We start from the raw sequence: 57,259 nt of genomic DNA, 5'->3' as shown, positions 1-57,259 counted from the left end.
CTGGTCCTGGGGGACGGCGAGTGCGGCAAGACGAACCTGCTCCGGCTCGTGGCCGAGGGCCTCGTGGAGCGCTACCCGTCGGACGAGCTCGTGTTCGCGGTGATGGACCCGCGGCGCACCCTGCGCGGTGTGGTTCCCGAGGAGTACACGGGCGGGTACGCGAGCAGCCCCAAGGTGTGCGCCGGACTGGCCGCGGGCGTGGCCAAGGAGCTGGAGTCGCGTATGCCCGAGGACGGCGACCTGGACTCGCTGGAGCCCGGTTCGATCAAGGGCCCGCGGATCGTGGTGCTCGCGGACGACTACGACGTGCTCACCACGGCGGGCCAGAAGCCGCTGGCCCCGTTCGTGCCGTTCGTGTCCAACGGGCGCGACATCGGCCTGCACTTCGTGGTGGCCCGCCGCATCGCGGGAGCCGGCCGGGGCATGTTCGACCCGCTCGTGCAGTCAGTGCGCGAGATCGGCACGAGCGCGCTGGTGATGAGCGGTGACCGCAGCGAGGGCCAGATCCTGCCCCGGCTGTACGCGACCGCCCAGCCGCCCGGCCGTGGCCAGTGGGTGACCCGCGGCGGCTCGGCCCGCCTCATCCAGACCGCCCTGCTCGACTCCGGGGCCGCCGACCAGCACTGACCGGATTCCGTTGAGAATCAGCGGAAACCAACGCGAACCACTCATGGCGGACGCACGTCTACCCACAGTGACGAAACCCTACGGCGGTGCGCCCACAGCACTGCCCACAGCCGGGAGGCGCGCGTGTCCGCATGGAACATCCAGCCCGGGCCGGTCGGCGCGGTCCTGGCGGCCGTCAACGGGCACCTGGGGGACCAGGAAGGCACCTCGGGGCTGACCGGCCACGTCCGGGACCTCGGTGACGCCGTGGTCGCCGCGTCCGAGACGTGTGCGGACAGCCTGCCGGTCAGTATCGCCCTGAACGGGTTCCTGGAGCACTGCTCGCCCGACTGCCGGTCGATGATCGAGAAGACCGCCAGCGCCATCACCGGGTGCTCGGACGCGACCAACCACTATCGCGACGGCGCGTTGGACATGGCGGCGGAAGCCCAGGCCAACGCCGGTGTGCTCTTCGACCCGAACGACCCGAACGACCTTCCCCCCAATCTCTGACGCGTCGGTGTCTCCCCCGGACCTTCTCCCACGCCCCCGACCCCCTTGGACGGCGCATGAGCGAATCCGCTCTGAACGACCCCTTCCTCAACGACCTCGACGCCAGCGCCTGCTACGGCGACGGCGCCATCAACCCGAGCCAGATCCCCGTGCCCCGCATCGACGCCGACGAACTGGACGGCCTCGGCCAGAGCATCAAGGCGGCCGGAGCGGGCATCGCCGAGAGCGCCGGCGACATCGTCTCCTCATGGGGCGGCCTCAGCGGAATCTATGAGGCGCCCGAGTCCGAGACCCTGCTCGCGGCCGTCAACCCGGTCGGGACCGCGGGCGACGACATCGAACCCGCGGCCACCACGACCGGAGACGCGCTCATCGCGTTCGCGGAGCGGGTCCGCGAGCTCAAGCCCCGGCTGAGTGGTCTGCGCGCCGACGCGGTCGAGCTCAGGACACGCATCAACGCCGACGAGGACTGGCGCAAGGACGAGGACCTCCACGAGGAGCACGAGACGCTCCTGAGCGACGTCAACGCGGCGGTGGCCGAGTACCAGGAGGCCGAGCGCGAGTGCGCGAACGCCATCACCGCGCTGTACGGAGGGCCGACCTTCCTCGCGGCGGACGCGCTGGGCGGGCGCGAGCCCGGGGCCGACGAGATCCCGTACGGCTTCGAGGAGGTCCCCGAGGGCGCGGCGATGCCGTGGGGCACCTCCCAGGACTTCGACCACCCCTGGTACGTGGACGCCTGGGACGGGGGCGCCGACCTGGTCACGGGATTCGCCCAGGACCTGGGCGGCCTCACCGGGGTCTGGCACGACGGGCAGTGGGCGTGGTCGTACTTCGAGCAGGACGGCCGGGACAACTTCTCGGGCTACATGGACGAGAACCTCGAAGGACTGTCCCTGCTCACCGGCTTCTACGATCCCACCAAGCCCGAGGGCGAGCAGTGGGGCGTGGACAGCGTCGACGAGTGGTGGGGCAACTTCGCGCCGGTCGCCTACGAGGTCGGGCAGGGCATCGTGCCCACCGACGAGTGGGACGACCGGCCCGCCTACGTCATCACCCAGGGCGTGATCAACGTCGGGTCGATCGTCGGCGGCATCGTGCTGAGCGCGACGGGCATCGGTGCGCCCGTGGGTGTGCCGCTGGTCCTCTCCCGGTTGCAGACGGGGTTCCGCGCCGTCAACGTGCTGGGGTCGGACTCGTCCTCGATCCCGGAGAACGCCGGCGTGGACTCCTCCGGAATGCCCGACCCGAGCAGGATCGGCATCGGCGGCTCCTCCTCGGGTCCCGGCGGGACGCAGGTCTCCGGCACCGACGGGATGATCCCGGACCAGTCCGCGTTCGCCGACCTGGACGCGTCCCTCGGCCAACTGCACGAGAACAACAACGCCTCGTCGAACGCCGCGGACCCGTCGGGCACCGGCGGGGACCTCCCGGAGCGGAGCGGCACGGAGTCGCCGAACGGATCCCACGGCGACGGTGACACGTCGGATTCCTCCTCCTCGGACGGCACGGACAGCGCGGACGCACCTGACAGCGCCGACAGCGCCGACACGCCGGGGGACGCGGAGGCCACGAGCGCGCACGAGTCGGCCGGGTCGGCCGGGCAGGAGAACGACCGCGCGAGCGAGCGGGACACGGCCGGGGACAGGGACGAGATCGACACCCAGGCGACCCCGGCCGAGGTGGAGCGGATGCTCCAGGAGGTCGACGAGTACGCGGCGCAGAACGCGGGCGACCTGGACGTGCAGGCCCAGATCTACGGCAGTCTGCCCGAGGGCGCGGTGAACGGTGACCGGGTCCCGGAGATGGCCGGAGCCCACAACGGCGACGGCCCCTCCGCCGTCGCCGACGGCACGGCGCACACCGGCACCGGCGGGTCCGGCGGCGGCCCCGTCGACACCCCGAGCGGCGGTTCCGGGGACCTGCGCGTGGACGGCGGCTCGTCCGGCCCCAGCGGAAGTCTCACCAGTGGCACCGGGGGCACGGGCGGCGGTACCGGAGCTGGCAGCAGCGGCCCCAGCGGTGATCTGACCGGCGGCGGGCCGCCCAGAGGCGGTTCCGGCAACGACAGACCACCCACGGTCGGCGACCCCGTGACGATCCCGGACACTGACGCGCGGTTCCCGGGAGAACGGGACAGGTTCGGCGACGGCGTCACTCTCGAACCCAACAAGGAGTACGTGGTCGAAGGCCGGGGCACCTTCATCACGGACGACAGCGGCGCCATCGTCCACATCGAGACCGAGCCCGGCACCACGGCGAAGGGCAACCCCGAACTCGTCACACCCAGGAAGGACGCCACATACAAGATCATTCACCCGGAGTCCGGCGCGGAATACGTCTACAAGACCGACCACGCGGGCAGAACGGTGTCGGTCGAGGGAGACCTGCGCCGCGGAGTCTCCGTCAGGAACAACGAACAGACTTCCATCGGGCACGAGGGACGGGACTACTTCAGGGCACTCAACAACGATCCGGACCACCCGTTCACCTACGATGAGGTGAACTGGAACGGCGGCCACTTCATCTCCAGCAATGAAATGGGCGGCACCGGCGAGCGACTCAACGTCATCCCCATGCTGGAAAGCGTCAACAAGACCCGAGGCACGGGGATCGGCGACAACTTCCGCAGGCTGGAGATGCTCTGGGACGGACTCTTCGGCAACGAGAGGAAGATGAGGGCCGCGTTCGCCCAGATCCAACCGGAAGAGGCACGCGCCTTGGAGATCCAGCGGTGGATGGCCAAGATCGAAAACGGACCTCAACCCCCCGACATCAATATCAGGGTTACCACGGAATATGATCCCGCCATGAAGCCGGTCATCGATCCGCAAACAGGTCGAACCATCCCACCACCGCCTGCGAGATTCACTGTCGACTGGTCCATCAACGGAGTCGACCAGGTGCCACAAACATACGAAAACCTCCCTAACGGAAGACCAAGGTAGGAGATATGAACTCCTTCAAAAGAGGGCATCTGGACCCGACGGAGCAATACGAGATCCTCCATAGCATCGGCCTAGATCTCCTCGGAGCCGCACCTGAGGGATGGCACGAGATCACCTTCAAAGTGTCCAGCCTGATCACTGGATCCGAGAACGACATGATCGTTGAATTCGAGAATGGGGAGGCCCAGAGAAAAAGATTTCCTCACACCGTGATCTCCAAGTTCGTGGAGCTTCGCGCTGGAATGTACCAGGAGGGCAAGGGAACCTGGTTCTCCATGATCTACAAGATTGTCCGTCCAGGCACATTCACCACCGAGTTCAACTATGACAATCCCGCCCCCTATGACCTTCTTCCCGGTGCGGAAAGCTTCGCCACGGATCTGAACTACTTCCCCCGGGACCCGGAGCACATTCCGGACTGGTTGCAGCAGAAGCTCCGTGAGGCCGAGACCGAGCAGGACTGAGGACTTCCGTGACCTATGACGTGGTCGCTCTGACCGAAGAACTCCCGGACGTGCGCGGAATGGTCTCCGCCCTCGACCGGGCGGGTCCCGACCTGCGCATCTGGGGCGCCGACCGTGGCGGAGCCGTGCGCCTGCGCGACGGTGAGGGCCGCCACGTGGTCACCGTCGAGGCGCCGAGGGGTATCGCGACACCGTGGGAGGTCACCCGGCTCCTGGGCGCGCGAGCGGCGGACGGGCTGACCGCGAACACCTGGTGGGTGGACGTCCGCGCTCCCTCGGGCGACGCGGACGCGGCGCGGGCCGCCCACCGGCTCGCCGCCTCCCTCGTGGAACGGCACGGGGGCGCGGCATGGCCGCCGAGCCCTCGGGCTCCATGGTCGCAGGACCTGCCACGCGGAGCCTCCCACCACCCCGCCGCTCTGGTGGAGACCGCCGAAGCCCGGGTCCTCGCCATCGGTGCGCGCGTCGTTCCGTTCTCCGGTGCCGTGGCCGACGCCCTGTCGGCCGGCGCTGGAGACGGCCGAGCCTTCCACCTGCTCATCCCCGCCACGTCCCGCCTGACCCACCCGCTGCGCACGATCCTCGCGGCTCCCGGTCACCGGTGGGTGGTGGAGGGGCCCGGCGGGCACGGCCACCACGACGGGACCACCGGCGCTCCTCTCGTCTGGGACGACGAACTCGGCTACCGGCCCCGACGGGACGGCACCCCGCCCGCGCTCGCTCGCGGAGACGGCGGAACCGGGCTGGTCGTGGACCTGCGGGTGCTGCACAGCGCGACCGGCGGACTCCGGGTGGGCGAGACGGTCGAGCGGATCGGTGAACTGCTCTGCTCCTCGGCTCCACAGGGCTGGGGCACCAGGGAGCCCGCGCTCTCCGCCTGGGACACCGACCGCATCACCGGACTGTGCCGCGACCGGGCTCCGCGGCCCACCCGGCTCGTGGTCACCGGTCCCGCGTTCTCGGGCACCCTCGACGTCCGGCGTGTCGCCGAAGGTGTCCGGGAGGACACCAGCCTCGCGGTCGGGAACGCGGTGCGGACCGAGGACGTGCCCGACCTGGTCGCCGAGTTCGCCGACTCCCTGCAGACACTGACCGTGCGTCGCGTGCCCGGCGCCGTCGACGCCCAGCACCGGCCGGTCCTGTCCGGAGCCTCTGCACCGGTCGGCCTGGCGATCGGACCGTCCGGCGTGAGCGAGATCGGGCTGGACCGGGCCCGCAGCGCTCCCGTCCCCGCCAAGGTGGTGGGACCACGGCTGGCCCCGGCCCTCTGGTACCGGCTCGACGAGGACCGGAGCCAGACCGAACTCTTCCAGGACTTCCGCGCCCTCATGGACCACCTTCGGCCGCCGGACACCCCCGGCCGCCCCTGATCACAAGCGTGCGCACGGACCGGTGGCCGTGCGCCCTCCGGTCCCGCGCTCCGGTTCGGACCGTTCTACGGCGCGGTGGTGGCCGCGGAGGTCGTCCTGATCCTCGGCGGCGCCCAGGTGCTGCGGCTGCTCGGAGCGCCCGGCGAGGCCGACGTCTGCTGGGTCGCCCTCGTGGTCGGACTCCACTTCACTTCTTCCCGCTGGCCTGGTACTGGCGGACCCGCGAGATCCTCGTGGTGGCCCTCCTGTCGCTGCTCGGGGCCGTCGGCCTGGGCATGGTGTTCACCGGGCACCCCGCGTGGGCGCCGATCGTCAGCGGTGTGCTCTCCGGTGCGGGCATGCTCGGCGGTCTGCTCGCCGCGCTCGCCCTCGCGTTCCTCGCCGGGCGGCGAGGCGCCAAGGCGGACGGCACCTCCTCCTGACCGGAGACGATCCGGTCAGGCCTCCCCGGACGTGCCGAGGCCGAAGAACGGCAGGCAGGGCTCCAGCCCGCTCACCGTGACCGGGACCGAGCGGTTGCGCTCCCAGTCCCGCCGGGTGATCCGGTAACGGTGCTCCCGCACCGGTTTGCCCCGAACCGCGACCACGTCGACACCGTTCGGCCGGTAGCCCAGCCGGCGCGAGACCCCGTGGGAGGCCTCGTTGCCCTCGTGCGCCTCCGTCACCGCGCACTCCGCGCCCAGGCCCTCGAACGCCAGGTGCAGCACGGCCGCCCGCATCTCGGTGCCGATCCCCCGGCCCTGATGCGACAGGCCGAGCCACGAACCCGTCCCCACCTGCCGCCGGACCGCGAAGTCCTTCGCGCCCACGTCCTGGACGCCGACCACCGTGTCCTCGTGCGCGACGACGAAGTTCAGGTTCCAGTCCGCCGGCGTCCAGGAGGCCAGCTTCCCCAGGTTGTACTGGATCACCGACAGCGCCACCTTCGGGGGCGGTTGGTCCGTCCACGGCTCGGCGAACGGCATCTGTTCCGGAGCGTGGATCCCCCGGGCCGCGACGTCCCCCAACCGCGCCAGGTCCTCCATCGACGGCAGGCGGAGTTCGAGTCGCGGGGTGCGTACGCGCAACCCCATGGGCGGGAAGTGCTCACTGATCATGTGCCGATTCTCCGGAGCGGACCGGTCGCTGTCACCCGGATTTCGCTCGGCCGCACACCACCCCCGGCACTCCCATCGGGCCCCAGACGCCCCAAACTCCCCGCGGCCTCGAAGGCCCAGCCGAGCGCCGTCAGATCCCGCGGAGCTCGGTCAGCAGCCCGGCCAGGGCCGCCGGGGCGTCCCGCGGGTCGGCCTCGCGCACGACCCATCCGCGCATCCGCGCCAGACGCGCCACGTGCGCGCGGTCCGGCCGCGTCAGCAGGTAGCCGCACGGCGCGTCCGGCCAGTCCGCGGCCATGGGCAGGCGCTCGGTCCGGTACCCGGGCGGTTCTCCGGCACCGGTCTCCCCAGCCCCCGGTTCCGGCTCGGCGCCGCCCGGTACCGGCCCCACTCCCCCCTCGGGGGACTGCGCGGCGGTGATCTCGGCCAGCGTGGGACTGCCCGGCTGCGGGAGGAAGGCGTCCACCAGCACGTAGGCGAGAACCGGACGGTGCGCGGCCCGCTGGGCGGCGCCGACCGCCCCCACCAGCGGACCGGCGTCGCCCTCGGCGACCAGCGCGATCCGGGCGTCGGCGGCGACCGCGGCGTTGATCTCCAGGCTGGCGTGCGCGACGTAGCGCCCGGCGTACGGCGGCCGGTCGTCGGCCCCGCCGCCGATCCGCACGGCCGGAACGCCGTGATCGGGCAACCGGTCGGGCAGGTCGGGCACGCGCCAGGACGCGCCCAGGGGCGGGGGCAGCAGGACGGCGATCACGCGCTTCCCGCCGTCTCCTCGCGCACCCAGTCCAGGTAGGCGGGGTTGCCGCCGGTGACCGGGACGGCCACGATCTCGGGGACGTCGTAGGGGTGGATCTCCAACAGGTGCGCGGTGAGGTCGGACAGGCGCCCGGCGGCCGTCTTGATCACCACGGTCCACTCCTCGTCCGCCTGGACCGCGCCCTCCCACCGGTAGAAGCTCCGGATCGGGCCGCCCACCTGGGCGCAGGCCGCCAGCCGGTGCTCGACCACCGACGCCGCCAGCCGTTCGGCCGCCTCCCTGCCGTCGACGGTGGTCTCGACCCGGACGGTGTCCGCGGACTGCGGCATGGTCACCCCTTACGGCCTGGGAACACGTGCGGCCGGGTCCGTGCCGTCCCGTCCGGTGTTCTAGGCTCACTGATCATGAGCGAACGTGATGAACTCCTGCGACACATCAACGATAAGGCGGTCGTGCGCGGGAAGGTGACCCTGTCCTCCGGCATCGAGGCCGACTACTACGTCGACCTGCGCCGGGTGACCCTGGACGGGGAGGCCGCGCCGCTGGTCGGCTCGGTCATGCTGGACAACGTCGAGGACCTGGACTTCGACGCCGTGGGCGGGCTGACCCTGGGCGCGGACCCCGTGGCGACCGCGATGGTGCACGCCGCGCACGCGCGCGGGCGCAGGCTGGACGCCTTCGTGGTGCGCAAGGCGGGCAAGGCGCACGGGCTCCAGCGGCGGATCGAGGGTCCCGACGTCAAGGGGCGGCGTGTGCTGGCCCTGGAGGACACCTCGACGACCGGCAACTCGGTGCTCACCGCCGTGGAGGCACTGCGTGAGGCGGGCGCGGAGGTGGTCGCGACCGCGCTGATCCTGGACCGGGGCGCGCGCGAGCGGGTCACCCGGGAGGGGCTGGAGTACCGGTCCGTGTACGAGGTCGCCGACCTCGACCTCTGAGCCGGACGGCCCCGGCCGGTCCCGAGGAAGACGGACGCGTCCCAACAGCCCCGCGGGTCCCTGGAGCCCTGACACGGCCCTGCGAGCCCTGGCGCGGGCGGACGAGCCACGATGCGGTCCGGCGAGCCCTGGCGCGCGGGCCGAAGCGGCGATGCGGCCCGACGGTTGTTCGTGTCGGTGCGACTGGTCCAGGGCCGTGAGGCCCGGCACGGCACCGCTGCCCAGGCGCGGTCCCGCGAGCGCGCGGCCGCCGGTGCCGGGGGCGTCCGCGCTCGGCACGGCGCCCGGGCCCGGTGTCAGCCGTCGCCGCTGATGGTGAAGCTGTAGCCGGCGTCCTGGTCGGACACGTCGCGCTGCTCGCCGTTGACGTACACCTCGACGGCGCCGGGTTCGTCGATGGTCACTTCGAGGCCCTCGCCCGCGTCGGCGAAGTTGATCGAGCCGCCCTGCCGTATCACCTGATCGTGCAGGACGTCGCCGCCGGGGACGCGCACGAACACGTTGCTCGACTCCCCGATCACGCGGATGTAGAGCGCCCCCATGTCCCTCTCGTCCTCACCTTCGGACGAGGCTTCGGAGGCGTTGGCGCTCACGCTCGTTCCGTTGCCTGGGAGGGAGCGGTACAAGAAGTACCCGCCGAGGGCGACCAGCACCACCAGGAGCACGACGGCCCCGACGATGGCCATCACCTGGCCAGCGCCGCGCGGATCGTTCCTATGCCTTCCCACGGCGTTGAATGTAGCGTGTATCACGACAAAAAGCGACAGTGCTCCCTGTGATGCCGTGTACGCCCACGGATGCGGCGGCGCCGCGGGCGCATCGCCCGCCTCGTTCCTCCGCCCCGCGACAGGGCTCGGATCGCGCCGCCATGAGCTGCGCGAACGCGCGCAAGTCCGGGCAACTTGGTCTAGACCTTTCCAACGGCTCCGGGGATTCGGGATACTTGGTCGACACCTGGTGGACACGTCCGGACGCTCGGCTCCGCAGGGGGCCGCCCCCAGCCGTTCCGGACCTTCACCGGGGCAACGCACGTGGGGTGCCGCGGGTCCACGACCGGCGGCCGCTCGCTCCAGGCCGAACCCAGGGAGAGTCAAACCATGCCCATCGCCAGCCCCGAGGTCTACACCGAGATGCTGAGCCGCGCGAAGTCGGAGGGCTTCGCGTACCCGGCCATCAACGTGACCTCCAGCCAGACGCTCCACGCCGCGCTGCGCGGCTTCGCCGAGGCGGAGAGCGACGGGATCGTCCAGATCTCCACCGGAGGCGCCGACTTCCTGTCCGGCACCACCGTCAAGGACATGGTCACCGGGTCCGTCGCCTTCGCGGAGTTCGCCCGCGTGGTGGCCGACAAGTACCCCGTGAACGTCGCCCTGCACACCGACCACTGCCCCAAGAACAAGCTCGACGGCTTCGTCCGCCCGCTGCTGGAGATCTCCAAGGAGCGCGTGGCCAAGGGCCAGGAGCCGCTGTTCCAGTCCCACATGTGGGACGGCTCGGCCGTCGAGCTGGGCGAGAACCTGGAGATCGCCCAGGAACTGCTGGCCGCGTCCAAGGAGGCGCGCACCCTCCTGGAGATCGAGGTGGGCGTCGTCGGCGGCGAGGAGGACGGCATCGTCGGCGAGATCAACGAGAAGCTGTACACCACGCCGGAGGACGCCCTGCGCACCGCCGAGGCCCTGGGCCTGGGCGAGAAGGGCTACTACATGACGGCCCTGACCTTCGGCAACGTGCACGGCTCCTACAAGCCGGGCTTCGTGAAGCTGCGTCCGGAGGTGCTCAAGGAGGCGCAGGACGCCGTGGCCGAGAAGTACGGCAAGGCGAAGGCGTTCGACTTCGTCTTCCACGGCGGCTCCGGCTCCACCATGGAGGAGATCCACGAGGCGATCGGCTACGGCGTCGTGAAGATGAACGTCGACACCGACACGCAGTACGCCTTCACCCGCCCGATCGTCGACCACATGATGAAGAACTACGACGGCGTGCTGAAGGTCGACGGGGAGATCGGCAGCAAGAAGGCCTACGACCCCCGCGCCTACGGCAAGGCCGCCGAGGCGGGCATGGCCGCGCGCGTGGTCGAGGCCGCCCAGCACCTGAAGGCCGCCGGCAACAAGATGAATTGACGTCCTCCCCGCCGTGAACGGCGGGGATTCCGACCCGACCCTGCGGGCGGGTGGCGCTGCGCGCCTCACGACGCGAGCGGTTCCTGTTTCACCGGGTCCCGCCAACCCCGCAGGGTCGGTCTTACGGTCCCTCCGCAGGCGTTTTATCTGTCGGCCCGTCCGGCCGCCAGGACGACACGGGCCGAGTTCACGTCCCGGTCGTGGGTGGTCGTGCACGCCTTACAGGTCCATTCGCGCACGTGCAGCGGTTTGGGCGCGTCCACCGCCCAGCACTCCGAACAGGTCTGAGAGGAGGGCAGGAACCGGGACACCTTGGCGAAGGTGCGCCCGCACCGTCGAGCCTTGTACTCCAGCATGTGCACGAACGCCGCCCACCCGGCGTCGTGCACGGACTTGGCCAACCGAGTGCGGGCGAGCCCCTTGACCGCCAGGTCTTCCACATAAATCCCTTGATTCTCGCGGATCAACGTGGTGGACAATTGGTGGTGGAACTCACGTCGCGCGTCGGCGACCTTCGCGTGGGCGCGGGCGACCTTCACCCGGGCCTTGTCCCGGTTCGCGCTGCCTTCCTGTTTGCGGGACAGGATCCGCTGGGCCTTCTTGAGCTTCCTCTCCGCACGGCGCAGAAACCGGGGGTTTGCGATCTTCGTGCCGTCGGAGAGCACTGCGAAGTGGGTCAGCCCCAGGTCGATCCCGACCTCCGGGGTGGTCTCCGGTAACGGCTCGTCGCCGGTCTCGACCACGAAGCTGGCGAAGTACCGGCCAGCCGCGTCCTTGACCACGGTCACCGAGGTCGGGGCTGAGGGCAGGTCCCGCGACCACGTCACCTTCACGTCCCCGATCTTCGGCAGGGAGAGCTTCCCGGCGGGGGTGATTTTCCATTTGGCGTTGGCGGTGAACCGGGCCGACTGCCGGTGGTCGCGGCGGGACTTGAACTTCGGATGCCCGACCTTGGGGCCTTTGCGCTGGCCGGTCTTGGAGTCCTCATGGGCCGCCCACGCCTTGTCGGCGTCGCGCAGCACCTGCTGCAAGGGCACCGCCGACACCTGGTCCAGCCACTCCCGTTGGGGTGTCTTCTTCGCCCCAGCGATCAGCTCCCTCGACAGGTCGGGGCTCTTCGGTACCCGCTGGTAGGGGCCTTCCGCGGTTCGCGCCTTCGGGGGCCCGAGCAGCTTGTTGGACGCCTTGACCGGCTTGACCTGGACCAGAGCGTCGTTCCATACCGTGCGCACGCACCCGAACAGGCGGGCCAGCGCCGCGCGCTGGGCCTCGTCCGGGTAGAGACGGTACTGGTATCGAAGCTGCACAGCCACACCCTGGCGCCCGCCTACGACAAAACCAGAGACCGGGCTACGGCGGCGCGAGCCAAGGCGACCGGCGCGGATCCGATTCACCTCCGGCGTGAGCGCCGGACACTCCCCGTCGCCCGATGGCAGGATGGGGGCATGAACCTGCACCAGAACCTGCTCGGCGAGCCGCCCGCCACCCGCCTGCCCGACCACCCCGAGGCCCGTGAGGCGCTGGCCGCCTCCGACGACCCCACCCCGGTCGCCGGGCGCTTCCCCGACTTCTCCGCGGCCTGGGCCGCCCTGGCCGAGAACGCCCTGGCCGAGGGCGAGCCCGTCACCGCCTACGCCTACGCGCGCACCGGGTACCACCGCGGACTCGACCAGCTGCGGCGCTCGGGCTGGAAGGGCCACGGGCCCATCCCCTGGGACCACGAGCCCAACCGCGGCTTCCTGCGCGCCCTGCACGCCCTGTCCGTGGCCTCCGACCGCATCGGCGACGTGGAGGAGGCCGAGCGCTGCGCCACCTTCCTGCGCGACTCCAGCGCCGAGGCCGCCGACACGCTCAAGGCCTGATCCGCGGCCCGGCCGGGACCGCGGAGGGCGGCCCGGCCCGTCGCCGGGGCCCGCGCGGACCCCGGCCGGCGCCGGCGCTCGACGCGGCGCCGCGCGGGTGACCCGCGCGGCGCCACCACCCACTTAACCGGGATCAACAGGTCGTGTACGCTCTATACGCAACGGCCCCTGTCGCTGCCTTGCGCCAGGGGTTCTTCCATGTTCGGGGTCGAGAGCGCCCCGGTCAGGTGTCGAGCGAAGAGGTAGAGACCAATGCCGGCGATCACGCTCGTGGGTGCCCAGTGGGGCGACGAGGGCAAGGGCAAGGCGACCGACCTTGTCGGCGACCGCGTGGACTACGTGGTCCGGTACCAGGGCGGCAACAACGCCGGCCACACGGTGGTCATCGGCGACCAGAAGTACGCCCTCCACCTGCTCCCCTCGGGCATCCTGTCCCCGAACGTCGTCCCGGTGATCGCCAACGGCGTCGTCATCGACCCGGGCGTCCTGCTGGAGGAGCTCCAGGGGCTCGACGAGCGCGGTGTGGACACCTCGCGGCTGCTCATCTCGGCCAACGCGCACCTGATCATGCCGTACCACCGCGCACTGGACAAGGTCAGCGAGCGCTTCCTCGGCAAGGGCAAGATCGGCACCACCGGCCGCGGCATCGGCCCGACCTACGCCGACAAGGTCTCCCGCCAGGGCGTGCGCGTCCAGGACATGTTCGACCCCAAGATCCTGCGCAAGAAGATCGAGCTGGCGCTGCACGACAAGAACCAGCTGCTCACCAAGGTGTACAACCGGCGCGGCCTGGAGGCCGAGCCGATCATCGCGGAGTACCTGGGCTACGCGGAGAAGCTGCGCCCCTTCGTCGCCGACACCTCGCTGATCCTCAACAAGGCGCTCGACGAGGGCAAGACCGTCTACCTCGAAGGCTCCCAGGGCACGCTCCTGGACATCGACCACGGCACCTACCCGTTCGTCACCTCGTCCTCGCCCACCTCGGGCGGCGCGGCGGCCGGCTCCGGCATCGGCCCCACCCGCATCACCAAGGTCGTGGGCATCCTCAAGGCCTACACCACACGCGTGGGCTCCGGCCCCTTCCCCACCGAGCTCCTCGACGAGCAGGGCGAGTGGCTGCGCACCCAGGGCGGCGAGTACGGCGTCACCACCGGCCGCAACCGCCGCTGCGGCTGGTTCGACGCGCCCATCGCGCGCTACGCCACCCGGGTCAACGGCATCACGGACTTCTTCCTCACCAAGCTCGACGTGCTCACCGGGCTCGACCGCATCCCGGTGTGCGTGGCCTACGACGTCGACGGCGTCCGCCACGACGAGATCCCGATGACGCAGACCGACTTCCACCACGCCACGCCCGTCTACGAGTACCTCGACGGCTGGTCCGAGGACATCACCGCGGCACGCGAGTTCGACGATCTTCCCAAGAACGCGCAGAAGTACGTGCGTACCCTTGAGGAGATGGCCGGGGCCCCCGTCTCCGCCATCGGCGTCGGTCCGGGCCGCGACGAGACACTGCAGCTGCGCTCCCTCGTCTGACCCGGCGCACCAGCGCCAGTCCGTCTGTCCGCCTTCAACACGAAGAGGCCCCCGTAGTGAAAGCCCTCGTTCTCGGCGGCGGAGGCCGCGAGCACGCACTCGTCCGCGCCCTGTCCCTGGACCCGGGCGTCACCGGTATCCACTGTGCCCCCGGCAACCCCGGCATCTCGGACCTGGCGGAGAACCACGTCATCAACGTGACCGACGGGCTCGCGGTGACCGAGCTGGCGGCACGCATCCGCGCCGAGCTGGTCGTGATCGGCCCCGAGGCCCCGCTGGTCGCCGGCGTGGCCGACGCACTGCGCGACCGCGGCATCCCCGTGTTCGGCCCCGACCAGGAGGCCGCCCGCCTGGAGGGCTCCAAGGCCTTCGCCAAGGAGGTCATGGAGTCGGCCGGCGTGCCCACCGCCAGGGCGCGGGTGTGCCGCTCGGCCGGGCAGGTCTCCGACGCGCTCAACGAGTTCGGCCCCCCGTACGTGGTCAAGGACGACGGCCTGGCCGCGGGCAAGGGCGTCGTGGTGACCGAGGACCGCGCCCTGGCCGAACAGCACGCGCGCGAGTGCGGCCGCGTGGTCATCGAGGAGTTCCTCGACGGCCCCGAGGTCTCGCTGTTCGTGCTCAGCGACGGCCTGCACGCGCTGCCGCTGCTGCCCGCCCAGGACTTCAAGCGGGCCTACGACGGCGACCAGGGCCCCAACACCGGCGGCATGGGCGCCTATGCCCCCGTCCCGTGGGCGCCGAAGGGCATGGTCGACGAGGTGATGGAGTCGGTCGTGCGGCCGACCCTGGCCGAGATGAACCGCCGCGGCACCCGCTACCAGGGCCTGCTGTACGTCGGGCTGGCCCTCACGTCCCAGGGGCCCCGCGTGGTGGAGTTCAACGCCCGCTTCGGCGACCCGGAGACCCAGGTCGTGCTGGACCGCCTGGCCACGCCGATCGGCGCGGTCCTGCAGGCCACCGACACCGGAGGGCTCGGCGCCATCGGCTCCCTTCAGTGGAAGCCGGGCGCCGCGGTCACCGTGGTGGTCGCAGCGGAGAACTACCCGGCCGACCCCGTCAAGGGCGACGCCATCGGCGGCCTGGACGCCGCCGACGCCCTGGACGGCGCCTACGTGCTGCACGCGGGCACCGCCTGGGACGGCGTGCGCGACGTCAAGTCCAACGGCGGGCGCGTGCTGAACGTGGTCGGGACCGGCACCGACCTGCGCCAGGCGCGCGAGCGGGCCTACGAGGCCGTGAGCCGGATCGAGATGCGCGGTTCCTTCCACCGGACCGACATCGCCGAGCGCGCCGCCGCCGAACTGTAGGCACACCTGACCGCGGGCACGCCTGTGGGGAGGGGGCGCCGAGCCCCCTTTCCAACTCCATCACGCCGAGGCGGCCCCGTGTCGCCCCCGTCCACATCTGTGGACGACCGTCCAGCCGCTCCGCTGCCGGACGGTCGGACCGGACCGCAGGAAAGGCTCCGGCCGAGGCGAAGGCTCCGAGGCGAAGGCACCGGCGAACGCCCGGGACCAGCGCGGCGAGGGCACGGACGGGGCCTCCCTCCCCGGGGCAGGCGGGCCGAAGGCCCACGACCGGCACGACGGGGGCACCGACGGGCTTGCGCGGGCCGCCAGGCGAGCGCCCGGGGCACGCGGGAGCCACCGCACGGGCCGCCGCGTCGCCTCCCACCCGTTCCCGCACTCCACCCGCCCGAGAGACCGAGGATCCCATGAGCGGTTTCGTCCAGCAGCCCGGCCACGTCGAGGTCGAGGGGCTGACCCACCTGCACACCGGCAAGGTGCGCGACCTCTACGCCACCGCCGGCGGCGACCTGGTGATGGTGGCCAGCGACCGCGTGTCGGCCTACGACTGGGTCCTGCCCACCGAGATCCCCGGCAAGGGGCGCCTGCTCACCCGGCTGTCCCTGTGGTGGTTCGAGCGGTTGCGCGACCTGGTGCCCGACCACGTCCTGTCCGACACGCCGCCGCCCGGCGCGCCCGCCGACTGGGCCGGCCGCACCCTGGTGTGCCGGAACCTGGACATGGTGCCGGTGGAGTGCGTGGCGCGCGGCTACCTCGCCGGTTCGGGGCTCGCCGAGTACCGCGTGGACCGCACGGTGTGCGGCGTCCCGCTGCCCGAGGGCCTCACCGACGGCTCCGAACTGCCCGAGCCGATCTTCACCCCGGCCACGAAGGCCGCGGTCGGCGACCACGACGAGAACGTGTCGTTCGGAGTCGTCGCCGAACGGCTCGGCGAGAAGCAGGCCGCGGAGCTGCGCGACCTCACTCTGGCCGTGTACGCGCGCGGCCGGGAGATCGCCCGTGAGCGGGGCGTCATCCTCGCCGACACCAAGTTCGAGTTCGGCCGCGGCGCCGACGGGAGCCTGGTGCTCGCCGACGAGGTGTTCACCCCCGACTCCTCGCGGTACTGGCCCGCGGACGAGTGGGCGCCGGGCGGCCCGCAGCCCTCCTTCGACAAGCAGATCCTGCGCGACTGGCTGACCTCCCCCGCCTCCGGTTGGGACCGGGCCGCGGACACGCCGCCGCCCGAGCTCCCGGCGGAGGTGGTGGAGCGCACGATCGAGCGCTACAGGGAGATCCACCGGCGTCTGACCGGCGGCGAAAGCGGGCTCTGAGCCGACGCGCACGCGTGATTCCGCGCACGCGGGCACCGATCGGCACCGGCGACAGCGTATGGTGGTCACGTTGTGCCCGGCGCCGATCCATGGTGATCACACGCACGACACCCTGGTCTTCTCCGCCGGAAGAGTGCCTTCCTGGCCGTTCGGTGGGACTCTGTCCGCGATCTGCGGGTATACCACGCTCCAGGCGGTTTCAGGCACGCAGGTGCTATAGAGTCGTCGCGAACATCGGTTCACTGGCCGCGCAGGTCACGCGCAAGATGGTCGCAACGTTCCAGGGGAAACCCGCGTCTAAAACGCATAGAGGCGAAACCCGACGAGGGTGGCCTTTCTACACATCTGCCTCACAAAGGAGCACATGAGCATGGGCCAGGAGGTTCGTTACCGCGTCCGCGGCGGACGCCCCCTCAGCGGAACGGCGTTCATCCAAGGCGCGAAGAACGCCGTCCTGCCGATGATCGGCGCCGCCCTCCTCGCGGCCAAGGGCCGTACCGTACTGCGGAACGTCCCGGTCATCGAGGACGTGTACCGCGCACTCGAACTCGCCGAGCACATCGGCGCCAAGGTCGCCTTCCACGAGGACGAGCGCACCGTCGTCATCGACGCCTCGAAGCTCAACGACCCGGAGCGCGCCGTCCTCCCCGCGGAGATCGCCGCGCGCTTCCGCGGCTCCGTGCTCTTCGTGCCCGCGCTGATGCACCGCACCGGACGCGCCCGGATCGAGGGCGTGGGCGGCTGCAACCTCGGCAGCCGCAACCTGGACTTCCACTACCGCGGCTTCGCGCGCCTGGGAGCCGAGGTCACCGAGGACACCGAGCGCAACCACATCAACGTCGAGGCCAGCAACCTCCGCGGCGGCCGCCTCTACCTCGACACGCCCTCGCACACGGGCACCGAGAACCTGCTCATGGCCGCGGTCCTGGCCCCCGGGACCACCGTGATCGAGCACGCGGCCCTCGAACCCGAGGTCATCGACGTCATCAACTTCCTCTCCGCCATGGGCGCGAAGATCACCGGTGGCGGCACCGGCCTGATCACCGTCGAGGGCGTGGAGGAGCTCACCGCGGTCGAGCACACGATCATGTCCGACCGCATCGACGCCGGCGTGTTCGCGATGACCGTCGCCGCCACCGGTGGCGAGGTCAGCCTCGTGGGCGCGCACCTGGACCACCTCGGCGTGGCCCGCTGGAAACTCGAGCAGATGGGCGTGGGCTTCTCGCAGGAGGGCGCCGTCCTGCACGTGCAGCGGGACCCCTCCGTGCCGCTGCGTCCGATCAACGCGGTCACGTCGCCGTTCCCCGGGTTCGCGACCGACCTCCAGTCGCCGCTCATGGCGCTGGCCACCCTCGCCGAGGGTGAGAGCTACATCCACGAGGCGATCTACGACGGCCGCTTCGCGCTGGCCGACGAGCTCAACAAGATGGGTGCCAAGATCGAGGTGGAGGGGACCCGCGCGATCGTGCACGGCCCCACCAACCTGCACGGCACCGAGGTCATCGCGCACGACCTGCGGACCGGCGCGGCGCTGGTCCTCGCCGGACTGGTCGCCGAAGGTGAGACAATCGTGGCGCCCGGTTACCTGGTGGACCGAGGTCACGCTCAGTTCGCATCGCGGCTTGCCGCGCTGGGCGGGGACGTGGAGCGCGTCGTCGTCTCGTAGGAGCCGAATGCGCAGCTCAAGCCGGGGTGGGAGCTCGTCTCCCACCCGGGCTTTCGGCGTTGATATGGAAAACGATCTTCTTAGGCCCCGCACAATGGGTACGATCTCGGCAATCATGCCGTGACAGAGATCGGGTCGGGAAACCAGTGGGCGCACATAGTGAAGAGCGTGGAATGGTAGCGGGGAGCAACCCGAGGTGAGTGCCCAGCGTACTGGCGATTTGACGATCGGCGTCATAGGGCCCCATGAGGTGGTCGAACGGGTCATGCTCATGGGCCCGGGGTCCACGGGGCCCCTCAACGCCAGACTCATCGCCGCCGCGTACCGAGATGAGCAAGAGGCGACGGACAAGGTCGTGAGACTGGGTTCGGCGATCGACGCCTACCTGTTCGCCAGTCCCGTCCCCTACGAGTTCGCGCGCAAGGCCGGGGTGCTGACGATGCCCGCGACCTTCGTGCCGCTCGGCGGGGCGAGCCTGCACGAAGCCCTGCTCCGAGCGACGCTGGACGAGCGCTTCGACCCGACCAGAGCCAGCCTGGACGTGCTCAGCCGCGCCGACGTCGTGGAGGCCTACTCCGAGGTCGACCTGCCCGTCGACGGCATCCACGTGCACGAGGAGCTCACGAACACCGCCCAGCTGACCTCCTTCCACGAGGGCCTGTGGCGGCGCAAGGCCACCCGGATGGCGATCACCTGCGTGCGCGGTGTCGCCGAACGGCTGGAGGCCATCGGGGTCCCGGTCGTGCGGCTGCGCCCGACCAACGCCGGGGTGCGCAGCGCGCTGCAGACCGCGGGCCTGCTCGGCGCGCACCACCGTCTGGAGGAGGCCCAGCTGGGCGTGGTCGTGGTGGACGTGCCCACGCTCCGCGACTCGTCCCGGCGGTCGACCCCGCGGTACTGGCGTGAGGAGCTACGGCTCTCGCTGCACCGGCTGCTCCTGCAGGAGGCCCACCGGATCAACGCCACCGCCCACCGGTTGGACGATCATTCGTTCATGATCACCGCCACCCGCGGTTCCCTGGTCACGGCGACCGAGGGATTCCGGCAACCGCCCTTCGTCGAACGCATCAAGGCGGAGCTGGGGATCGCGATCGAGGTCGGGATCGGGATGGGTCGCACCACGCAGGACGCCGAGGCGCACGCCAGGGCGGCTCTGAACCGCGCTCAGGCGTCCCGTCAGAGCTTCGCGGTGGACCGCGAGGGTCGTTCCCTGGTCCCGGCGCAGCGCGCGCCCGCACGGCAGTCCTCCGAACCGCTGCGCACCAAGGGCCGGGAGACGTTGATTCGCCTTTCGGAGAAGATCGCCGAGGAGGACGGCCCGCTGGTCGTCGACGCGGAGAACGCCGGCCGGATGCTGGGTGTGACGTCGCGGACCGCGCGCCGGCTGCTCCGCACTCTGGTGGAGGAGGGACTGGCGTGGCCCCTGCCGCCCAACCGGACCCTCCAGCCGGGGCGCCCGCGCCAGCTGTACCGGCTCATCGTGGAGAAGCTCGACAAGGACGCGGCGGGCAAGTAGCCGCCACGCGCGTACACGGGGGTGGGCACCGGCCCGCCCCCGTTTCTGTGCGCGGGGGCGGGGGCGGGCCGCGTCTCTCGACCCGGCTGTCGGTCAGGCCCGGGTACCACGCCGCGGCTCACGCCCGGCCGGGGCCCGGGTCCGTGCCCGGCCGTCAGTCCATCGTCAGGCGCTCGGACAGGCCCGCCTCGGCGAAGGCCGCCTCCAGTTCGTCGCGCCCCTCCGAGAAGTGCGCCCAGCCGTCGGCGTGCGCGGGGACCACCCGGCGCGCTCCGAGGATCCTGGCCGCCTCCGCGCTCCGCGCGCCGTCGAGGGTGAGCAGCGCGCCGTCGAACAGCGGGGTGCGGGCGGCCCCGGCGAAGAGGACGGCGGTGTCCACCGGGCCGAACCGGTCCGCGACCTCCCGAACCACGTCCAGGGAGGCGTTGTCACCGCTGACGTAGACCGTGGGCAGGTCCGTCGCCGTGAGGACGAAGCCGATGACCTCGCCGGTGAACGGTTCGCAGCCGTCCGGGCCGTGCTGGGCGGGCGCGGCCGTGACGGTCACCGAGCCGCCGTCGGGGCGTTCCAGCTCGACGGACTCGCCGACCGCGAGGCCGCGCGCGCCGCCGCCCAGGCGGTCGGCGCCGCCGCGTGTGGTGAGGGTGAGCGGGACGTCGGCCAGGAGGGCCCGGCCGGAGTCGTCGAGGTTGTCGGGGTGCTCGTCGTGCGAGAGCAGCACCGCGTCGATCGGGCCGATCTCGCCGGGCAGGGCGGACGGGGCCGCCGTCTTGCTGAGGACGAGGCCCGGGCCCACGGGGTAGTCGCGGGGGGTGTCGAAGGTGGGATCGGTGAGGAAGCCGAGGCCGCCGTACCCGATGAGGACGGTCGGGCCGCCGAGGACGCGAACGGGGACGGGGGCGGTCGTGACACCTGACATGGAACACCTCACGGATAGATTGTGTTTTTGCCGTGAGACGAGACTATGCGAGTCTCACGGTTGAAAGCAATCGATAACATGAGAACCATGAAGGAGACCCAGACCTCCGAGTCCGCTCGCGCTGTGCCGCCTCCCGCACCGGGCGCCGAGCGCTACCCCTCCCTCGACTTCGCCAACAGCGTCGTGTCCGTGCCCGGAGGCCGGCGGGTCGACCTCCTCGACTCGCCCGCGGCCGCCACGCGGTGGCTCGTCGAGCGCGGGCTCGCTCCGGAGGACGCCCGGTTGTGGGACTTCTGCGCCGGGAAGCTGCGCGGGCTCCGTGACCGGACCAGGACGCTGATCGCCGCCCGGATCGAGGGCGCCCCGGCCGACCCCGAGGCCGTGGACGCCCTCAACGACGCGCTGACCAGGGTTCCCACGGCCTCGCTCCTGCACTGGGACCCGGTCGGCGGCCCCTACCGGGCCGCCTCGCACCCGGCCACGCAGATCGTGGACCACGCCCTCGCGCTGCTGGCCGCCGACGCCGCCGAACTCCTCACCGCGCCGGACGCCGAACGGCTCACCGCGTGCGGTTCGCCGCCGTGCGACCGCTACCTGATTCGGACGCACCCCCGCCGCCACTGGTGCTCGGTGCGCTGCGGCGACCGCGCCCGCGCCGCCCGTGCCTACGCCCGGCGCACGCGGGCCGCGGCGGACTGAGCGGTGTCCACAGGCTGTGTATAGCCAGGTGCGCCCGCGCCCGTGGAGGGGCAGGCTGGTGAGCCATGAACGACTCCTCGACCACGGGCCCGCGTCAGGTACTGCTCATCGGCGGCGGCTCCGGTGTCGGCAAGACGACCGTCGGATGGGAGGTCTCGGTCCTGCTCCGCGCCAGGGACGTGGCGCACTGCGTGATCGAGGGTGACATGCTCGACCAGGTCCATCCCGCCCCCGCGGACGACCCGGCCCGGTCGGGTGTGACCGAGCGCAACCTGGCCGCCGTCTGGTCGAACTACGCCGAGCTGGGCCACCACCGCCTGGTGTACACCAACACGGTCAGCCTCCTCGAAGTGCCGATGTTCCGCCGGGCGCTGGGCCCGGGGCCCCTGCGCTTCACACTCGTGCTGCTCACGGCCGGGGAGGAGGTGGTGCGGGAGCGGCTCGCCCGGCGCGAGACCGGGTCACAGCTCCCGGCCCACATCGAGCGCAGCCGGCGCATGGCCGCCCGTCTGGCGGCCGAGGCCCCGGACGGGACCGTGCGCGTGGCCACGGACGGGCTCACCGTCGCGCAGGTGGCGGCGCGGGTCGCCGCCGCGGCCGCCTGGTAGCCGCCGTCCGGCTCACGGGGCTCCTCACGGGAAAGGGGCCGCCGGCGCCCGCTCGAACCCGGGCGGCACCGGCGACCCCTCCCCGACACTCCCTAGCGGCGCTTCGGGTAGGCGGTGGCCACGGCCAGGAACACGTCGTTCTCCTCGGGCGTGCCCAGGCTCACCCGGGCGCCCTCGCCGTCGAAGGGCCGGATCGCCACGCCCTCGCGCGCACAGGCGGCGGCGAAGTCCAGGGTGTCCCCGTCCACGCGCAGCCACACGAAGTTGGCCTCGCTGCGCGGCACCGTCCACCCGGAGGCGACGAGCGCGTCGCGGACGCGGTCGCGCTCCTTGACGGTGAGCGCGACCCGCTCCAGCAGCTCGTCCTCGGCCGAGATCGAGGCGATCCCGGCGGCCTGCGCGAGGTGGTTCACCGCGAACGGCACGAGGGTCTTGCGGACGGCGCCCGCGACGTGCGGGTGGCCCACGAGGTAGCCGAGCCGGACGGCGGCGAGCCCGTAGGCCTTGGAGAAGGTCCGCAGGACCGCCACGTTGGGACGGTCCCGGTACAGGTCCAGGCCGTCGGGCACCTCGGGGCCGCGGACGTACTCGCGGTAGGCCTCGTCCAGGATCACCAGCACGTGGTCGGGGACCCGGTCCAGGAAGCGGGTCAGCTCCCGCTCGCCGACCGCGGTACCGGTCGGGTTGTTGGGGTTGCACACCAGCACCATGCGGGTCCGGTCCGTGACGGCCTCGGCGAGGGCGTCGAGGTCGTGCGTCTCGTCCCTGAGCGGCACCCGCACGGAGGTGACCCCGGCCAGGTCCGCCAGCAGGGGGTAGGCCTCGAAGGAGCGCCAGGCGTAGACGACCTCCGCGCCCGGGTCGCCGACGGCCGCCAGCAGCTGCTGGAGCAGGCCGACCGAGCCGGCGCCCAGGGCGACGTGCTCCTCGGGGACGCCCAGGTGTCCGGCGAGCGCGGTGACCAGTTCGGTCGCGCCCGGGTCCGGGTAGCGGTTCAGGTCGGCGGACGCCCGGGCGATGGCCTCACGCACGGACGGGAGCGGCCCGTAGGGGCTCTCGTTGGAGGACAGCTTGATCGATCGCCCGTCGGGCCCGACGACGCGCAGACCGGGCTTGTAGGCGGGCATGCTCTCCAGCACCGACCGCAGATATGGCGATTTCGACTCCGACACCATTGTCCTTCCTCAATACTTTGTGCTAGCCCCGCGACACGCTCAGCAACTTCGTGCCCCGGGTCGCTCACCGCTCCCAGCGGAAATATCGCACAAACGAGGAGATACCACCATGCGTTTGCGTCATCGTCCCGCCGATCGGAACCGGATCACGGCTGGTCGGCGCCCTCACGCCGAGGAGACCAGGACGGCCGTCCGATCATTGGTCCTCCCCGTCGCCCTGTCATCGGTGGTCATGGTCAGCGCGTGCGGCGGCGGTGGAGAGGAGGAGACCGGTGGACCGGGCTCCGAGGCCGCCGCGGAACTGCACGACGCGCAGGTCCTGAGCCTGCACGACGCCACGCTGATGCCCGAGGGCAGTGAGAGCGGCGTCTACTCCGAGCTTGTCACAGTGCGGTACAGCGAGGAAGTGCGGGCCAGCACCGAGCTGGACAAACCCGAGTGCGTCGACGCCGCCAACCGCTGGGGCGACCTGGACGGCGTCCAGGACGCGCCCGCCTCGATCGCGGCCTACGAGTGGTCCGAGGGCGCGCTCTCCCACATGCTCGTACGGCTCGAACCGTCCGTCGCGGAGGAGGCCATGGCCACCGAGCCGCCGGAGTCCTGCTCGTCCTACAGCGCCACCTACGAGGACGGCACCTCGTCCGAGTACGGGGTGAGCGAACTGGACATGCCCGAGTTCGCCGACGAGTCGCGCGCCTTCGCGATCGAGGTCTCCTCCACGGAGGAGCAGAACAACATGTACAGCCTCATGTACCGCAACGGCGGGCTGGTCGGCACGACCTCCATCCTGGGCACGGGCGACCAGGAGGACTACGAGGAGATGCTCGTGGAGTTCACCGAGGCCAGCATCGAGCGCCAGGGACAGATGCTCGACGGCTAGGTCGTGCGCGACGTGCGGCACGGGAGGGCCGCGGGGCTCGGGAGTGTTCTTCTGCGGGCTTTCGGGTGAGCGAGCGGTCGCCAGGCCATCTCTCGCACGGCGATGTGCGACGTTCAGCCTGGTCGTGCTGCACGAGCGCAGAGGCGCAGCAAGAGGCGGCCTGACGGCCGCGAGCCCGGAATGCCGCAAAAAAACACGACCTAGCCGCCGGCGGGCTGGCGTCCGGCGTCGCTGTCCCGGGCGTCGTGCCCGCCCACGCCCTGCGCGGGCACCGCGGCCCCGTCCCGGGGCTCCGCGGGGGCGCGCCCGGCCGGGTGCTCGCGGGCGGCGCGGAGCGTCCGCGCGGCCCGTTCGGCGTCGATCCTGGCCGCGTCGCGCCTGGCCGCCTCGGCGGGCGAGAGCAGGCGGCGGGGCGGGCCGAGGAGTTCGTGCGTGGTCACCGCGCCGAAGGACGCGGCCACCGCACCGCTCTCCCTGTCGACCAGGACCGCGCGGACGGCGGTCCGGCGCCGACCGCCCACGCGCACCGCGAAGACCACGTCGACGCGGCGCCCGTGCCGCATGCCGTCGAAGCGCTGGAAGCGCCAGCAGCCGTGCCGCCACTCGTCCTCGGGCTCGTCGGCGAGCAGGACCGGACGGTTGGTCCGCCACACGTCGCTGGACCGCAGCCGCGCCCTCGTCCGGCGCGGGGAGACCTCGCGCAGCTCGCAGGGCTGACTGGCGAGCGCACGGGAGGCCATGTCACGCAGTTCGGGGCTGAGCAGGGCCAGCAGCAGCAGTTCGATGCCCAGCACCCAGCCGTGCGCGGCCGTCGGCGCGGCGGCGACCTGCCAGCCGGTGGTCGCCATGCCGAGCGTGCCCAGAGCCGCCGCGGCGAGCAGTCCGGCCCGGGCCAGTGTGCGCCATCCGATCGGGGTCCGGCTCAGACCCCCGAAGCAGCCGCAGCCCGCCTCCGGGTCACGGCGGCGCACCAGGACGAGCACCACCACCGAGCCCGCGAACAGGGCCGCCGTACCCCACCGCGCGACCGTTGCCCAGGGTCCGGTGAGGACCAGCAGGCCCACGGCCAGGACCAGCTCCACGACACCGGTGCCGAACGCGGCCGGGCGGCGCAGGCGCGCGGGGAGCAGGACGGCCAGCCCCGACCCCTCCGAGCGGCTCAGTGTCTTGGCCGCCGCGCCGAGCAGCAGCAGCGCCGCCAGCAGCGGCAGCTGGACCTGCCGGACGGCGTCCACGGTCTCCGGCGCCACGATGAACTCCGGCATGGTCATCCCTCCCCCTCCGCGACGGTGATCGTCGCGTTGAAACAGCCGTCCTCCAGGCGTCCGCCCAGTGCGACGAACCCGGTCATGGTGAGGGAGGCGATCCGCCCGGCGCCCTGGCCCCCGCACGAGGGGCACAGGTCGCACAGCCAGCTGTCGGCCGCGGCGCAGTCGATCACCGGGACCACGGTGGCGGCCCGCGTGCAGTCGTTGCGCAGGCGCAGGGTTGCGCCGGTCGACAGCAGCGGCAACGGCGCACACGGGGTGCGGCGGTCGCAGCCGTCGTGGCCGACGCGGTCGAGCGCCGGGTAGGCGACGCCGTGCACCCGCGCCCTGGGGTCCAGGTGGGTGGCGCGCCCCCACGCGGGGTCGTACCAGGTCGCGATACCGCTCACCGTGCCGGAGAACCGGGGGGTCGGCGGCCGTTGCGGTGTGGCGGCGACGGGATAGGGCGGCTGTGTGGTGGCGGGCCGCACCGCCCGGACCTCACCCCCGTGCCACACCCCCACGGCGTCGAAGGCGTAGCCGGGTTCCAGCCGCGGATGGCGCACACCGATCCGTCCCGAGGAGCGGTAGGGGACGGCGACCGGCACACGCGGCCGCCCGTGCCCGGGGTCGACCTCCAGGGCGTCGCCCTCGCAGCCGGTGATGACCCCGCTGACGCGGGCGGCCTGCGCCCAGACGCGTTCGGCCACCAGTCGGCCGTCGTGCGCGCACAGGACGACCGCGTCGTCGCCGGGCCTGATCGCCTCGGGGCCGACCTCGGCGCCGCGCCAGAAGGAGGTGACGCGCTCGTAGAGGAAGCGTTCCTCCCCCTCCGGCGTGGCCAGGCACAGCATGTACGAGGTGGCGTCCACCACGACCCCGCGGGACACGCGGGGGCTGACGGGTGCGGGCGCGGGCGCGGTGTCGGCGCCCAGCACAGCCGCCGTGAACCTCCGCCGATCCCGCCCGTGTTCGGTCATCAGTGACATGTCGCCCGCGCCCCCTTGTCGCCCGACTCGTCCTCTGTGCCCATTGTGCTGGTCGGACCCCTGGATCGCCGCTCACACGCCGACACGTGCCACGACATGTCGGTCGGATGGCCAGGGCATTGCATCACACGGCGCTCCCGGGGCGAAGGGGGCGGAACGCCGCACGCGACGCAGGCTCTGGAACGGGTCCGTCGAGCGGTTTGTCAGCACATGGCATGCCTGAGGCGAAGTATTTGCGTGCCCTGTGTGAGAGTGAAGGGAAGAAACGTGATCGGTCCCACATAGCGCGAAATCGGTGGTCGATGTGTCGGAGGCGACCCGGACCCCCAGGTACGACGAGTTCAGCAGCTACGTGGCCGAGCGCGGACCGGCACTGCTCCGCATGGCGCGGTCGCTCACCGGCAGCCACGCCGACGCCGAGGACCTGCTCCAGGCCGCGCTCGTCAAGACCTTCCTGGCCTGGGGCCGGATCTCCAACCCCAACGCCCGCGACGGGTACGTGCGCCGCGCGATGGTCAACACCCAGATCTCGGAGTGGCGCCGCACCCGGCTCGACGTCTACCCGACCGACGAGATCCCGGAACAGCGCGTCGACGACCCCACCTGGCGCAGCGACCTCGCCGACGTGGTCGGCCGGTCCATCGAACGCCTTCCCGCCCGCCAGCGCACCACGGTCGTCCTGCGCTACTACGAGGACCTCACGGAGAACCAGATCGCCGCGCGCATGGGCGTCACGCTCGGCACCGTCAAGAGCACCCTGTCCCGCGCGGTGGAGAAGCTGCGCCGCGACGCCGACCTGATCATCGAGCGCACCACGTCCTGACACCGCCTCCCAGGACTTTCGTTTTGCGCAGCGGACCGCGGGGCCGTAGTCTGGTGCGAGCCAGGAGGATTCGCCTAGAGGCCTAGGGCGCCGCACTGCTAATGCGGTTGGGGGGCAACCCCCTCATGGGTTCAAATCCCATATCCTCCGCACTCTGACCTGGGGCTTTCCGCATCGCGGAAGGCCCCAGGTCTTTTTCTGTCCGGGGTTCTCCGCGTGGAGGCGCGCCCTTGCCACCCGCCTCCTCCTTCGGAACCGATTCTAGGACCGTGTCAGGGGCTTCACGGAGTCCGCGCGGCGCGGCGAACGGGGGAGCCAGCGCAGGGCCGCGGCGCCGAGCACGACGTGGAGCGCCGAGGCCACGACCGCGACCAGGTGCAGTCCGCCGACGAAGGCCGCCCTCGCCTCCAGCGCGGCGGCACCGGCGAGGTCCGGCAGGAGCAGCGTCTCGTCCAGGGTCGGGGCCAGGCCCGGGCCGTCCAGGCGGAACACCAGGGCGGCGAGGGAGCCGAGGAGGGCGATGCCGAGCGCGTTGCCGATCTCGTTGCTCGTCTCCGCGATGGCCCCGGCCGATCCGGCGCGCTCCGGCGGCACCGCGCCGACGGCGGTGTCGGCGACCACGCTGAACGAGATCCCGTAGCCGATGCCCGCGACGGCCGCGGACAGGACGTACCAGCCCGTCCCGCCCCCGACCGTGGTGGGGAGGAGGAACAGCAGGCCCACCGCGATGGCGGCGTGCGCGGTGACCAGCACCGTGCGCTTGCCGACACGGTCGGCGATGAAGGGTGTGACGATCGACGTGATCGTCAGGACGGCCGCTCCCGGCAGGGCGAGCAGGGCCGCGCGCAGGATGTCGAGGCCGAGGACGGACTGCAGGTACATCCCGGCCAGGTAGGCGATCGCCGACCAGGCGGCCAGCGGCAGCAGGCCCGTGACGACCGCGATGCTGAAGACCCGGTCGCGGAAGAGCGAGAAGTCGATCAGCGGGTCGTCGAGCGTCCGCTGGCGCACGGCGAACCAGGCCACCAGGGCGAGGCCGAGGACGAGGGCGGCCAGGGACGCGGGCGACGTCCCCTCGGCCGCCAGGTGCTTGAGGCCGTAGATCGCCAGCAGCAGGCCCGTCGCGGAGGTCGCCACGCTCAGGACGTCGACGCGCCCCGGACGGGTGGCGCGCACCTCCCCGAGCAGGATCGGCGCGAACACCAGGAACAGCGCGATCACGGGCAGGTTCACCAGGAACACCGAGCCCCACCAGAACCGCTCCAGCAGCACGCCGCCGACGACCGGGCCGATCGCGAAGCCCGCCGCGAACGCGGCGGCGAAGACGCCGATGGCCCGCGCCCTGCGGCGCGGCTCGGGGAACAGTTCGCTCAGCACGGCGAGCGCGGAGGGCAGCAGGGTCGCTCCGGCCACGCCCATCAGGGCCCGAGCGGCGATCAGGAGGTCGGGCGTCGGGGCGAGGGCCGCCCCCGCCGAACCGAGTCCGAACACCGCCGCGCCGATCAGCAGCAGGCGCAGCCGGCCGTAGCGGTCGCCGAGGTTGCCGAAGGCGATCAGCAGGGAGCCGACCGCGAAGCCGTACACGTCCAGGATCCACAGCGCCTGGTCGGCGCTCGGTTCGAGGGCCTGGCTGACCCGGGGCATGGCCAGGAACAGGATCGATCCGTCCATGGACACGAGGAGGACCGGCCCGAGGACGATCAGGAGGCCGAGCCGGGCCCGGAGGCGGGAGGGAGTGCTGCCGTGCTGCCGTCGGTGTGTCTTCGTCATGCCGGCCATGCTGGTCGCGGGCGGTCCGGCACAACCATCCCCGTGCTGTGGGTACACCCCACAGGTACAGGCCGGATCGCGGCCGACCGTCTAGGGTCGGCGGCATGGAGAGCCTCGGGACGTTCCTCAAGAACCGCCGCGACCGGACCACCCCCGCCGACATCGGCCTGCGGACCTACGGGAGCGCCCGCCGCGTCCCCGGACTGCGGCGCGAGGAACTCGCCCAGCTCGCCGGAGTGAGCGCGGGCTACTACACGCGGCTGGAGCAGGGCTTGGCCGAGACCGCCTCCGAGCAGGTCCTCGACTCCCTCGCCCGGGTGCTGCGGCTCGACGACGTGGAGGCCGCGCACCTGCGCAACCTGGCCCGTCGGCCCGCCGGGTCCGGGCTGAGCGAGCCCACCGAGGAGCACCCGCACACCCGGGTCCTCGCCCTCCTGGACGCCCTGGACGAGGCCACGCCGGCGGTCGTGCTGGGTCGGCGCGGCGACGTCCTGGCCTGGAACCGCGCCGGACACGCGCTCACGGCCGAGCACCTGCCCTTCGACGCCCCCCGGGACCCGGACCGGCGTCCGTCCGTCCCGCGGCTGTTCTTCCTCGACCCCCTCACCCGCGACCTCTACCGCAACTGGTCGGAGCTGGCTGCAATCCACGTCGGCTACCTGCGCCTGACCGCCGGCCGCTACCCCGACGACGCCCGGCTGGCCGCGCTCATCGGCGAGATCACCATGGGCAGCTCCACGTTCGCTTCGATGTGGGCCGACGGCGAGGTCGCCGACTGCACCGCGGCGCCGATGCACGTCCAGCACCCCACGGCGGGCGCGCTCAGCGTGACCTACCAGGTGTGGCTCCAGCCCGACAGCCCGGACCACCGCCTGGAGGTCTACACGCCGAACGATCCCGGCTCGGCCGACGCGCTGCGCCTCCTGGGCAGGCCCGAGGAGGCGTCGAGCGGCGCGGAGCGGCCCCCGGTGCGGTCGTAGCCGCACACCGTGCCCCCGGGGCCGCCGTCACGACAAACCCGCCGTGCCCCCGGGGCCGCCGTCACGACGTTCCCGTCGGGGCGCCGGGGCCGCCGTCACGACGAACCCGCCGGGGCGCCGGCGCGGGCCGCACGGGCCCGCGCGTCGAGCCCCGCGGCCGTCGCGCGCACGATCTCCTCCCACGGCGTCGCCTCCACCCCGAAGACCTCCGTGGTCACGGAGGCGTCGACGACGTAGGGGGCGTCCCACTGGTAGAGCAGCTCCCCCACCTCCCGCAGGAACGGGGAGAACCGGAAGGCCGCCCGCAGCAGCGGCCGCGGGACCTTCGTCACGGAGGGGCGGCCCACCCCGAACGCCCGCGCCATGTCGTCCACCATCCCCCGCACCGTGCGCGCCTCGGGCGAGGGCACGTGCCAGCCCAGCCCCCACGCGCGCTCGTCGGTGGCCACCGCGGCCAGCGTGCGGGCGACGTCCGGCACGTAGGCGACGCTGTGCGCCTGGTCGGGGTCGGCGAAGGTGAACACCCGGCGGCGGGCGCGCGCCTGGTCGGCGTAGAACTCGGGGTAGCTGCCCTTCGGGTTCATGCAGCCCATGTAGTCCGAGGCGCGCACCTCGGTCACCCGGACGGCGCCCGCCTCGTGGCGGGCCAGGGCCTGCTCCCACATCCGCGCTCGCAGCCGCCCCTTGTGGTCGGCCGCGGCCAGGGGCAGGTCGCGGTGGATCGGCCCATCGACCGGACCGTAGCCGTAGAGGTTGCCGCCGATGGCCAGCACGGCCCCGGTCCGCTCGGCGGCCTCCAACAGGGACGCGGCCAGCGGCGGCCAGTGCTGTTCCCACAGCTCGTAGGAGGGCGGGTTGGCGCAGTTGTAGAGGACGGCGGCGCCGTGCGCGATTCGGGTGAGCTCGGTCGCGTCGGTCGCGTCGGCCCGCACCCGCTCGACCGACGGGTGCTCCGGGCCGCCGCCGGAGCGGGTGACGATCCGGACCTCCGTACCCGCGTCGGCGAGCTGGAGGGCGAGGGAGGTGCCGAGCGCGCCCGCACCGACGATGACGTGGAAGGCCATGGTGGAACCCTTCTGCCTCTGTGCGAGAACAGTGCTCTCGCTTTAGATCACCGTTTCACCATCGAGACGTGGAGTCAAGAGCACTGTTCACACTTCACATCACTGATCTTTCGTGGCAGACTCCCCGCATGGCTGGCATCCGAGACCGCGTCCGCGCCGAGTACGTCGCCGAGATCACCGAGGTCGCCCGTCGCCACCTGGCCGAACGCGGCGCGGCCGGCCTCTCGGTACGTGCCGTCACGCGCGAACTCGGCATGGCCGCGTCGGCGGTCTACCGGTACTTCCCGAACCGGGACGCGCTGCTGACCGCGCTCATCGTCGCGGCCTACGAGGGCGCGGGGGAGGCGGCGCGCGAGGCGGAGTCCGCCGTGGACCGCCACGACCACGTCGGCCGCTGGATCGCCGTCTTCCGGGCCGTACGGGCGTGGGCGCTGGCCCATCCGCACGAGTACGCCCTCATCTACGGCTCACCGGTCCCCGGCTACGCCGCACCGCGTGACACCACCGAACCGGCCACCCGCGTGGTCCTGCTCCTCACGCGGATCGCCCACGACGCCCGCCGGGGTCCGGGGCTGGCTCCCACGGACCGCCCACCGGTGCCCGCGGAGCTGCGAGCCGACCTCGTGGCCCGGATCGAACGCATCGCCGCCGACATGGACCCCGAGCGGGCCGCGATGCTCACGGGCGCCCCGCCGGAGACGGCACTCGCCGTCATCGACGGGTGGACGGCGCTGTTCGGGACGGTCGGCTTCGAGCTCTTCGGCCACTACGACAACATCATCGACGCCCGCGAGGCACACCTGGAGCAGGTCGCGCGCACGACGGCACGCACCGTCGGCCTCCCCGGAGCCTGACGCCGCTCGGCTCACACCCCGGTCGGGTAGGTCTCCGGTTCGCCCGGGACGGGCTCGTCCTCGCGCCCGAGCGGGGTGAGCGCGCGGGTGCGGTCACAGTGGACGAAGGCGTCATAGCGCCGGGCGAGCACGGTGGGGACGTAGTTTCCCCAGGCCTCCGCCCGCGGCCGGTACACCACGCCGATCGCCCGGTGGTCCAGCGTCCGGCGCATCCAGTCGGCCTGGTCGGGCGGGTCCGGGAACACGCACAGCGCTTCCCGCTCCGGCAGGGCGCGGTGCAGCAGCGCCTCAAGACTGCCGGGCCGGGCGGGCGGGACCGACATCACCTTCGGCTCCGCGCCCCAGTGGTCGCCCGCGATCACGGTGCCCTCGTAGGAGCCGAACCCGACGGCGACCACCCCGTCGCCGGCGTGCTCCTCGCGGACCAGCTGGCCGACGTTGACCATGCCCGCGGACGCCATGTCGGTCGCGCGGGCGTCGCCGACGTGCGTGTTGTGCGCCCACACGACGGCCCTGGCCCCGGGCCCGTGGTGGTCCATGAGGCGGTCCAGGGTCGCGACCATGTGCCGGTCGCGGATGTTCCACGAGTGGGGTCCGCCGTGGATCATGGAGCGGTAGTAGCTCTCGGCGTTCGCGACGACCTCGGCGTTCTGCTCGGCGGCGAGCCGTTCGAGTCCGCCGCCGCCAGGCCCGCCGGGACCGGAACCGGGACCGGCCCCCTCGGTCCCCGCGGGAGCACGGCGGCGCAGCTCCGCCAACAGGGCGACGACCTCCGACTCGCACCTGGCGGGCACCAGTCGGCTGGACAGGGCGTAGGCCTGCGCGTCCTCGGCGTAGGGCTCGAAGCAGCGGTAGGCCTCCAGCGCCGCGCCGACCCGGTCGGGCTCGTGCTCGCGCAGGTAGTCCAGGATGGCGCGCAGCGAGTCCCACAGGCTGTAGACGTCAAGGCCGAAGAAGCCCGCCCTGGATCCGGCGGGCCGGGAGGCGTTGTACCGGCGCAGCCAGAGCAGGAAGCCGAGCGTCTCCTCGTTCGCCCACATCCAGCGCGGCCAGCGCTCGAAGCCCGCCAGCACCGCGCGGGGGTCTCCCGGCACCTCCGGGGCACCGACGACGTAGCGGTGGATGTCCAGGCAGTCGGGCCAGTCCCCCTCGACGGCGACCAGGGAGAAGCCCTTCTCCGCGATCAGCCGCTCGGTGACCGCCGCGCGCCACCGGTAGAACTCCGACGTGCCGTGCGACGCCTCCCCGAGGAGCACGTAGCGGGCGTCGCCCACCCGGTCCAGCAGGGGATCGAGCGCCGCGGTGTCCGACAGCGGGTGGAAGGTGCCGTGGATGCTCCGGACCTCGTCCATGGTCGCGCTCCCTTCGGATCACTCGGGCGCGGTGGCGGCCGCACGCGGCGGGCCGCGCTCCTACAGGGCCCCTACCAGGGTGAACGGCGCTTATGCGCCAACCGGGGCAAAGGATCGGGCGAACGCATCCGACCTGTGGGAGGACGCGGGTCCGAGGGCGGACGGCCCGAACCCGGAGAGCCCGAGCGCGAAGGACCGGAGCGCGGGCGTCCGGAGCCTGGACCGCCCGACGGCCGGGGTGCGGACGGCCCGAGGCGAACGGCCCGAGGACCGCCGGTGCGGCCCTCGGGCCCTCGGGCCCCGCGCGCCGGGTCGTCCACCTACGCGCGGTGCCGCTCCGGGCTACTCCAGCCCCTTGCGGCGCAGCAGCGGGCCCATCTCCGCGTCGCGGCCGAGGAAGTCGCGGACGGCGTCCAGGGGGTCGACGCTCCCGCCGCGCGCCAGAACCAGCTCGCGGAAGCGGTCACCGTTCTCCCTGGTCGGGCCGCCGTTGGCGGTGAACCACTCCACGCTCTCGGCGTCGAACACCTGGCTCCACACGTAGGAGTAGTAGCCCGCGTGGTAGTCACCGGCGAAGATGTGCAGGAAGTAGGTGCTGCGGTAGCGCGGGCGCACCTGGTCGAGGTCCAGGCCCCACCGCTGGAGCGCGCGCGACTCCAACGCGGACGGGTCCACGTCCTCGTCGGCGCCGATCCGGTGCCAGGACCAGTCGAGCAGGGCCGCCGCGAGGTACTCCACCATCGCGAAGCCCTGGTCGAACCGCTCGGACGCGGTCAGCTTCGCCACGAGGCCGTCCGGGAGCGGCTCACCGGTCTCGTGGTGTCTGGCGTAGTTGGCGAGGATCTCCGGCCAGAACATCCACATCTCGTTGACCTGGGACGGGTACTCGACGAAGTCGCGCGGCACGTTGGTGCCTTCGAGCCGGGGGAAGCGGACCGACGAGAACAGACCGTGGAGGGCGTGGCCGAACTCGTGGAAGGCCGTCCGGACCTCGTCCACGGTGAGCAGGGTCGGCCCGTCCCCGGGCTTGGTGATGTTGAGGTTGTTGACGACCACGGGACGCTCGTCCAGCAGGAACGACTGCTCGACCAGGTTGTGCATCCACGCGCCGCCGCGCTTGGCCGGGCGGGCGTAGGGGTCGAGCAGGAAGAGCCCGAGCGGGGTGCCGTCCTCGTCGAAGACCTCCCACACGCGCACGTCGGGGTGGTATCCGCGCAGGTCGTCCCGCTCGGCGAGGGTGATGCCGTACAGGAGGGCGGCGGCGTGGAAGACCCCGTCCTCGTAGACCCGGTCGAGCTCGAAGTAGGGCCGCAGGGCGTCCTCGTCGATGTCGAAGCGCGCCCGGCGGACCTTCTCGGTGTAGAAGGACCAGTCCCACGGCTCGATGGCGTGCCCGGCCTGCTCGGCCAGCGCCTCGGCCTCCTTCCGGGCGTTGCGAACGGCGGGCCCGACGAGCTGTCCGAGCCGCTCCTCGACGGCGTCGACGGTCCTGGCCGTCTGGTCGGCGACCTTGTACGCGGCGTGGTCGGGGTAGCCGAGCAGGACGGCGCGCTCGGCGCGCAGCGCCGCCATCCGGGCCGCGAGGTCGAGGTTCCGCGGAGCGCGCTCGACGCTGAGGGTGTAGAGCCGCTCGCGCGTGGCGCGGTCGGTGAGCTGGGCGAGCGCGGGCTGCACGGTGCTGTTCAGCAGGGGGAGGACGTACTCACCGTCCTTCTCGATCGCACGGATCCGGGCCTCGTCCAGTCCGTCGAGCTCGGCGGCGTCCCGGACGACGAGCGCGGACTCGGTGGCGGACCGGAGGGCGTTCTGGGCGAAGTCCGTGGAGAGCTCGGCGAGCTCCCCGTTGAGTTCGCGCAACCGGGCCTGCTGGTCCTCGGTGAGGTCGGCGCCGGCCTTGACGAAGTCCGTGCGGTAGCGCTCCAGTAGCCGGGCCTCCTCGGGATCGGCGGCGGTGACCCGCTTGATCCGCTCCCACAGGGCGCGGTGCAGCACGATCGCGTCCCGGTGCCGGGCGATCCGCGGCGCCATCTCCCTCTCGATCGCCCAGAGGCCCTCGGTCCCGTCGGACTCGGCCAGGGTCTCGAACACCACCTGGACGCGGTGCAGGATCCGGCCGGACCGTTCCAGGGCCGCGAGGGTGTTGTCGAAGGTCGGCGGCTCCGGGTCGTGCGCGATCGCCTCGACTTCGGCCAGGTGGTCGGCCATACCCCGCTCGAACGCCGGGACGAAGTGCTCCTCGCGGACGGCGGAGAAGTCCGGCAGCCCGTAGGGCAGGGTGCTGGGCGTGAAGAAGGGGTTGTCGGTCAAGGTCGGGGCTCCTGGGGTCGGTGCGCATCGGCCGGTGCGTTCCCGCCCCGGTGCGGCGGCGGGAACGTCGTGGCGAGCCGAGACGGCTGCTGCTGGGCACGGCGGGGCGGTCGGGGCCACCGCCGTCCGGCCCGCGCGCCCGGGACACTGGGTGCCGTTCTATCGCGCGCGACTCGTCCTGTCACGCCGCTTTCGGGTGATGTTGGACGGTTGCGCACCTCAGCACCGGAATCGCGCACGCGTGTCTCACGTGCCCGCGTCGGGGACTCTCCCCTGCGACAGCCGCACGGCCCTCACCTGCCGTTGTCCACAGGCCGAGGGGGCGGTCTTCCGCCGCCGGTCCGCACCTGGTCTCATCGGATGTGGAGGATCGACGACGACCAGCGCACGGCGGCATCAGGCGCACGGACGGGGGCCGGTGGAGCGGAACGGACAGCGGACCGAGGGCGGAGGCGGTACCGGGACCGCCGCGCGGCTCCCCTCCCCGGGCATCCCGGACACGCGCGGCCCGTGGCACTACCTGTGGTGGCTCATCGCCGCACAGCCCCGGCGGGTCCTCACCGGCGCCTTCTGGGGCAGCACCTGGATGGTCGGCATGATGGTCCCGCCCTACCTCCTGGCCCGGGCCGTCGACGACGGTCTGCGCGCCGGGGACCGGGGCGCGCTGGTCCTGTGGGCGGGCGCCCTGGCGGCGATGGGCGCGGTCAACGCGCTCACCGCGCTCATGCGGCACCGCACGATGACCCTCGTCCGCCTGGACGCGGCCCTGCGGACCCTGCGCGTGGTCGCCCGGCACGCGGCGCACCTCGGCGCGGCCCTGCCCCGCCGGGTCTCCTCCGGGGAGCTGACCACCCTGCAGTCCGCCGACGTGGGACGCATCGCCCAGATGCTGACCTGTACCGGGCCGGGGGTGGGGGCGGTCATCGCCTACGCGGGCGTCGCGGTGTTCCTGTTCACGGTCTCCCCGCTCCTGGCCGCCGTCGTGGCGCTGGGCGTGCCGCTGCTCTCGGTCACCATCGGGCCGATGCTGGGCCGGTTGCGGGGCAGACAGAACGACTACCGGCGGCACGAGGGCGAGCTCACCACCCTCGCGGGCGACATCGTCGCCGGGCTGCGGGTACTGCGCGGGCTCGGCGGCCAGGACCGGTTCGCCGCCCGGTACCGGGAGCGCTCGGCCGACCTGCTGCGGCAGGGGCACCGGGTCGGGACCACGCTCAGCTGGGTGGAGGCGGTCACCGCCACCCTGTCCGTGCTCTTCGTCGCCTCGGTCACCTGGATCTCCGCCCGCCTGGTCCTGGCGGGGGACATCACGGTCGGGGACATGGTGGCGGTGCACGGCTACGTGGCCGTCCTCGTCCTTCCGGTGTTCTTCCTCGTGGAGGGGGCCGGGGACCTCACGCACGGGCACGTCTGCCTCGTCCGGGTGGTGCGCCTGCTCGGCCACGCCCCCGCGTTCACCCACGGCGGCACGGACCCGGGGCCCGACGGCCCCGCCGAACTCGTCGACCCGGTGTCGGGGGTCCGGATCCGACCGGGCGAGGTCACGGCCCTGGTCAGCCCGGACCCGGCCGACGCGATCGAGGTCGTGGACCGGCTCGGCCGCTACACCGGTTCCGACGCCACCTGGGGCGGCGTCCCCCTGCGCGACATCGACCTGGACCGGATCCGGGAGCGCGTGCTGGTCGCCGACAACGACGCCCACCTCTTCGCCGGAACGCTGCGCGAGGCGGTCGCGGTCCACGGTGGCCGCGACGACGCGGAGATCACCGAGGCCCTACGCGTGGCCGGAGCACTGGACGTCGTCACGGCCCTGCGCGACGGCCTGGACTCGACGGTGGAGGCCCAGGGCCGCGACCTGTCCGGCGGCCAACGCCAGCGGGTACGGCTGGCGCGGGCGGTGCTCGCCGACCCCGAGGTCCTGTTCCTGATCGAGCCGACCTCCTCGGTGGACGCCCGTACCGAGGCCGACATCGCCGACCGCCTGTACCGGGCGCGCCGGGGCCGGACCACCGTGGTCGTGGGCACCTCCCCGCTGCTCCTCGACGGCGCCGACCGGGTGGTCCTGCTCGACGAGGGCCGTGTGGCCGCCACGGGCACGCACCGGAGCCTCTCCGTCGGCCACCCCGGCTACCGCTCACTCGTGCTGCGGGGCAGCGATCAGGACGAGGAGGTGAGCACGTGAGCGCCCAAGGCGGAACCCGTGCCGACGACCACGACGCAACTCCCACGAGCAACCGCAGTGGGGCCCACGCCAACAACCACGATGGCGCCCCTGTCAGCGACCGCGGTGGAACGCACCCGAACGCCGGCAGTGGAGCCCGCGCCGACGACCACGATGGCACCTCCGTGAGCGCCCACGACGGCACACCCGCCAACGACCGGGGCGGCACACGCGCGCACGGGCACGGCAGAGCACACGGGGGCGACCGCGCCGACGGCCGCGCGTCCGGCGGCGGCGCCCTGGACGACGGACGGCTGCCCGTGGCCGCGCCGGCCACCGTGCGGCGCGACGTCCGCCGACTCCTGCGCCGCGAGCGCGGCCCGCTCATCGCGCTGACGGTGCTCACCTGCCTGGTGGGCGCGGTGGCCCTGGCCGGGCCCTACCTGCTGGGGCGGATCGTCGACGACCTGGAGGCGGGCACCGCCACGGTCGGGACGGTGGACCGGCTGGCGGCGGCGGTCGTGGCGTGCGCGCTCACCCAGCTCGTCCTCACCCGGTACGCCCGGCTGGCCGCCTACCGCTTCGGTGAGCGCATGCTGCGGCGGCTGCGCGAGGACTTCGTCCACGGTGCCCTGGCCCTGCCCACCCGGGTCGTGGAGCGCTCCGGCACCGGAGACCTCACCACCCGGGTCGCCGCCGACACCGCCAAGGTCGGCGTCATGCTGCGCCACGCGCTGCCGGAGGTCTTCCCCGCCGCCGTCCAGGCCCTGTTCCTGGTGGCGGCCGTGTTCTGGCTCAGCCCGCTCCTGGGCGCCCTCTTCCTCGTGGCCGCGCCCCCGGTGTGGGCGGCGCTGCGCTGGTACCTGCGGCGGTCCCGGTCCGCCTACCTCGCCGAGGGCGCCGCCTCCTCCACCACGCTGGAGGGCGTCACCGCCACGGCCGAGGGCGGGCGGACGGTGGAGGCCCTGGGGCTGCGCGACGCCCGGACGGCGGCGACGGACGCCGACGCGCTGACGCTCGACCGCGCCCGCCGGCGCACCCTGGCGCTGCGTTCGGTCCTGTACCCGGTGACCGACCTCGCCTTCACCCTGCCGTGCGTGGCGGTGCTGGTCGTGGGCGGGCTCGCGCATCTGGACGAGCGGATCGGCCTGGGCGTGCTCATCACGTGCTGCCTGTACGCCACGGGTCTGACCGATCCCCTCAGCCGGATCACGTACTGGGTCGAACAGCTCCAGAGCGGCGCGGCCTCCTTCGCCCGGCTCCGCGGGATCGGGGAGGTCGTCCCCCGGTCGCCCGCCCTCAGCGCCGATCCACCGACCGACGACCGGATCGAGGTCCGCGGAGCCCGCTACGCCTACGTCGAGGGACACGACGTGCTGCGCGGGGTGGATCTGTCGGTCCGCCCGGGCGAGCGGCTCGCGATCGTGGGGCCCTCCGGTGCGGGCAAGACGACCCTGGGCAAGCTGCTCGCGGGCCTGGACTCCCCCACCGCGGGCCGGGTGCTCGTGGGCGGGTCCACCGTCGCCGACCTGCCGCCCGAGGAGCTGCGCGAGCGGATCGTGCTGGTCAGCCAGGAACACCACGTCTTCGTGGGGACCCTGCGGGAGAACCTGGCGATCGCCGCCGAGGGCGCCGGCGACGACGCGCTGCTCCGTGCCCTGGACGCGGTGGGAGCCGACTGGGCGCCCGCCCTCCCCGAAGGGTTGGACACCCGGCTCGGCGCGGGCGGGACGACACTCGACGCGGCCCGCGCCCAGCAGCTCGCCCTGGCACGCGTGGTCCTGGCGGACCCGCACACGGTGGTGCTGGACGAGGCGACCTCTCTGTTGGACCCCACCACGGCCAGACGCACGGAGCGGTCGCTGGCGGCCGTGCTGCGGGGGCGCACCGTGATCGCGATCGCGCACCGGCTGCACACCGCCCACGATGCCGACCGTGTGGCGGTGGTGGAGGACGGGCGCGTCACCGAACTCGGCACGCACGACGACCTCGTCGCCGCGGAGGGCTCCTACGCGGCGCTGTGGAGATCCTGGCACGGCACCGGCCGGTAAGACGCCGACCAGGGAGGTGGCGGCCAGAGCGCCCACCGTCAGGTCGCGGCGGCCCCGGTCACGGGATGGCGGGCCTGGTGGGCCAGTCTCCAGTCGGCGCCGTCGGCCAGTTCGCGGAGCGCGTCGTCCAGGGCGGCGAAGACCTCCCAGGCCGGCCGTGCCTCCGCGTCGGCGATCCACCGGACCACCCGCAGTTCCAGGTCCTCCTTCCGCGCGCCCTTCCACACCTTGTCGGCCAGGCTGACCAGTAGGTCCTCCGACGTCCTGTCCGGGTGGGCCCAGTCTCCGTGGGTGGCGCAGAACCGCGCGAGGCCCGGAGACGTACCCCGGTCCAGCAGCAGCCGTTCCCCCGCCCGCTCGTGGCGGTGCCCGGGAGCGGACAGCTCCTCGGGGTGGACGGTCTTGCCGATGTCGTGGACGGCGGCTCCGAAGCGGACGGCCTCGGTGTCCACTTCCAGGGCGGGGTGGTTCCGGCCGAGCCAGTCCAGCAGCCGGGCCGCGACGTCGTGCACGAGCCGCCCGTGGGCGACGAGTCTGGGCGGCGCACCGCACTCCGCCAGCAGACGCGCACCCGCCTCGGGCAGCGGTTCGAGGGGCGCCGTCATGCCGCCCCCTCCTCCGGCGCGAGGAACTCCCACCGGTCCCCGAGCGGATCGTGGACGTCGAAGCACCGCGGACCGGGAGAGCACGGGTCCCGGTCGCCCTCGTGCCCGGCCTCGGTGCGGCGCAGGGGATCGGAGTCGGTGGGAACGCACCCCAGCACGTGGGGCGGGCCGTCGCCGAGGGCGGTCGCGGTCATGAAGCCCTTTCCGCCGGCTGCGCACCGACTGTCGTCTTGGCGCCAAGAGACGCTGAGCCTAGCGTCCCGTCCGGCCGGGCGGCAGGACCACCGGGCGCTCGTACAGGTACTCCAGACCGTCCGCCTTCTCCCACTGCTGGCCCACGTGCTCGAACCCGAATCCGGCGATCACCGCCAGCGACGCGGGATTGTCCGGACTGATCGCCGCGCGGACCGTCGTGACCTCCGGAGCCGTGGCGGCCCTGGCGATCAGCGCCGCCACGATGCCCTTGGCGTAGCCGCGGCGGCGGAACTCCGGCGCCACCGCGTAGCCGATCTCGACCATCCCGTGGTCGTCCGGCGGCCCGTGGAAGCTGGCGAACCCGACCGCCGTGTCCGGCCCTTCGGCGTCGGCGTCGACGGCCGCGTGGGCCAGCCAGCCGGCGCGGTCCGGATCATCGGCGAGCTGGGACCGCCGCAACCCCCACCACCAGGTCTCGCCCAGGAAGTAGGTCCCCAGATCGATCCCCGCGGCCGCGCCGGCCGCGGCCAGGTCCCCGTGGGCCAGGGCCGCGAGGGCCGGTACGCCGAGTTCCACGAGGCGCACCCGCCGGATGCTCTGGCCCGGCGGGTCGGCGCTCGCGTCGATATCCGTCATGGTCCGATCCTCCTCCACCGGGGACCCGCCCCACAACGCCGATCACCGCTCTGTCCTCCGGCGCTGCCACCATGGAGGACGACCGCCGCACACCCGCGCACCGAGGAGTCGCCATGGCCCCGACCGACGACCGACTGTGTTCCTGGGCGCAGGGCTCCTCGGACCTGATGCGCGCCTACCACGACACCGAGTGGGGGCGGCCCTCGCACGACGACCGCCACCTGTTCGAGATGCTGGTGCTGGAGGGCGCCCAGGCCGGGCTGTCCTGGTCCACCGTGCTCAACAAGCGCGAGAACTACCGCGCCGCCATGGACGGCTTCGACGTCCACCGGATCGCCGAGTACGGCCAGGCCGACACCGACCGCCTCCTGGGCGATCCCGGGATCATCCGCAACCGTCTCAAGATCGCCTCCGCCGTCCGCAACGCGCGGGCCTTCCTGCGCGTGCAGAAGGAGTTCGGGACCTTCGCGGACTACCTGTGGGCGTGGGTGGACCACACTCCGGTCGTCCACCACTTCACGGACGCCTCCGAGGTCCCGGCCAGCACCCCGTTGTCGGACCGGGTCGGCAGGGACCTGAAGAAGCGCGGCTTCAACTTCGTCGGCACCACCATCGTCTACTCCTACCTCCAGGCCAACGGGCTGGTCGAGGACCACCTGGTCGGTTGCCCCGCCAAGCCCGCGGCGACCCCGTAGAGCCGCCGGCGCCGCCGCCCGGGGCGCCCTGACGCCCGCCCCCGCGCCGTCGCGCCGGGCACGAGCGGCTGCGTGACGCGCGTCCGACCGCGGACGGGACTCGCGCCGTGGGAACACGTCGGGCGCCGCGCCCGGCGATAGGGTGAACCACGCGTCGGCTCCGTGTCGGCGCGCGACCGCGCCGCGTATCCCGGGAGGGGACGGTATGCAGGACCTCGACCTGTCACTGATCGGTGACCTGTACCGCCGGTACCGCGATCCGCTGGCCGAGGTCCGGGACGCCCAGCGGGAGTTCCTCCGGCGCACCCGCGGCCGGATGACCCCCCAGTTGGACGACCTGGAGGCGGAGATCACCTACCTCCTCCTGCGCGATCGGTGCCCGGAGACGGTGATGGAGCTGGGCACCTTCCACGGCTGGTCGACCACGTGGATCCTGTCCGCGCTGCGCGACAACGGCCGGGGGACGCTGCACTCCTTCGACATCGTGGACAACGTCGTGGCGAACGTGCCCGACGAGCTGGCGCTGGGCCGCTGGGAGTTCCACAAGGGCGACGTGCGCCAGAACATGGCCGAGGTCCCCGAGGGGATCGACTACCTGTTCGTGGACGCCGCGCACAACGGCCGCTTCGCGAAGTGGTACCTGGCCGAGCTGTTCCCGCGCGTGGCGCCAGGAACACCGGTGAGCGTCCACGACGTGTTCCACGGCAAGCGGGCCCTGCCGCTGACCGAGGGCGCCGTGGTGCTGTCGTGGCTGCGCCGGACCGGCACGGACTTCCTCACGGTCTCCCGCAGGAAGGCGCCCGCCCCCTACACCGCGCTCATGGAGCTGCGGGAGGAGCTGGGCCTGGGCGAGCCGGTCCGTACGAGCACCGACAACCCGATGATCTTCTTCCGCATGCCGGTGCACCAGACCGAGCGCCCCGCCCGCTGAGGACGACGTCCTCGGGCCCCCGCCCCTGTACCCGCACGGGCGCCCGCGATGGCCGACCCGCTGGCCCGACGTTCCTCGGGTCACCGGCCGACGACGACCTCGATCTCGACCTGGACCGCGGACCTTAGGCAGGGGCGCGGGAGCGGCCGTGGTGACGGCCTGCCGCACGCCGCGAACGCCCGGGACACCCGAACGGCCGTGCGCCTCCTCCTGGTAGCGCACGGCCGTTCGGGTTCTGTCGCGCCTCAGCCGCGCAGGGCGGCGGCCTCGCGGGCCAGCGCCTCGACCTTGTCCCACGCTCCCGCCGACACGAGGTCGGCCGGGGTGAGCCAGCTGCCGCCGACACAGCCGACGTTGGGCAGCGCCAGGTAGGTGGGCGCGGACGCGGCCGTGATACCGCCGGTCGGGCAGAACCGCACCTGCGGAAGGGGGCCGCCCAGCGACTTCAGGAACGGCACCCCGCCCGCCGCCTCGGCCGGGAAGAACTTCATCGCGGTGATCCCGCGCTCCATCAGCGCCAGGGCCTCGGACACCGTGCCCACACCCGGCAGGAAGGGCAGCCCGGTGTCGGCCATCCCCTGGGCCAGGTCGGCGGTGCAGCCGGGGCTGACGAGGAAGCGGGCGCCCGCCTGCGCCGCCGCCCGGGCCTGGTCGGGCGTGGCCACGGTGCCCGCGCCCACGACGGCCTCGGGCACCTCGGCGACGATCCGCTCGATCGCCTCCAGCGCGGCCGGGGTCCGCAGGGTCACCTCGATGCCGGGCAGCCCGCCCGCCACGAGCGCTCGGGCCAGCGGCACCGCCGTCTCGGCGTCGGAGACCACGACCACCGGCATGACCGGGGCGAGGTCCAGGATGTCGGCTCCAGAGCGGGGCGTCGTCGTCATGTGCTCTCCAGGATTCGTTCGGCAGGCGACTGGGCGCGAAGCGCCTCAGTTGAGGGTGGAAGCCCATCCCCCCGCCCAGCGCCCCCATGGGCGATGGCGGGCGGCGGGCGGGCTGGGCGCGGAGCGCCCCGGTCGAGACGGGCGGCCCCGCCCCCGCCCAGCGCCGCACGGGCCACGGGCGGGGCCGGGCGGTCAGAGGTGGAAGACTCCGGCGCCCTTCTCCGCGGGGCCGACCGATCCGCGCATGGCCGCGAACAGCTCGCGCCCGGTACCGGTACCGGAGTCTGCGGTCGCCTGGGCGGGTTCGCGTCCGCTGAGGTCGGCCAGCACCTCCAGTGTGCCGGTGGTGGCGTCCAGCCGGATGAGGTCGCCGTCGCGCACGAACGCCAGCGGACCGCCCGCCTTCGCCTCCGGGGAGACGTGGATGGCGGCGGGCACCTTGCCGGAGGCGCCGGACATGCGCCCGTCGGTCACCAGGGCGACCTTCTGGCCGCGGTCCTGGAGCACCGCCAGCGGCGGGGTGAGCTTGTGCAGTTCGGGCATGCCGTTGGCCTGCGGGCCCTGGAACCGCACGACGGCGACGAAGTCACCGGTCAGCTCCCCCGCGGAGAAGGCGGTCTGGAGTTCGGCCTGGTCGCCGAACACCCTGGCCGGGGCCTCCACGACGTGCCGGTCGGGGGCCACGGCCGAGACCTTGATGACCGCGCGGCCCAGGTTGCCCGAGAGCATGCGCAGACCGCCGTCGTGGGCGAAGGGGTCCTCGACGCCGCGCAGCACGCTGGTGTCGCCGCTCTCCTTGACCTCGTCCACCCAGGACAGCGTGCCGCCGTCCAGGCGCGGGGCCAGCCGGTACCGCGACAGGCCCGGCCCCATCAGGGTGCGCACGTCCTCGTGGAGCAGGCCGGCGTCCAGCAGGGAGCCGATCAGGTACGCCATGCCGCCGGCCTCGTGGAACTGGTTCACGTCCGCGGCGCCGTTGGGGTACATGCGGGTGAGCAGCGGCACGACCGCGGACAGGCTCGCGAAGTCGTCCCAGGTCAGCTCGATCCCGGCGGCGGCGGCCATGGCCACCAGGTGCAGGGTGTGGTTGGTGGAGCCGCCGGTGGCCAGCAGAGCGACGACGGCGTTGACGATCGCGCGCTCGTCGACCTGCTCACCGATCGGGGTGTGGTGCTGTCCCAGCGCGGTGTGTCCGAGGACGCGGCGCCCGGCCTCGGCGGTGAAGGCCTCGCGCAGCGGGGTGCCCGGCTGCTCGAAGCTGGCGCCCGGCAGGTGCAGGCCCATGACCTCCATGAGCATCTGGTTGGAGTTGGCGGTGCCGTAGAACGTGCAGGTGCCCGGCGAGTGGTAGGCGGCGGACTCGGCCTGGAGCAGCTCGCGCCGCCCCACCTTGCCCTCGGCGAACTGCTGGCGCACCCGGGCCTTGTCCTTGTTGGGCAGGCCGGAGGGCATCGGTCCGGCGGGCACGAAGGCCACCGGCAGGTGCCCGAAGGACAGCGCGCCGATGAGCAGGCCGGGCACGATCTTGTCGCACACGCCCAGCATGAGGGCGCCGTCGAACATGTCGTGGGAGAGGGCCACGGCGGTGGCCATGGCGATCACGTCGCGGCTGAACAGCGAGAGCTCCATGCCCGCGCGTCCCTGGGTGATGCCGTCGCACATGGCGGGCACGCCGCCGGCGAACTGGGCGACGCCGCCGGCCTCGGACACCGCGGCCTTGATGGTCTCGGGGTAGGTCTTCAGCGGCTGGTGCGCGGACAGCATGTCGTTGTAGGAGGAGACGATCGCCAGGTTGGGGGTCACGTCGCCCGCCAGCGCGAGCTTGTCGGAGACCCCGCAGGCGGCGAACCCGTGGGCGAGGTTGGCGCAGCCGAGGGAGCCGCGCGCGGGGCCCTCGCTCGCGGCGGCGGCGATCCGTTCCAGGTAGGCGGAGCGGGTGGCGGCACTGCGCTCGGCCAGGCGTCGGGTGACGTCGGCGACGACGGGGTGGACGGCGGGGCCGTATCCGGCGTCGGGGGTGTTCGCGGTCATCGGTGCTGCTCCTCTTCGTGCCACGTCCGGCCGGTGCGGCCGATGAGCCGGTGGGCGCCCGCGGGGCCGGCGCTTCCGGCTGGGTAGGTCTCGGGAGTGGTGCTCAGGCCGTTCCAGGCCTCGATGATGGGATCCACCCAGCGCCAGGCGGCTTCGACCTCGTCACGCCGCATGAACAGGGTGGAGTCCCCCGCCAACACGTCCATCAGCAGCCGCTCGTAGGCCTCGGGAGAGCGGGTGGCGAAGGTGTCGGCGAAGCTGAGTTCCAGGGGGACCGGCCGCAGCCGCAGCGCTCCCGCGCCGGGGGTCTTGGCCAGCATGGTCAGGTGGATGCCCTCGTCCGGCTGGAGGCTGATGACGAGGCTGCCCGCGCCGGGGAGGCTGTTCGTGCCGGGGAAGATGGTGTGCGGGACCTCGCGGAAGCGGATGACGATCTCGGAGCGGGAGTGCCCCAGGCGCTTGCCGGTGCGCAGGTAGAACGGCACGCCCGCCCAGCGCCAGTTGGCGACCTCGGCGCGCAGGGCGACGAAGGTCTCCGTGGTGCTCGACGGGGAGCCGCCGGGCTCGTCGAGGTAGCCGGAGACCTCGGTGCCCTGGACGACGCCGCCGCCGTACTGGCCGCGGACGGTGTCCTCGATGACGCGCTCGCCGGTGAGGGGGCGCAGGGACTGCAGGACCTTGAGCTTCTCGTCGCGCACTGACTCGCGGTCGTAGCTGGCGGGGGGTTCCATGGCGGTGAGGCAGAGCAGCTGCAGCAGGTGGTTCTGGACCATGTCCCGCATCGCGCCGGAGCCGTCGTAGTAGCCGCGGCGCCCGCCCACGCCGACGGTCTCGGCGGCGGTGATCTGGACGTGGTCGATCCAGCGGGAGTTCCACAGGGGTTCGAGGAAGACGTTGGCGAACCGCAGTACGAGCAGGTTCTGGACCGTCTCCTTCCCCAGGTAGTGGTCGATCCGGTAGATCTGCCGCTCGGTGAAGATGGCGCCGACCTCGTCGTTGACCGCCTGCGAGGAGGCCAGGTCGCGGCCCAGCGGCTTCTCCATGACCACGCGCGACTCGGGGGTGACGAGTCCGGCGTCGCGCAGGCCCCGGCAGATGCCGCCGGAGATCATCGGGGGGACGGCGAGGTAGAAGACGCGGTCGCGGTCGGGCGACAGGGCCGCCGCGAGGTCCGCCCAGCCGGAGGTGTCGCCCCCGACGTCCACGGTGATGTGGGAGAGGCGATCCAGGAACCGGCTGAGCACGTCGGGCTCGGTCACCTGCACGGCCTGGTGGCCGCGGACCGCCGAGGCCGCCTTGTCACGCAGGTCGGCGTCGGTGAGGCCGTCACGGGAGACCGCGACGACGCGCGTCCTGCCGTCCAGGTGCCCGTCGCGGTCCAGGAGGTAGAGGGAGGGGAGGAGTTTACGCATGGACAGGTCTCCGGTACCCCCGAAGACCACCAGATCGGTGGGACGGGACACGGACTGCTGCGACATCTCGGCTTCTCCTGCGGGGATGCGGACGGGGAGGGAGGGGGTGCGACGCCGACCGCCACGGTGACGTGTGGCAGGTGAGAGGCGAACCACCGGTTCGGCCCCCTTGGCCTCTTTTGAGCCTAAGGCCGACTATGGTAAAAAACCAAGCACACTTCAGAACACTTCTTTACATAACCTCCCAGCTTTCCCACCGCAACGCGGGTGAAATGGTTCAATGAGACATGGCTAGAACCCCGGGACGCCTGTCCTCCTCGGCGACCAGCGGCCACATCCTGGAGATGGTCCGCACCGGCACCGCGACGAGCCGGTCGGAGATCGGACGCGCGACCGGGCTCTCCCGCCCGTCCGTCGCCCTGCGCGTCACCGAGCTGATCAACAGCGGCCTGGTCGTGGAGCGCACCGGCGCGGTATCCAGCGGCGGCCGTCCGCCGACCCTGCTGGAGTTCAACGCCGAGAGCGGGCTGGTCCTCACCAGCGCTCTGGGCATGGCGCGCAGCCAGGCCGCCGTGTGCGACCTCAACGGCGCGGTCCTGGTCCGCGCGCCGGGTTCACCCGACATGGAACAGGGGCCCGACGCCACGGTCCCCTGGCTGCTGGACACCTGGTCCGAACAGATCGCGGCCCTGGGCCGGAACCCCGCCGACGTGCGCGGGGTGGGGATCGGCCTGCCCGGCACCGTCGAGTTCCACGCGGGGCGCGCCGAGGACCGCCCGTTCCTGGGCAAGTGGGCGGGCGTCGCCCTGGCCCCGCTGATCGCCGAGCGCTTCCCCGTGCCGGTCCTGGTGGACAACGACGTGAACGTGATGGCGCTCGGCGAACACGTCGCCGGAGGCCACGGACACCCGGACGACATGGTGTTCGTCAAGGTCTCGACGGGCATCGGCGCCGGACTGCTCTCCGGCGGGCACCTGCTCAGGGGCGCGCTGGGCGCGGCCGGCGAACTCGGTCACATCCCGGTGCGCGGGGGCGGCGGCCTGCCGTGCCGGTGCGGCAACACCGACTGCCTGGAGGCGGTGGCCGGGGGTCGGCGGCTCCTGGAGCGCGCCGCCGAGCAGGGGCGGCCGGCCGCCGGGCTCAAGGACCTGGTGGCCCTGGCGGGTGAGGGCGACGCGGTCGCGGTCACGCTGATCCGCGAGGCGGGCCGACGCCTCGGCGAGGCGCTCGCCGGGGCGGTCAACCTGCTCAACCCCGAGGTGATCGTGCTGGGCGGGGACCTGTCCGAGGCCTACGACCACCTGGTCGCGGGGGTGCGCGAGGTGGTCTTCCAGCAGTGCACGGCGCTGGCCACCCGCCAACTGCGCGTCGTGCCCAGCAGCCTGTGGGACGAGGCGGGCGTGCGCGGCTGCGCGACGCTGGTGACCGAGGAGATCCTGTCCCCCGAGGCGGTCAACAAGCTCCTGTCCGGCTGAGCCCGGACGCCGGCGGGGGCGCGGATCCGTCCACAGCCTGTGGACAGGAGGTTTGCCACCCCCGCCGCCCCGGGCACGCTTTCTACGGAGGACCCGGTCCCTCCTCCGCCCACCCGTCGCCGCCATCGCCCACCCCAACCGACGCCTTCGGCGCGCGAGCCCCTCCCGGACCTGCATGGACGCCGTTCACGACGAGCGTCGGTTTCGTCATGACACTTGACAACCACCCCCTTGGTGGCGAATAGTCCACCAGCACCGTTCCCGACCCCCGCACACACCCGTCACCCCCGTGACCGCACCCCGTGCGGACCCCCGCCCGGAAAGGTCCCCCCCGTGCTCACAGAGAACCCGATACTGCTGATCCTGCTGGGCGCCGGCATCAGCCTCGTCACCAGCGTGGTCGTGACCGCCGTCCAGGCCCGGATCATCCGACGCGGCGACATCCGTGCCTCCTCGCGGTCCTCGGCCCGCAGCCTGACCAGCGCGTTCATCGCGGAGCGCGACGCGGACGACTCCAGGGAGAGCTTCCTCGCCGAGGCGGAACTGACGGTCATGTCGATGACCGACCGCAAGACGCGCGACCGGCTCCGCGACACCATCCGGCTGCTGCGCGAGCGCACGCTCCCGGAGGTCGAGGAGCTCGGCGGCATCAAGGCCGAACGCGCCCGGCAGGTGCTGTGCGACCACGCCCTGGAGGTCCTGGGAGCCCACCTGCGCTCCGAGCGGCTGCCGGAGACGCCCGCGCAGATCCGCAAGATGCTGAGCATCGAGGAGGAGGCGCTGAGCATCCGCGCCGGTGAGGCGCCTCAGCCCAACCCGCCCATCACCAAGAGCGCCGTCACCTCCCGCCCCCGGCACACGCCCGCCAAGGCGACGCCCGCCCCCGCGCGCAAGTCCACCAAGAGCGCCACGAAGACCGCCGCCAAGCCCGCGGCCAAGGGCGGACGCACGGGCACCGACACCGCGACCGCAGACGAGGACGAGAAGCCGAGCGGGTTCTGGGACGACTGATCCCGGCGACCGGCTCCGTGCTCGGCAGTGACCCGTCGTGTCCCCGCACGGCGGGTCACACGTGTTTCCGACCGGTCCGCTGAGAGAATCGGGGCAGGAAGCGTCCACGGACGACGACCGACCGAGGATTTGTGCGGCGCAATGCGGTCAGGACACGCGTGCGCGGACAACACGCACGCGCACACCGACGGAACTTCACCTAGGATCGCTGCCACGCGGGGATTCCGGAGCCATCAGCCGGATCCCGCCATCTCCGCTGTCGAGGTCCCCCGTGCCCCCGCCGTTTCCGCGGTCGGCCCCCTCGTCGCGCGTGGCCTTCCCCGTGCGTACCCCTCGCGCCCTCCGGCCTCCCCCGATCCGGACGCGCGCGTTCCCCTGGTGTCCGGCCCTCGGCACGCCCCGCCGTCCGCCCTGATCGAGATTGCGCTATGCCCGCTGACGAGAACTTTCCGCCCGACCACGGCGAGGACCACCTTCCGGACGCACCGACCGACGACGGGTCCGACTCCGTGAGCGGGGAGGAGAAGGCCGACGGCCGGACCGGGTCCGGCCCCGCACCGGAGGACACCGCCGACACGGCTCCGGCCCCCGGCACGCAGGCCACCCCCGCGACCGGGACCGACGCGGAATCCGGGTCCGGAGACGGAGCCGCCACGGAAGCCCGGTCCGAGAACGGGACCGAGCCCGAGCCGGATCCCCCCGCCGACCCGGGGTCCGAGGACGACCCCTCCGAGACCGCTCCCGCCGCCGAACGCACCGGAGCGGCGGGCGTCCCCCGGCGCCGGCGCGTGCGCCGGATCGTCCTGTGGGCCGCCGCGGGCCTCGTCCTGGTCCTGGCCGCCGGGGTCGCCACCGCCTACGGCTACTACCACTCGCTGCGCTCGGGCATGGTCCAGCACGACCTGGAGTCCGTACTGGACGAGGAGGACCGCCCCGAGCGCCTCAGCGACGCCGTCAACATCCTCTTCATCGGATCCGACGGCTACGAGGAGGGCAGCACCGCCTACCAGCGGGAGTTCGAGGGCGAGCGCTCGGACTCGATCATGCTCGCGCACATCTCCCCCGACAACCGGGTGTCGGTGATCAGCTTCCCCCGCGACTCGCTCGTACAGCTCCCCCAGTGCGACGCCTACGCCCAGACCGAGGGCACCTCCGGCTACTTCGGCATGATCAACGCGGCGATGTACCACGGCGGTCCGCCGTGCGTCGTGCGGACGATCGAGAGCCTCACCGACATCCGCGTCGACCACTTCGTGCACCTGAGCTTCATGAGCTTCCGTGACGTCGTGGACGCCATCGGCGGCGTGCGGATGTGCATCCCCGAACCCATGCGCGACCGCCGCTCCCACCTGGACATCGACGCGGGCGAACAGGTACTCGACGGCGACCAGGCGCTGTCCTTCGTGCGGGCGCGCTACGAGATCGGCGACGGCGGCGACATCGGCCGCATCGACCGGCAGCAGATGTTCCTCGGCGCCCTGGCCGACCAGGTGAGCAGCAACGACGTCCTCACCAGCCCGACCAGGCTCAACGGGGTGCTGGAGGCGGTCGCCCGGCACAGCGCCACCGACCAGGAACTCACCCTCGACAAGATGCTGCGCGTGGCCGTCACGCTGACGGACGTCGACCTGTCCGACATCGAGTTCCACACCGTGCCCTGGTACCAGGCGCCCTACGACCCGAACCGGGTCATGTGGTACCCGGAGCAGTCCGAGGAGCTGTTCTCCGCCGTGCGCGAGGGCCGTCCCCTGCCCCCGCTCCCCGCGGACGAGGCGGGCGTGCCGCAGGAGCAGCCGGACGCATCACCGACCCCCGCGGACCCGGCCGCCACGGCGGAGGACCGCGAGGGCTCCGAGGAGGAGTCCACGGACTCCCTGAACGGCGGCGGCCGCGACGCCACCTCCAACCCGTGCGCCGACGGCCTCGGCTTCGGTTCGGAGGACGGGGCCGAGAACCCCTAGACGGGTTCGACGGGGCCTCGCGGGCCATCACCGCGGGGCCCCGGGGGCCGTTGGGCCTGTGCCACCTGATGACCGCTGGGCCCGTGCCAACTGGTGGACGGACCCGCGGGTTCGGCACCGCCTCCGGAGACCGACGCAAAGGACCGCGGCCCCGGACGGATGTCCGGGGCCGCGGCGTGCCTCAGGTGGCGGGAACTCTTCGTCGGACCGGTACGCGCCGGGAACCCCCACAGTTCGACCGGCGCCACATCGGAAAGACGTGGTTCCGCGCGCCACCCGAGGCGTGTGCGCCCGCCACGACCGGCGGGCGCACGTTCGGGGTGGTCCTTCGGTCAGACCAGGCCGCCGGGCAGCAGGCCGGTGACCTGGCCGGTGTCGACGGTGGGCTCGCCCACCTCGGGCAGGCCGTTCACGGCGGCCACGTCACCGCCCAGGGCGTTCGATCCCAGCAGGTCCGTCACCGCGGAGGTGTCGGGCACACCCGCGGCACCGGGGGCCAGGTCCGTGACGGTGGAGGTACCGGGCGCGGCCATCGGCAGCACGTCGGTGTCCGCCGCCCCGGTGAGCGAGCCGACGCCGCCCACGGCGTCGGTGGCCCCACCGGTCTCGGGCAGCGCGGGCAGTTCCCTCGCTGCCATGGGCAGGACGTCGTCGGCCGGGACCAGGTCGGTGACCAGGTCGCCCGCACCGCCGGTCAGGTCGGTGTTCTCACCCGCGTCCACGGCGATCGGCTGGTCCGTGCCGGCCATGGCGACGGTCTCGTCCAGGCCGACCAGCCCGCCGCCCACCTGCTCGGCACCGGACTCGGCCAGCGCGCCGACCTCGGACACCGTGCCGTCGGCCTCCTCGACCGGACCGGACATGGGCAGCGGCTGGGCGTTCGTGGCGGACTCCAGCGTGCCGTTCAGCTCGCTGGGCACCTGGCCGCTCGTGGCGGGCTCCAGGGTTCCGTTCAGCTCGTCGAGCGGCTGGCCGTCGACCGGGCCGCTCATCGGCAGGGTCTCGGCCGGCAGGCCGCCGGTCACGCCGCCGAGCGGGTCACCACCCGCCAGACCGCCGAGCGGGGTGCCGCCCGCCAGACCGCCGAGGACGTCCCCGCCGGTCACGCCACCGAGCAGACCGGAGATCGGGTCGCCCGCGGCGTTCGACAGCGGAACGACGTCCGAGTGCGAGGCCGGGCCCGCGGCCCCCAGGAGCCCGGGGACCGGGTCCGCGCCCAGTTCCCGGCCCTCCACGGCGCCGGTGACGGTGCCGGGGGCGTCGGCCGGGTCCACGGAGGAGACGGTGTCGGCCGCGTCGGACAGGGGCAGGGTCTCGGCCAGGGCCAGCGGGCCGAGGTCGGCCGCGTTGTCCTCGGCGACCTCCAGCGGAGCGTCGGTGGAGAGCCCCTCACCGGCGGCCCGCTCGACGGGCGCCGTGTTGTGCTCGATCTCCGGAGCCGCCGAGACCTCCCCGGGGGTGACCTGGACCAGGTCGCCCAGCGGGGTGGAGACACCCTCGGTCAGCGGCGCGGGGACCTGGCTGCCCAGGTCGTTGAGCGGGAGACCGTCCGTGGCACCACCGAGCGCGTCGGCCCCTGCGATCCCGGCGCCCAGAGCGACGAAGCTCGCGGCGCTGGCGGCCACCAGCAGGGCCCTGGCGGAGGTGCGGGCGGTGTTGAACATGGGAGTCCTTCCGGAAGTACGTGGTCTCGCTATGACGGTGTGTACGGCGGGACGGGTGTCGTGCCCCGCCGTGCCGCGGCCCGGTTCCCCTTGGCCGGGGGGAATCCGGTGGTCGCGGTGGGTCGAACTCTCCGTCCGGGGTCCCGTCGTTCCTGGTGGGAGCGGGGGCCCGGTCGGTTTCGCAGTCCTTGGTCTGGCCGACCACTGACTGACGTGAGCCTCGCCGCTGAGAGTGCGCGGCTCACGTCAATCCCCAGAGCGGGGCGGGATCGTCGTCCATCGCGAGATGGGCGTCCCGTGGCTGGGAAGGGGTGCCAGGAAGAGGTCGCTCAGGCGACCGAACCGGGGAGAGGCGCCGTGCTAGTCGGGCGAGAAGGTGGGCTCGTCGGCGTCCTCGGCGGGAACCGAGCGCAGGACGTGCCACGCGGCCTGGGACAGGCCGGGCTGCGGGGCCGATGCCCCGATGGTGAACGGGTGGTCCGCGACCAGGCCGCCGACGGCGGTGGCCGGTGCGGAGGAACCGGAGGACGAACCCGTGACGCTGTTCAGCGACGACACGACGGAGGTGTCGGTGGTGACGTCCGGGGCGTCGGAGTCGGCCGCGGACTCGTCCGCGTCGGCCTTCTCCTCCGCGACGTCGACGGTGTCGGGGAACGCGGGGGCGTCCTCGGCGGGTGCGGCCACCGTGTCGGCGGCCACGTCCTCACGCTCGACGGCGTCCTCGTCACCGGCGGCCTCGGGCTCCGGCGCGGAGTCGTCCGGCCGACCGTGGCCGGGCCCCGAACCGTGGCCCCGACCGTGTCCGACGGTCTCCTCGGAGACGTCGGCGACGGTCTCGTGCACGGCCCGGGAGACCTCCGACCCGCGCGTCGACGCCTGGGAGGCGACCGCCGCCGGGGTGGACTCGGGGATACTCTGCGTGACCTGTGCGGGCCGCGCTGCCTGTCCCGCGACGGCCGAGACGGTGTCGGCCACCGGCTTGTCGAGACCGGGCGGCACCGAGGGCGCGCGTCCCTGGGACCCGCCCGTGCCGCCGCCCCGCTCGGACCGGTCCGCCGCGGCGTTGGCCGCGGCCGCCGGGTTCTCCCCCGCTTGGGCGGGAACGGCTGCCGCCAACCAGGCGGCCACCAGGATCCCGGCGACCAGGCCGACGAGCAGCAGGGCCCGGCGGACCGGTACGGAAAGCACGGCGGAACGGGCGCCGGGGGCGCTCGCCAAGCCGTGGATTCCAGACACCGGGGTTCCTTCCAGCACGGGGGTGGTCCAGCAGAAGTCGGTCCGACTGTGGGGAGTCGGGCGGGCCGCGGTAGGTCACACTACTGGGACCCGTCTCGACGCGGAAGGGGATGACACCCTTCGTGCGTCGGCTGATCGCGACGTTAGCATGAATTACTCCGCGTGACCTCTCGACCCAGGGAATTACCGCGGAGTAGGAACCACGAGTCCGTCCAGTCCGAGGTGGCAAACCGGCAAAAAACCGACGACAATTCGACCATTGCAGGGAATAGCGCGCTTCGCCAACAGAGTCCGCCCGAGCGGCTCCGCGGAGGTTGACCGACACCATGACAGAGATCCCCCAGAGCCACCGACCCATCCCGGCCGGCCTGGACGACCTGCTCGGCGAGATGCCCACGCGCCTCGACCCGGGCCTGTCGGCCCAGGGCCGGGTGCACTCGCTCCTCCAGGCGGTGCTGACCATCGGCGGTGACCTGGACCTGGCCACCGTGCTGCGCCGCCTGACCGAGGCCGCGGCGCAGCTGACCGGTGCCCGCTACGCCGGCCTGGGAGTGATCGACGACGACGGCGGCTTCGCCGAGTTCATCCCCGTCGGCATGAGCCGGATCCAGTCCGAGCGCATCAACCGCTTCCCCCAGGGGTTGGGCGTTCTGGGCGTTCCCCTGCACGCCCGCGCGGCCCTGCGCCTGTCCGATCTGCGCGAGCATCCGGACTTTCGCGGATTCCCCGAGGGCCATCCGCAGATGACGAGTTTTCTCGGCGTTCCCATCCAGGTCCGCGACGAGGTGTTCGGCAACCTCTATCTCACGGAGAAGGCCAACGGCGGGGAGTTCGACGGCGAGGACGAAGCGGTGGTCACCGCGCTGGCCACCGCCGCGGGCGTGGCGATCGAGAACGCGCGCCTGTACGAGGAGGCCCGGTTGCGCGAGCGCTGGCTGGCCGCCTCCACCGAGATCACCACCCGGCTGCTCTCGGGCGCCGACTCCGCGGAGGTGCTGGTCCACATGGCGGGGCAGGCACGCGAGATCGGCGGCGCCGACACCGCGATCATCCTGCTGCCCGACTCCCGCGCCCGGGGCCACCTGTTCGCGGAGTTCGCCGACGGGCCCATCGCCCAGGAGGTGCTGGGCACCTCGGTGCCGCTGCACGGCACCGCCTGCGGGCGCGTGTTCGAGTCGGGTGAGCCGGAGAGCATCGCGGACCTGCGCAACGCCGACTGCCCGATGCTCACGCAGCGCGGCTACGGTCCCGGACTCCTGGTGCCCCTGGGCACGCCGGGCAACACCCGGGGCGTGCTGCTGCTGGGGAAGCTGTCCGACCGGGCGCCGTTCGCGGGCACGATACGCCGCATGCTGCACGGCTTCTCCGTCCAGGCCGGCGTGGCGCTGGAGCTGGCGGAGGCCCGGCGCGACACCGAGCGGATCGTGGTCCTGGAGGAGCGCGACCGCATCGCCAAGGACCTGCACGACGTCGTCATCCAGCGGTTGTTCGCCTCGGCGATGACGCTGATGAGCACGGTGCGGCTGATCACCTCGCCCGACGCGGAGGAGCGGGTGCAGCGCACCATCGACGAGCTCGACGGGACGATCCGGGAGATCCGGTCGACGATCTTCGCGCTCCAGCACCCGCCGAGCCGCCGGGACACGTCGCTGCGCGGACGCATCCTGGAGCTGGCCGAGAACACCGCCCACAGCCTGGGCTGCCATCCGGGGGTGAGCCTGGACGGGCCGATCGACGCGTCGGTCCCGGACGACATCGGGGAGCAGCTGCTCGCCGTGCTCGGCGAGGGGTTGAGCAACGTGGCCCGCCACGCGGACGCCACGGAGGTGCACGTGTCGGTGGCGGTGGAGGAGACGGCGATCACCGGCCGCGCCACCACACTGACACTGACCATCACCGACAACGGCGTGGGGCTGGCCGAGGGCGGGCGCCGCAGCGGGCTGCGCAACCTGGACGAGCGCGCCCAGGCCCTGGGCGGCGGGTTCACCGCGCGCCGGGGCGAGGTCGCGGGCACGGTCCTGGTGTGGCGGGTTCCGGTGCCCGACGACGCGGTGCCGCCGCCGGACAGCTTCTGAGGAACGGGCGGGGCACCGGACGACCGGCCACGGCCGACGCGGCGGCGCGTCCGGTCCGCAGTGCGGGCGGGTGTCAGCGGATCACCGCCGCCGGATCACCGATGGCGCGCGGTGGGGGCCACGACGCAGAACTCGTTGCCCTCGGGGTCGCGCAGCACCTGGAAGGACCCCTGCTCGTCGGTCACGACCTCGCCCACACGCGCGGCGCCGCGCGCGACGACGGCCTCGGTGGCCGCGCTGATGTCGTCGACGCGCACGTCACCGTGGATCCGGTTCCGTCCGTCCTTGGGCGCGGGATCGGGTTGGAAGGACAGCCGGGGGCGTCCGACGCTCGGATCGCCCTCCACGAACGCCCAGCCGTCCGGCCGGGTCACCGCCTCACCGCCGAGCACGAAGGCCCAGAAGCGGGCGAGGGCGGAGGGGTCGGCGGCGTTCACGACCCATTGGTCGAGGTGTCCCACGGTCATGGCGGGACCCTACCGTTCGGCGCGGACGGCGCTGGGGACGGGGCGGGAGGCGTGGGCGTGGGCGGGGGCGGGGCGGGGGCGGGGGCCCC

General features: G+C 72.7%; 50 protein-coding genes and 1 tRNA gene (1 of these 51 cut by a window edge). 29 read left to right on the top strand and 22 right to left on the bottom strand.

Annotated features, from left to right (window positions below; genetic code table 11):
* The 6 genes from eccCa to ADL05_RS32470 all read left to right on the top strand — a co-directional run.
* Positions 1-627: the 3' portion of a type VII secretion protein EccCa gene (gene eccCa, locus ADL05_RS16950; RefSeq protein WP_053617944.1), read on the top strand. It extends 3,378 nt beyond the left edge of the window; only the last 627 of its 4,005 coding nucleotides appear in the window; the start codon falls outside the window, past its left edge; its stop codon occupies positions 625-627.
* Between the two features lie 123 nt (positions 628-750).
* Positions 751-1,119, top strand: a complete 369-nt coding sequence (locus tag ADL05_RS16945) for a DUF6507 family protein (protein WP_053617943.1) — start codon at positions 751-753, stop codon at positions 1,117-1,119.
* Positions 1,120-1,175: 56 nt separating this feature from the next.
* Positions 1,176-4,067, top strand: a complete 2,892-nt coding sequence (locus ADL05_RS32295) for a DNA/RNA non-specific endonuclease (protein ID WP_053617942.1) — start codon at positions 1,176-1,178, stop codon at positions 4,065-4,067.
* Between the two features lie 5 nt (positions 4,068-4,072).
* A complete protein-coding gene (locus ADL05_RS31830; RefSeq protein WP_053617941.1) occupies positions 4,073-4,531 on the top strand; it encodes a hypothetical protein in 459 nt (152 codons plus the stop codon).
* 8 nt (positions 4,532-4,539) lie between these two features.
* Positions 4,540-5,901: a DUF6177 family protein gene (locus ADL05_RS16930; protein WP_053617940.1), complete on the top strand. Its 1,362-nt coding sequence runs from the start codon at positions 4,540-4,542 to the stop codon at positions 5,899-5,901.
* A gap of 236 nt (positions 5,902-6,137) precedes the next feature.
* Positions 6,138-6,323, top strand: coding sequence for a hypothetical protein (locus tag ADL05_RS32470; RefSeq protein ID WP_156365879.1), 186 nt, complete (start codon positions 6,138-6,140; stop codon positions 6,321-6,323).
* A gap of 15 nt (positions 6,324-6,338) precedes the next feature.
* Here ADL05_RS32470 and ADL05_RS16915 read toward each other — a convergent pair whose 3' ends face one another.
* From ADL05_RS16915 to cutA, 3 genes are all read right to left on the bottom strand, one after another.
* Positions 6,339-6,998: a GNAT family N-acetyltransferase gene (locus tag ADL05_RS16915; RefSeq protein ID WP_053617937.1), complete on the bottom strand. Its 660-nt coding sequence runs from the start codon at positions 6,996-6,998 to the stop codon at positions 6,339-6,341.
* 130 nt (positions 6,999-7,128) lie between these two features.
* Complete coding sequence (locus tag ADL05_RS16910) at positions 7,129-7,752, bottom strand: hypothetical protein (protein ID WP_053617936.1); 624 nt, start codon at positions 7,750-7,752, stop codon at positions 7,129-7,131.
* Positions 7,749-8,084 (bottom strand): divalent-cation tolerance protein CutA, encoded by a 336-nt coding sequence (gene cutA / locus ADL05_RS16905; RefSeq protein ID WP_053618108.1) that lies wholly within the window; start codon positions 8,082-8,084, stop codon positions 7,749-7,751. The genes ADL05_RS16910 and cutA overlap by 4 nt, the downstream gene beginning before the upstream one ends.
* Positions 8,085-8,159: 75 nt before the next feature.
* Between cutA and pyrE the strand changes: the two genes are divergently transcribed.
* Positions 8,160-8,693, top strand: a complete 534-nt coding sequence (pyrE, locus tag ADL05_RS16900; protein ID WP_053617935.1) for an orotate phosphoribosyltransferase — start codon at positions 8,160-8,162, stop codon at positions 8,691-8,693.
* Between the two features lie 296 nt (positions 8,694-8,989).
* On the opposite strand, the gene ADL05_RS16895 is transcribed toward pyrE, so the two are convergent.
* Positions 8,990-9,379, bottom strand: coding sequence for a RodZ domain-containing protein (locus ADL05_RS16895; protein WP_053617934.1), 390 nt, complete (start codon positions 9,377-9,379; stop codon positions 8,990-8,992).
* A gap of 411 nt (positions 9,380-9,790) precedes the next feature.
* On the opposite strand from ADL05_RS16895, the gene fbaA reads away from it, so the two are divergent.
* Entirely contained in the window at positions 9,791-10,813 is a 1,023-nt protein-coding gene (gene fbaA, locus ADL05_RS16890; protein WP_053617933.1) for a class II fructose-bisphosphate aldolase, read from the top strand.
* Between the two features lie 143 nt (positions 10,814-10,956).
* On the opposite strand, the gene ADL05_RS16885 is transcribed toward fbaA, so the two are convergent.
* A complete protein-coding gene (locus ADL05_RS16885; protein ID WP_053617932.1) occupies positions 10,957-12,120 on the bottom strand; it encodes an RNA-guided endonuclease TnpB family protein in 1,164 nt (387 codons plus the stop codon).
* A 138-nt stretch (positions 12,121-12,258) separates the two neighbouring features.
* Here ADL05_RS16885 and ADL05_RS16880 point away from each other — a divergent pair, with 138 nt between their 5' ends.
* The 6 genes from ADL05_RS16880 to ADL05_RS16855 all read left to right on the top strand — a co-directional run bounded on the left by ADL05_RS16880 (position 12,259) and on the right by ADL05_RS16855 (position 20,013).
* Complete coding sequence (locus ADL05_RS16880) at positions 12,259-12,675, top strand: DUF3151 domain-containing protein (protein WP_053617931.1); 417 nt, start codon at positions 12,259-12,261, stop codon at positions 12,673-12,675.
* A 252-nt stretch (positions 12,676-12,927) separates the two neighbouring features.
* A complete protein-coding gene (locus ADL05_RS16875; RefSeq protein WP_053617930.1) occupies positions 12,928-14,211 on the top strand; it encodes an adenylosuccinate synthase in 1,284 nt (427 codons plus the stop codon).
* Between the two features lie 56 nt (positions 14,212-14,267).
* A complete protein-coding gene (purD, locus tag ADL05_RS16870; RefSeq protein WP_053617929.1) occupies positions 14,268-15,518 on the top strand; it encodes a phosphoribosylamine--glycine ligase in 1,251 nt (416 codons plus the stop codon).
* A 407-nt stretch (positions 15,519-15,925) separates the two neighbouring features.
* Positions 15,926-16,831, top strand: coding sequence for a phosphoribosylaminoimidazolesuccinocarboxamide synthase (locus tag ADL05_RS16865; RefSeq protein WP_053617928.1), 906 nt, complete (start codon positions 15,926-15,928; stop codon positions 16,829-16,831).
* A 370-nt stretch (positions 16,832-17,201) separates the two neighbouring features.
* On the top strand, positions 17,202-18,497 hold the full coding sequence (gene murA / locus ADL05_RS16860; RefSeq protein WP_053617927.1) for a UDP-N-acetylglucosamine 1-carboxyvinyltransferase: 1,296 nt from the start codon (positions 17,202-17,204) through the stop codon (positions 18,495-18,497).
* Between the two features lie 250 nt (positions 18,498-18,747).
* Positions 18,748-20,013 (top strand): hypothetical protein, encoded by a 1,266-nt coding sequence (locus tag ADL05_RS16855; RefSeq protein WP_053617926.1) that lies wholly within the window; start codon positions 18,748-18,750, stop codon positions 20,011-20,013.
* Positions 20,014-20,167: 154 nt separating this feature from the next.
* Here the strand turns inward: ADL05_RS16855 and ADL05_RS16850 are convergent, their stop codons facing one another.
* Positions 20,168-20,932, bottom strand: coding sequence for an MBL fold metallo-hydrolase (locus ADL05_RS16850; RefSeq protein WP_053617925.1), 765 nt, complete (start codon positions 20,930-20,932; stop codon positions 20,168-20,170).
* Between the two features lie 87 nt (positions 20,933-21,019).
* On the opposite strand from ADL05_RS16850, the gene ADL05_RS16845 reads away from it, so the two are divergent.
* Positions 21,020-21,631 (top strand): ABATE domain-containing protein, encoded by a 612-nt coding sequence (locus tag ADL05_RS16845; RefSeq protein WP_053617924.1) that lies wholly within the window; start codon positions 21,020-21,022, stop codon positions 21,629-21,631.
* Between the two features lie 65 nt (positions 21,632-21,696).
* A complete protein-coding gene (locus tag ADL05_RS16840) occupies positions 21,697-22,239 on the top strand; it encodes an AAA family ATPase (protein WP_053617923.1) in 543 nt (180 codons plus the stop codon).
* Between the two features lie 92 nt (positions 22,240-22,331).
* On the opposite strand, the gene hisC is transcribed toward ADL05_RS16840, so the two are convergent.
* A complete protein-coding gene (hisC, locus tag ADL05_RS16835; RefSeq protein ID WP_053617922.1) occupies positions 22,332-23,414 on the bottom strand; it encodes a histidinol-phosphate transaminase in 1,083 nt (360 codons plus the stop codon).
* 232 nt (positions 23,415-23,646) lie between these two features.
* On the opposite strand from hisC, the gene ADL05_RS16830 reads away from it, so the two are divergent.
* Positions 23,647-24,294 carry a hypothetical protein gene (locus ADL05_RS16830; protein ID WP_053618107.1) on the top strand — a complete coding sequence of 216 codons (648 nt, stop codon included), beginning with the start codon at positions 23,647-23,649 and terminating at the stop codon, positions 24,292-24,294.
* Positions 24,295-24,494: 200 nt separating this feature from the next.
* Here ADL05_RS16830 and ADL05_RS16825 read toward each other — a convergent pair whose 3' ends face one another.
* Both ADL05_RS16825 and ADL05_RS16820 read right to left on the bottom strand, forming a co-directional pair.
* Positions 24,495-25,565: a MauE/DoxX family redox-associated membrane protein gene (locus tag ADL05_RS16825; RefSeq protein WP_369800955.1), complete on the bottom strand. Its 1,071-nt coding sequence runs from the start codon at positions 25,563-25,565 to the stop codon at positions 24,495-24,497.
* Positions 25,562-26,530, bottom strand: a complete 969-nt coding sequence (locus ADL05_RS16820; protein ID WP_053617921.1) for a hypothetical protein — start codon at positions 26,528-26,530, stop codon at positions 25,562-25,564. The genes ADL05_RS16825 and ADL05_RS16820 overlap by 4 nt, the downstream gene beginning before the upstream one ends.
* Before the next feature lie 304 nt (positions 26,531-26,834).
* On the opposite strand from ADL05_RS16820, the gene ADL05_RS16815 reads away from it, so the two are divergent.
* Both ADL05_RS16815 and ADL05_RS16810 read left to right on the top strand, forming a co-directional pair.
* Complete coding sequence (locus ADL05_RS16815) at positions 26,835-27,353, top strand: SigE family RNA polymerase sigma factor (protein ID WP_369800959.1); 519 nt, start codon at positions 26,835-26,837, stop codon at positions 27,351-27,353.
* 63 nt (positions 27,354-27,416) lie between these two features.
* Positions 27,417-27,503 (top strand) — tRNA-Ser (locus tag ADL05_RS16810).
* Between the two features lie 111 nt (positions 27,504-27,614).
* Here ADL05_RS16810 and ADL05_RS16805 read toward each other — a convergent pair.
* Entirely contained in the window at positions 27,615-29,123 is a 1,509-nt protein-coding gene (locus tag ADL05_RS16805) for an MFS transporter (RefSeq protein ID WP_053618106.1), read from the bottom strand.
* 104 nt (positions 29,124-29,227) lie between these two features.
* Between ADL05_RS16805 and ADL05_RS16800 the strand changes: the two genes are divergently transcribed.
* Positions 29,228-30,103 (top strand): helix-turn-helix transcriptional regulator, encoded by an 876-nt coding sequence (locus ADL05_RS16800; protein WP_053617919.1) that lies wholly within the window; start codon positions 29,228-29,230, stop codon positions 30,101-30,103.
* 95 nt (positions 30,104-30,198) lie between these two features.
* On the opposite strand, the gene ADL05_RS16795 is transcribed toward ADL05_RS16800, so the two are convergent.
* On the bottom strand, positions 30,199-31,167 hold the full coding sequence (locus ADL05_RS16795) for an NAD-dependent epimerase/dehydratase family protein (RefSeq protein ID WP_053617918.1): 969 nt from the start codon (positions 31,165-31,167) through the stop codon (positions 30,199-30,201).
* Positions 31,168-31,295: 128 nt separating this feature from the next.
* Here ADL05_RS16795 and ADL05_RS16790 point away from each other — a divergent pair, with 128 nt between their 5' ends.
* Positions 31,296-32,021 (top strand): TetR/AcrR family transcriptional regulator, encoded by a 726-nt coding sequence (locus ADL05_RS16790; RefSeq protein ID WP_053617917.1) that lies wholly within the window; start codon positions 31,296-31,298, stop codon positions 32,019-32,021.
* An 11-nt stretch (positions 32,022-32,032) separates the two neighbouring features.
* Here the strand turns inward: ADL05_RS16790 and ADL05_RS16785 are convergent, their stop codons facing one another.
* Entirely contained in the window at positions 32,033-33,373 is a 1,341-nt protein-coding gene (locus ADL05_RS16785) for an erythromycin esterase family protein (RefSeq protein WP_053617916.1), read from the bottom strand.
* A gap of 342 nt (positions 33,374-33,715) precedes the next feature.
* On the bottom strand, positions 33,716-35,680 hold the full coding sequence (locus tag ADL05_RS16780; protein WP_053617915.1) for a M3 family metallopeptidase: 1,965 nt from the start codon (positions 35,678-35,680) through the stop codon (positions 33,716-33,718).
* A 418-nt stretch (positions 35,681-36,098) separates the two neighbouring features.
* Here ADL05_RS16780 and ADL05_RS16775 point away from each other — a divergent pair, with 418 nt between their 5' ends.
* Together ADL05_RS16775 and ADL05_RS16770 are read left to right on the top strand one after the other, a co-directional pair.
* A complete protein-coding gene (locus tag ADL05_RS16775; RefSeq protein ID WP_231640780.1) occupies positions 36,099-37,862 on the top strand; it encodes an ABC transporter ATP-binding protein in 1,764 nt (587 codons plus the stop codon).
* A gap of 278 nt (positions 37,863-38,140) precedes the next feature.
* Positions 38,141-39,892: an ABC transporter ATP-binding protein gene (locus ADL05_RS16770; protein ID WP_053618104.1), complete on the top strand. Its 1,752-nt coding sequence runs from the start codon at positions 38,141-38,143 to the stop codon at positions 39,890-39,892.
* Positions 39,893-39,930: 38 nt separating this feature from the next.
* Here ADL05_RS16770 and ADL05_RS16765 read toward each other — a convergent pair whose 3' ends face one another.
* The 3 genes from ADL05_RS16765 to ADL05_RS16755 are packed head-to-tail and all read right to left on the bottom strand — an operon-like array spanning position 39,931 to position 41,328.
* Complete coding sequence (locus ADL05_RS16765; protein ID WP_053617914.1) at positions 39,931-40,497, bottom strand: HD domain-containing protein; 567 nt, start codon at positions 40,495-40,497, stop codon at positions 39,931-39,933.
* A complete protein-coding gene (locus ADL05_RS16760) occupies positions 40,494-40,691 on the bottom strand; it encodes a hypothetical protein (RefSeq protein WP_053617913.1) in 198 nt (65 codons plus the stop codon). Before ADL05_RS16760 ends, ADL05_RS16765 begins: the two co-directional genes overlap by 4 nt.
* Positions 40,692-40,749: 58 nt before the next feature.
* A complete protein-coding gene (locus ADL05_RS16755) occupies positions 40,750-41,328 on the bottom strand; it encodes a GNAT family N-acetyltransferase (RefSeq protein WP_053617912.1) in 579 nt (192 codons plus the stop codon).
* A 113-nt stretch (positions 41,329-41,441) separates the two neighbouring features.
* Here ADL05_RS16755 and ADL05_RS16750 point away from each other — a divergent pair, with 113 nt between their 5' ends.
* Positions 41,442-42,023 (top strand): DNA-3-methyladenine glycosylase I, encoded by a 582-nt coding sequence (locus ADL05_RS16750; protein WP_053617911.1) that lies wholly within the window; start codon positions 41,442-41,444, stop codon positions 42,021-42,023.
* Positions 42,024-42,228: 205 nt separating this feature from the next.
* Positions 42,229-42,954 (top strand): class I SAM-dependent methyltransferase, encoded by a 726-nt coding sequence (locus ADL05_RS16745; RefSeq protein ID WP_053617910.1) that lies wholly within the window; start codon positions 42,229-42,231, stop codon positions 42,952-42,954.
* A gap of 245 nt (positions 42,955-43,199) precedes the next feature.
* Here the strand turns inward: ADL05_RS16745 and eda are convergent, their stop codons facing one another.
* The 3 genes from eda to zwf all read right to left on the bottom strand — a co-directional run bounded on the left by eda (position 43,200) and on the right by zwf (position 47,347).
* Positions 43,200-43,838 (bottom strand): bifunctional 4-hydroxy-2-oxoglutarate aldolase/2-dehydro-3-deoxy-phosphogluconate aldolase, encoded by a 639-nt coding sequence (gene eda, locus ADL05_RS16740; RefSeq protein ID WP_053617909.1) that lies wholly within the window; start codon positions 43,836-43,838, stop codon positions 43,200-43,202.
* Between the two features lie 192 nt (positions 43,839-44,030).
* The gene (gene edd, locus ADL05_RS16735; RefSeq protein WP_053617908.1) at positions 44,031-45,869 is read right to left on the bottom strand and encodes a phosphogluconate dehydratase; all 1,839 of its coding nucleotides are present in this window, start codon (positions 45,867-45,869) and stop codon (positions 44,031-44,033) included.
* Complete coding sequence (gene zwf / locus ADL05_RS16730; protein WP_053617907.1) at positions 45,866-47,347, bottom strand: glucose-6-phosphate dehydrogenase; 1,482 nt, start codon at positions 47,345-47,347, stop codon at positions 45,866-45,868. The genes edd and zwf overlap by 4 nt, the downstream gene beginning before the upstream one ends.
* A 221-nt stretch (positions 47,348-47,568) precedes the next feature.
* Between zwf and ADL05_RS16725 the strand changes: the two genes are divergently transcribed.
* The 3 genes from ADL05_RS16725 (at position 47,569) to ADL05_RS16715 (ending at position 51,728) form a co-directional block, all read left to right on the top strand.
* On the top strand, positions 47,569-48,756 hold the full coding sequence (locus ADL05_RS16725; protein WP_053617906.1) for an ROK family protein: 1,188 nt from the start codon (positions 47,569-47,571) through the stop codon (positions 48,754-48,756).
* 333 nt (positions 48,757-49,089) lie between these two features.
* The gene (locus ADL05_RS16720) at positions 49,090-49,767 is read left to right on the top strand and encodes a hypothetical protein (RefSeq protein WP_053617905.1); all 678 of its coding nucleotides are present in this window, start codon (positions 49,090-49,092) and stop codon (positions 49,765-49,767) included.
* A gap of 428 nt (positions 49,768-50,195) precedes the next feature.
* Positions 50,196-51,728: an LCP family protein gene (locus ADL05_RS16715; protein ID WP_053617904.1), complete on the top strand. Its 1,533-nt coding sequence runs from the start codon at positions 50,196-50,198 to the stop codon at positions 51,726-51,728.
* 332 nt (positions 51,729-52,060) lie between these two features.
* On the opposite strand, the gene ADL05_RS16710 is transcribed toward ADL05_RS16715, so the two are convergent.
* The gene (locus tag ADL05_RS16710; protein WP_053617903.1) at positions 52,061-53,392 is read right to left on the bottom strand and encodes a hypothetical protein; all 1,332 of its coding nucleotides are present in this window, start codon (positions 53,390-53,392) and stop codon (positions 52,061-52,063) included.
* Between the two features lie 360 nt (positions 53,393-53,752).
* Positions 53,753-54,628 carry a hypothetical protein gene (locus tag ADL05_RS16705; protein ID WP_156365877.1) on the bottom strand — a complete coding sequence of 292 codons (876 nt, stop codon included), beginning with the start codon at positions 54,626-54,628 and terminating at the stop codon, positions 53,753-53,755.
* Between the two features lie 326 nt (positions 54,629-54,954).
* On the opposite strand from ADL05_RS16705, the gene ADL05_RS16700 reads away from it, so the two are divergent.
* The gene (locus tag ADL05_RS16700; RefSeq protein ID WP_053618103.1) at positions 54,955-56,703 is read left to right on the top strand and encodes a GAF domain-containing protein; all 1,749 of its coding nucleotides are present in this window, start codon (positions 54,955-54,957) and stop codon (positions 56,701-56,703) included.
* A gap of 95 nt (positions 56,704-56,798) precedes the next feature.
* On the opposite strand, the gene ADL05_RS16695 is transcribed toward ADL05_RS16700, so the two are convergent.
* Positions 56,799-57,170: a VOC family protein gene (locus ADL05_RS16695; protein WP_053617901.1), complete on the bottom strand. Its 372-nt coding sequence runs from the start codon at positions 57,168-57,170 to the stop codon at positions 56,799-56,801.
* Positions 57,171-57,259: the final 89 nt, after the last annotated feature.

This window comes from Nocardiopsis sp. NRRL B-16309, assembly GCF_001279585.1.
Classification (GTDB): Bacteria; Actinomycetota; Actinomycetes; order Streptosporangiales; family Streptosporangiaceae; genus Nocardiopsis.
This window is presented reverse-complemented; position numbering and strand designations above follow the sequence as displayed.

Bases quoted from the DNA above. Each gene is read 5' to 3' on its own strand.
- ADL05_RS16895 (WP_053617934.1), bottom strand. From the start codon at position 9,379: ATGGCCATCGTCGGGGCCGTCGTGCTCCTGGTGGTGCTGGTCGCCCTC.
- ADL05_RS16695 (WP_053617901.1), bottom strand. From the start codon at position 57,170: ATGACCGTGGGACACCTCGACCAATGGGTCGTGAACGCCGCCGACCCC.
- ADL05_RS16850 (WP_053617925.1), bottom strand. From the start codon at position 20,932: ATGTCAGGTGTCACGACCGCCCCCGTCCCCGTTCGCGTCCTCGGCGGC.
- ADL05_RS16755 (WP_053617912.1), bottom strand. From the start codon at position 41,328: ATGACGGATATCGACGCGAGCGCCGACCCGCCGGGCCAGAGCATCCGG.
- pyrE (WP_053617935.1), top strand. From the start codon at position 8,160: ATGAGCGAACGTGATGAACTCCTGCGACACATCAACGATAAGGCGGTC.
- ADL05_RS16795 (WP_053617918.1), bottom strand. From the start codon at position 31,167: ATGGCCTTCCACGTCATCGTCGGTGCGGGCGCGCTCGGCACCTCCCTC.
- ADL05_RS16820 (WP_053617921.1), bottom strand. From the start codon at position 26,530: ATGTCACTGATGACCGAACACGGGCGGGATCGGCGGAGGTTCACGGCG.
- ADL05_RS16915 (WP_053617937.1), bottom strand. From the start codon at position 6,998: ATGATCAGTGAGCACTTCCCGCCCATGGGGTTGCGCGTACGCACCCCG.
- eda (WP_053617909.1), bottom strand. From the start codon at position 43,838: ATGACGACGACGCCCCGCTCTGGAGCCGACATCCTGGACCTCGCCCCG.
- ADL05_RS16765 (WP_053617914.1), bottom strand. From the start codon at position 40,497: ATGACGGCGCCCCTCGAACCGCTGCCCGAGGCGGGTGCGCGTCTGCTG.
- ADL05_RS16785 (WP_053617916.1), bottom strand. From the start codon at position 33,373: ATGGACGAGGTCCGGAGCATCCACGGCACCTTCCACCCGCTGTCGGAC.
- ADL05_RS16725 (WP_053617906.1), top strand. From the start codon at position 47,569: ATGGCTAGAACCCCGGGACGCCTGTCCTCCTCGGCGACCAGCGGCCAC.
- ADL05_RS16715 (WP_053617904.1), top strand. From the start codon at position 50,196: ATGCCCGCTGACGAGAACTTTCCGCCCGACCACGGCGAGGACCACCTT.
- ADL05_RS16700 (WP_053618103.1), top strand. From the start codon at position 54,955: ATGACAGAGATCCCCCAGAGCCACCGACCCATCCCGGCCGGCCTGGAC.
- murA (WP_053617927.1), top strand. From the start codon at position 17,202: ATGGGCCAGGAGGTTCGTTACCGCGTCCGCGGCGGACGCCCCCTCAGC.
- ADL05_RS16880 (WP_053617931.1), top strand. From the start codon at position 12,259: ATGAACCTGCACCAGAACCTGCTCGGCGAGCCGCCCGCCACCCGCCTG.
- ADL05_RS16830 (WP_053618107.1), top strand. From the start codon at position 23,647: ATGGTCAGCGCGTGCGGCGGCGGTGGAGAGGAGGAGACCGGTGGACCG.
- ADL05_RS32295 (WP_053617942.1), top strand. From the start codon at position 1,176: ATGAGCGAATCCGCTCTGAACGACCCCTTCCTCAACGACCTCGACGCC.
- ADL05_RS16745 (WP_053617910.1), top strand. From the start codon at position 42,229: ATGCAGGACCTCGACCTGTCACTGATCGGTGACCTGTACCGCCGGTAC.
- ADL05_RS16790 (WP_053617917.1), top strand. From the start codon at position 31,296: ATGGCTGGCATCCGAGACCGCGTCCGCGCCGAGTACGTCGCCGAGATC.
- ADL05_RS16865 (WP_053617928.1), top strand. From the start codon at position 15,926: ATGAGCGGTTTCGTCCAGCAGCCCGGCCACGTCGAGGTCGAGGGGCTG.
- ADL05_RS31830 (WP_053617941.1), top strand. From the start codon at position 4,073: ATGAACTCCTTCAAAAGAGGGCATCTGGACCCGACGGAGCAATACGAG.
- ADL05_RS16825 (WP_369800955.1), bottom strand. From the start codon at position 25,565: ATGACCATGCCGGAGTTCATCGTGGCGCCGGAGACCGTGGACGCCGTC.
- hisC (WP_053617922.1), bottom strand. From the start codon at position 23,414: ATGGTGTCGGAGTCGAAATCGCCATATCTGCGGTCGGTGCTGGAGAGC.
- ADL05_RS16710 (WP_053617903.1), bottom strand. From the start codon at position 53,392: ATGTTCAACACCGCCCGCACCTCCGCCAGGGCCCTGCTGGTGGCCGCC.
- cutA (WP_053618108.1), bottom strand. From the start codon at position 8,084: ATGCCGCAGTCCGCGGACACCGTCCGGGTCGAGACCACCGTCGACGGC.
- ADL05_RS16800 (WP_053617919.1), top strand. From the start codon at position 29,228: ATGGAGAGCCTCGGGACGTTCCTCAAGAACCGCCGCGACCGGACCACC.
- ADL05_RS16805 (WP_053618106.1), bottom strand. From the start codon at position 29,123: ATGACGAAGACACACCGACGGCAGCACGGCAGCACTCCCTCCCGCCTC.
- zwf (WP_053617907.1), bottom strand. From the start codon at position 47,347: ATGTCGCAGCAGTCCGTGTCCCGTCCCACCGATCTGGTGGTCTTCGGG.
- ADL05_RS16760 (WP_053617913.1), bottom strand. From the start codon at position 40,691: ATGACCGCGACCGCCCTCGGCGACGGCCCGCCCCACGTGCTGGGGTGC.
- ADL05_RS16845 (WP_053617924.1), top strand. From the start codon at position 21,020: ATGAAGGAGACCCAGACCTCCGAGTCCGCTCGCGCTGTGCCGCCTCCC.
- ADL05_RS16840 (WP_053617923.1), top strand. From the start codon at position 21,697: ATGAACGACTCCTCGACCACGGGCCCGCGTCAGGTACTGCTCATCGGC.
- edd (WP_053617908.1), bottom strand. From the start codon at position 45,869: ATGACCGCGAACACCCCCGACGCCGGATACGGCCCCGCCGTCCACCCC.
- ADL05_RS16875 (WP_053617930.1), top strand. From the start codon at position 12,928: ATGCCGGCGATCACGCTCGTGGGTGCCCAGTGGGGCGACGAGGGCAAG.
- fbaA (WP_053617933.1), top strand. From the start codon at position 9,791: ATGCCCATCGCCAGCCCCGAGGTCTACACCGAGATGCTGAGCCGCGCG.
- ADL05_RS16750 (WP_053617911.1), top strand. From the start codon at position 41,442: ATGGCCCCGACCGACGACCGACTGTGTTCCTGGGCGCAGGGCTCCTCG.